The sequence below is a fragment of the Amycolatopsis sp. NPDC051045 genome (genome assembly GCF_040682955.1).
In the GTDB taxonomy this organism is placed as follows: Bacteria; Actinomycetota; Actinomycetes; order Mycobacteriales; family Pseudonocardiaceae; genus Amycolatopsis.
Genome location: NZ_JBFBCC010000007.1, coordinates 344,384 through 399,784, shown reverse-complemented (window position 1 = coordinate 399,784; position 55,401 = coordinate 344,384). Strand labels below are relative to the sequence as shown.

The window sequence follows — 55,401 nt, the reverse complement described above, 5'->3', positions numbered from 1 at the left end:
CCCCAGCGAAGCACGAACCGGCGTCAGCCGAACATGCCCGGCTCGTACGCGCCGCCCTTCTGGTGGACGATCACCGCGAGCCGGTTGGCCGAATTCATCTGCGCGACCAACGCGATCAGGGCGGCGGTCCGGTCGTCGTCGTAGTGCTTGCGCACCCCGGCCCAGGTGTCGTCGGAGACGCCGGGGCCGGCGTCGGCGATCCGGGTGCCCTCCTCGGCCAGCGCCAGCGCCGCCCGCTCGGCTTCGGTGAACACCGTGGCCTCGCGCCAGGCGGCGACCAGGTTGATCCGGACCGGACTCTCCCCGGCGGCCGCGAGCTCTTTGGTGTGGATGTCGACGCACCAGCCGCAGCCGTTGATCTGGCTGACGCGCAGCGACACCAGCTCCTGCGTGACCTTCTCCAGCGGTGACTGGATGATGGCCAGGCTCGCGGTACCGAACCGCTTGGCGAACTTGGCGCCGATTTCGTTGTCGGTCAGGGTGAAACGGGGCTCCATGACTGCGTCCTCACTCGTGGTGGTGCGATCCGAACGACCACGAGATGCCGGCGGACCCTCGCCCCGTGACACCCCGGGCGGGTGACGACGGTCACCGGCCGGAGGTGTCACACGGCGGCGGTCTGCGGCATCGGAAGGGGAAACCCGAGAACGAAGAGGAGCCACCCCATGGCCGATCCCGCCACCGAGGCCTTCCTCGCCCACCGCTCCCTGCTGTTCACCGTCGCCTACCAGCTGCTCGGCTCGGCCGCCGACGCCGAAGACGTCCTGCAGGAGACGTGGCTGCGGTGGGTGGACGTGGACCTCGCCGTGGTGCGGAACCAGCGCGCGTACCTGGTCCGGATCACCAGCCGCCAGGCCCTGATGCGGCTGCGGGCCCTCGGCCGGCGCAAGGAGTCCTACGTCGGGCCGTGGCTGCCCGAGCCGCTGCTGACCGCACCCGACGTCGCCGAAGACGTCGAGCTGGCCGACAGCGTGTCGATGGCGATGCTGCTCGTGCTGGAGACGCTCACCCCGGCCGAGCGGGCGGTCTTCGTGCTGCGCGAGGTGTTCGACCTGGCCTACGACGAGATCGCCGACGCCGTCGGCAAGAGCCCGGCCGCGGTCCGGCAGATCGCGCACCGGGCCCGCTCCCACGTCGCCGCGCGCCGGCCGCGCGGGACCGTCTCGCCGGCGGCGACCCGGGACGCCCTCGAAGCGTTCCGGCGCGCCGTCGAGACGGGCGACCTGCGCGACCTGCTCGGCATCCTCGCACCGGACGTCGTGTTCCTCGGCGACGGCGGCGGCGTGGTGCAGGCCGTGCTGTCGCCCGTCACCGGGGCCGAAGACGTGGCGCGCCTGCTGACCGCCGGCCTGGCCAACCTCGCCGTCGGCACGCTGGAGGCGGCTCAGGTCAACGGCTACCCGGCGCTGGTCCTCCGGCGCGACGGCCGAGCCGACACGGTCCTGGCGGTCCGCATCGACGACGGCCTCGTCACGGGGCTCTACGCCGTGCGCAATCCGGCGAAGCTGGCACGCCTGGAGGAGACGACCACCCTCTGCCGCTGAGTCAGCCGACGTGCGTCGCCGCGGCGAGGATCACCTCGGCGACGACGTCCGGCTGGGACACCGCGACCGCGTGCGAAGCGTCGATCCGGCGGACCGTCGACGACGCGCGCTCGGCCATGAACTCCTGCGCCGCGGCCGGGATCGCGTTGTCCTGGCCGGCGATCAGCGTCCACGACGGCAGCTTCGTCCACGCCGGGGTGCCCTCGAACGGCGCGGCCAGTGCCTGCTGCGCGACCGGCCGCTGGGTCACCGCCATGACCGCCGCGGTGGCCGCGGGCACGTCGGCGGCGAAGACCTCGGCGAAGTCCGCCGGCTTGATCGACAGCTCCGGCTCGCCGTCGTGCTCCAGGACGTCCGTGGTGTCCGGGCCGAGCTTGGCGCCCGGGTAGCGGCCGGACAGCTCGAACACGCTCTCCCCCGCGTCGGGCTGGAACGCGGCGATGTAGACGAGGGCCCGGACGTTCGGCGTCTCGGTGGCCGCCCGGGTGATCAGGGCGCCGCCGTAGGAGTGCCCGGCCAGCACCACCGGGCCGGGCACGCTGTTGACGACGTCCACCACGTGGGCCGCGTCGGACTCCACGCCCCGCAGCGGGTTCGCCACCGCACGGACCGGATAGCCCTGTTCCTGCAGCTTCGCGACGACGCCGGTCCAGCTGGACGAATCGGCGAACGCGCCGTGGACCAGGACGATGGTGGGCTTGCTCATGGCTGGCTCCTTCAGGGAGAACGATCGGTCTTTCTGGTGAGTACTCTGGCCTGTCGGAGCCATGAAGGCAATGTGATGAAGCCGATCTGGCAGAACGATCGGTCTTTCTCTATGCTGCGGGGATGAGGACTGCCGAGCCGCACCCGAAGGACCGGTTGCTCGCGACCGCCACCCGGCTCTTCTACACCGAGGGCATCCACGCCGTGGGGGTGGAGCGCCTGGTCTCCGAGGCGGCCGTGACCCGGGCGACCTTCTACCGGCACTACCCCACGAAGGACGACCTGGTGGCGGCCTACCTCGCCGAAGCCAGCCGGCAGATCCGCACGGCCGTCGACGCGGCGCGGGCGGGCAAGCCGCCGCGGGAAGCCCTGGCCGACACCATGGCCGTGGTCGGCGACGCGACGTGCGGAGAGGACTTCCGCGGCTGCCAGTTCCTCAACGCCGCCGCCGAGTACCCCGACCCGCGGCACCAGGTCCGCAAGGTCATCGACGACCACCGGAGGTGGTTCTTCGAGGTGCTGCGCGAGCAGGCGGCGGCGCTGGGCCACCCGGAACCGGACCACGCGGCCCGCGTGCTCGTCCTGCTGCGCGACGGCGCCCTCCACGGCGGCGAACTCGACGATCCGGAGAAGGTGCGTGCGACGCTGCGCCGGGCCGTCGACGACTTCCTGCCCGCCTGACCGGCGGCCCGAACAGGCGTTCAAGCGGCGTTCACCTGCACAAACCCAGCAAAGCTAGGCCGAACGGGTTACCTTGGGCGCGTAAGGTGACGGAGGTCCGAGATGGCGGCAGACGACGCGTCGCGCGTCCCGGCCTGGGTGGAGCCGATGCTCGCCAAGGCCGACGGCGGACGGCTGCGCAGCGGCCCGGAATGGGCCTACGAGTACAAACTGGACGGCTACCGGGCGTCCATGCAGATCGCGCCGGACGGCACGACCATGCTCACCAGCCGCAACAACATCGACTTCACCGCGGAGTTCGCCGACCTCGCCGGGGTGCTCGCCCCCGCGCTGGACGGCCGGGCCGCCTACCTGGACGGCGAAGTCGTCGTCTACGGCGAAGACGGCCGGATCGACTTCGAGGGGATGCAGGAACGCCGTGGCCGTTACGTCCGGCACCAGAACGGGCCGAAGGGCCTCGCGTTCAAGGACGTCCCGGTCCGGTTCCTGGCGTTCGACCTGCTCCGGCTCGGGGACCGGAGCCTCCTGGCCACGCCGTACGACGAACGCCGCCGCCTGCTGGCCGACCTGCCGATGCCCGATCCCTACCGCGTTTCGGTGGTCCGCGCGGTCACCTTCGCCGAGCTCGCCGCCGACCGCCGCACGCCCGAGGACTTCCTCGCCCACGCCGCGTCCGCCGGGTACGAGGGCGTCGTCGCGAAGCTGCGTTCGTCGGCCTACCTCCCCGGGCAGCGGCCGGACTCGTGGCTCAAGCACCCGCTGATCCGGACGCAGGAGGTGATCGTCTGCGGCTGGCGGCCCGGCCAGCGCAGCTTCACCGGCACCCTCGGCGGGCTGCTGCTGGGCGCCCACGATCCCGCCACCGGCGACCTCGTCTACATCGGCGACGTCGGCACCGGCTTCAGCCAGGCCACCCGCGCCGACCTGCAGGCGCAGCTGCAGGCCATCGAGCGCCGCACGCACCCGTTCGCGACGACGCCACCACGGGAGGACACCGTCCGCGCCCGCTGGGTGGAACCGCGGCTGGTCGGCGAGATCGTCTACCGCCAGTTCACCCGCGCCGGCCGCGTCCGCCACACCGCCTGGCGCGGTCTGCGCCACGACAAGGACCCGGCCGAAGTGCTGGCCCCGCGCGCGGGGCCGCACGAACCCGCCGCCGCCGCGCCGCCCCCGGCCGAGCCGGTGGGCCGGCGGATCACCGTCCAAGCCGGAAACCGGCGGCTCACGCTGTCCAATCTGGACAAGGTGCTGTACCCGGCGGACGGGTTCACCAAGGGCGAAGTGATCAACTACTATTCCCGCGTCGCGGCGGCCCTGCTGCCGCACCTCGCCGGCCGGCCGGTGACGTTCATCCGCTACCCGAACGGCGTCGAGGGCCAGAAGTGGTTCGAGAAGAACGTGCCGAACGGCGCGCCGGACTGGCTGCGCACCGTGCGCCTGGCCGGCACCGGCGGAACGATCGACTACCCGCTCCTGGACGACCTCCCCGGCCTGGTCTGGGCGGCGAACATGGCGGCGCTCGAGCTCCACGTTCCCCAGTGGACGGTGGAGTCGGGCGAGCGGCGGCCACCGGACCGCCTGGTGTTCGACCTGGATCCGGGGCCGGGCACCACGATCGTCGACTGCTGCCGGGTGGCCGAGCGCCTGCACGAGGTCCTCGTCGCGGACGGGTTGACGCCGTACGCGAAGACGTCGGGCTCGAAGGGAATGCAGCTGTATTGCGGCATCCGCACCGACGACCCGGCGGCGCCGTCGGCCTACGCCAAGCGGCTCGCCCAGCGCCTGGCCCGGGAGACGCCGGAGTCGGTGACCGCGGTGATGGCGAAGGCGCAGCGCACCGGCCGCGTGTTCATCGACTGGAGCCAGAACAACCCGGCCAAGACGACGGTCGCACCGTACTCACTCCGCGGCCGCGACCACCCGACGGCGTCGACGCCGGTGACGTGGGACGAGGTGCGCGCCTGCCGCCACGTCACCCACCTGACGTTCACGGCCGAGGAGGTCCTCGACCGCATCGACGATCAAGGCGACCTCCTCGCCGGCTTGGCCGAGACCCGCGCGCCGCTGCCCTGAAGGGGAGATCAGTTCCGCCCCAGGAGACGTTTCGCCCGGCCGACAAGACCGTACGCAGTCGATCCTGGGACCGGCTGCTGCGGCTGCTGCGGCTCCGGCCGCGAGGCGGATTCCGCCGCCGGTTGGGGAACTCGGGGCTCGGGTTGCGACCGTGCCTGCGGGACGCCGGGGGTTTCCGGAACACGAGTTTCCGGAGCACGAGTTTCCGCCGAGTGACGCCCGTGCGTCGGCTGGTGCGGAACGTCGGAGGTAGGTAGCTGCTCGGCCGGCACCGCTGGAACCTGTTGCGGCGCCGGTGAAACACCGGCAGTTCCCGGCTGCGGCGCCGCAGCCGGGCCTGAGGCAGCCACCGGCTGCGCTCCCCGCCGGACAGCGGAAACCGGCTCCGGCTCGGACGGAACGCCGGAAACTCCCGGCTCCGGCACCGAAACCTGATCCCACCCTGCCACCGGCTGCGCTTCCTGCCGGACAGCCGAACCCGACTCCGGCATCGGCACCGGCACCTCAGTCCCCGGCGGTCCCCCGTCCCGCGGCACCGCGGAAACGCCGTCCGGCGCGGCCACCTCCTCCCGCACTCCCGGCGCCTCCCCAGACCCACCGGACTGCGGCCGCGGCGCGGGGATCTCCCCCGCGATGATCCCCGACTCCGCCACCGCGGCCTCCCGCCGCGGTTCGGCCGGGGCGTTCTCCGGCGCGTCCGGGAAGGCCGGGCGAGGCTGGGTCGCCAGCATTTGCGGCGTGATCGCCGGGGTCATGAGCGGCGTGTGCGCCGCGTCGGCGTTCGGTGCCGCCGGCTCGCGAGCCACCGGGTAACGAGCCAGCGGGTCGTCCTCGACCGCCGTTCCGTCGGCCCGGTGGCTCCGGAGGAGACCACAGCACCCCAGCAGCCCAAGCAAGCCCGCCAAACCCCACCACACCGTCATGACGCTCCTCCGTTCCCTCGCTACCGGATATCCGGCTGTGGGTCGCCCAACCGGAGCGTTACCCGGGTGGGTGACAGGCTCAGCCCAGCTGGGGCACGTCGCCCGGGAACGAGATCGGCAACGAGTACAGGCCCCGCGCGGTGCGGCCGCCACCCAGCCAGCCGTGGAAGAAGATGTGGCCGTCCACCACGTCGGCGCCGCCCGGGGCGTCCACTTTGCCGCCGAGCAGGTCGGTGGACAGGAACTGGGCGTCGGCCTTCACGAACGCGCCGGCCGGCGTCGGCGCGGATGCGTAGCACGTGTGGTAACCCGTGCTCTGGAACGTGTCGGCGGAGTAGAACAGCAAGTACCGGGACGGCGTCTTCACCACCGCAGGTGCCTCGACGACCGCCTTCTCGGCCGTGAGGTCCGCCCTGAGCAGCTCGGTGCGCGGACCGGCGAGCGTGCGTCCGTCGGCCTGCAGCTTCTGCACCCAGATCGCCGACGGCGGCCCGGTCGCCACGCCGTCGCTCTTGTAGAGCAGGTAACGGGTTCCGTCCGCGTCGACGAACGTCTGCGGGTCGATGTCGCCGTGGTCTCCGGGCTCGCAGACCAGCGGCCGGGCACCGTCCGGGGTGTACGGCCCGTCCGGTTTCTTCGCCGTCGCCACGCCGAGGCACATCTCGCCGCCGGCCGTCTGCGCGGCCGCGAAGTACAGCACGAACGTGCCGTCCGCCAGCTGCGTGACGTCCGGTGCCCAGAACCCGCCGTCCGGTTTCGCCCACGCGGGTACGGCCGCGAGCGCGTCGCCGGCGACGCGCCAAGGCCCGTCCGGGGCCGCCGCGGTGGCCAAGGGAATCCGCGTCGCTCCCGCGCTCGTCGAGAACGCGTAGTAACCCGTGGCGGTCTTGACGACGTCCGGGTCGGGGAAGTCCTGGTTGATCAGCAACCTCGGCGCGCTGATGGCCGCCGCTTCCGGGCACACCGTGAACGCGGCCACGACGGCGATGACGGGTACGAGCAGGAGACCTTTGAAGCTCATAAGCGATTTTGCTGATACCACAACGTCTCCGGCAACGGCAGGGGGACGCCGTCACCAGGAAGCGTGGATTTGCCCGCGCGCCCGGATCGGGTGGATTCGTGCGCGCCGCGCGGGGGTAGCCACCGACGCATGCACGCAACGAGGGGACGGGGGGCGTACCGCGCCGGGCACCCCGTCGGCGAGGCCGAGGGCGCGGCGGCCCGGCAGGACAAGCCGCTGGGCGCCCCGGGAAAACCGCTCGACCGCCGATCGCCGTTCTTCACCGGGATGATCGCGGCGGCCGGGGTGGTCGTCACGGTCGCGGTCGTCGAACTCGTCCTCGCGGCCTCCGACGTGCTGCTCCTGATCGGCATCGCGTTCTTCCTCGCGGTGGGGCTCGAACCGGTGACCGCCCGCCTCGCGCGCCGCGTGCCCCGGGCGCTCGCCGCCGCCGTGGTCGTCGTGATCGGGCTGGCCGTCCTCGGCGGTACGGTCGCCGCGGCCGCCGTTCCCGTGGCCGATCAGGCGACGCAGCTGCGGAACGGCACGCCGCGCTACCTGGCCCTGCTGCGCGACCACGGCACCCTGCTGGGCCGCGCCGACGAAACCTTCGGTCTCGAAGCCGCCGTGCGGTCCGTCCACCTGGCCGACGTGGCGAAGTCGCTCGCCGGGCTGCTCGGCGACGCCGTGATCATCGTGGTGCTCGCCACCTACTTCGTCGCCGACTTCCCCCGGGTCCGCACGGCGCTCTACCGGCTGGCCCCGCGGTCCCGGCGGCCGCGGGTGATCCTGATCGGCGACGCGGTGTTCCGGAAGGTGGGTGCGTACCTCGTCGGCAACGTCGTGGTGTCGCTGATCGCGGGGGCGGCGACGTTCGCCTGGCTGTCGGCGTTCGGGGTGCCCTACCCGCTCGTGCTCGCCGTCCTGGTCGCCGTGCTCGACCTCGTTCCGGTGGCCGGTTCGGTGGCGGCCGGGGCGGGCACCAGCCTGGTCGCGCTCACCGTGTCGGCGCCGGTCGGGCTCGCGACCCTGGGCTTCTTCGTCGGCTACCGGGTGCTGGAGGACTACGTGCTGCTGCCGAAGATCGTGGGCCGCGCCGTGCGGATTCCCGCGCTGGTCACCGTCGTCGCGGTGCTGCTCGGGTTCGAACTGCTCGGGGTGGTCGGCGCGTTCGTCGCGGTGCCGGTCGCGGCCGCGGTGCTGCTCGTCGTGCGGGAAGTGGCGGTGCACCGGCTCGACCGCACGTGAAACCGCCGCGTGGGGCGCGCCCCACGCGGCGGTACGACCGGGAAGGGGTCAGTTGCCCTGGGCGGTCCCGCCGTCGGCGATCTCACCGGCGGCGCAGTTGTCCGGGTTCTGGCCCTCGGCCTCGTGCGCGCCCGGGGAGAGCACCGGCACGCCGATGCCGTTGAGCGAGTCGTGGATCGGCACCTGGACACCGAGCACGTTGATGTCGTTGTCGCAGACGCCGCCGACGACGTTCAGGTTGTGCACCGCGTCGAGGTTCTGCACGTTGCCGACAAGGCCGAACTGGTCGGTGGAGTCGACCGGGTGGCCCGCGACGCTGACATTGGTCGCGGACGCGGACCCGCCGAACACCGCCATCCCGGCGGCGAGGGCGGTGGCGACGAAGCCGAGCTGCTTGATCACGGGAAAAATACTCCTTCTGGGAACCCGCCGGACGATCCGGCGGGCGATCGGGGAAAGGGAACGGGCCCGGCTTCGGTTCGCCGGGCCCGGAAAAAAGTCGCTCAGGGTGCGGTCACGCCGGTGGGAGCGGCACACGCCTCCAGCGTCATGGCCGGTCCCCCGCGACATCGCCGTCCGGCGTCGCGGCGTGCCCGGGACGCGGAGCCGGAGTACAGCTCGCTCGGTGTTCCGGGCACGCCGGGCGACCGCCGGATCCTCGTGCCTCAGCCGGCTTCCGCATGCACAGCAGGCGGCCTCGGCACGGAAACTCAGTGGCCCTGGCTGGTGCCGCCGTCGCTCACGGCGCCCGCGGCGCAGTTGTAGGGCGATTCGCCGCTGGCCTCGTGCTCGCCCGGCGACAGGACCGGCACGCCGATGCCGTTGAGCGAGTCGTGGATCGGGACCTGGACGCCGAGGACGTTGATGTCGTTGCCGCAGACGCCGAGCACGGCGTTGACGTTGTGCAGCACGTCGGTGTTGTTCAGGTTGACCAGGCCGACCTGGCCGGTGTGGTCGTAGCCGCCGTAGTGGTGACCGTGGTGGTGCCCGTGGTGCTCGTGGCTGTCCGGGGTGTCGGCCGCGGCGATGCCGCCGGCCAGGAACGCGCCGGCAGCCGCGGTGACCGCGACGAACCCGATCTTTTTCAGCATGAATTGCTCCTCGGTGAACGATTTCGGAGGCCGGGGCGGCAGTGAAGGTGTGTTCTCCGTCCCGTGTGAGGGAAACGTACTGATGCCCGTGCGCTGTTTCCACCGCATGCCACCATCGTGTGGGTGCCGCGAGCCCCTGACCACGCCGAGGGTGGTCCGATCGGGTTATTTCGGGTCGATTTCCCGCCGAGGTCTTCCGTCCATCTTCCGCCTGGATCGCCGGCCAGGCAAGGGGGAACCCGGGCACACGAAAGAGCTCTGCGCCGCCGGCGGGATGGCGCAGAGCTCTTCGCGGCGGCTTCCGGCCGGGGCCGGGCTATTGGGGCCAGGCCTCGGCTTCGGCCGTGAGCGCGGTGGTCACGTCGATCTCGCCCGAGCGCACCCGCCATGCGAGCGAGTCCGGCCGCGGCTGCAGAAGGTGCCACCCGGCGACGTCTTCGTCGGTGTAGCAAGGGTTCTCGTCGTCACCGATGCCCAGCGCGGCGAAGTACTGGCGGGCGGGCCAGGTTTCGGGAACCCAGGCGCGGGCCCAGCGCACGACGATCCGGGCGAGATCGTTGCGGCCGTCCGCCGGGTGGATCAGGCGATCACCGGTGGTGCAGATCAGACGTGGCGTGTAGGTCGCGCCGAGCGGCGCGACAACGAGATTTGTGTTCATTCCTCCCCCGGTCCACGGCAGTGGACGGTCTTTCCCGGCTCGGATGCGCAGCTACGCGGAGAAAGGGAAGGACGAACGGTGGCGGACGTGCGCACGCAGCGCCTCCTTGCCCGGCTCCGGTTTGAACCGCGAGCCATCTTACAAAGCCCGGGAACCCGCCGGAAACCGGGGTCCGGCGGCGAAGTCTTCGCCCGTTCCCGTGACAGCGGGCGTGAAGACCGGCGACGGGGGTACGCCCTTGAAGACCGATTGCCCGACCGGAAGGAAGAACCGAGATGAACCGCTCGGCACGGAAACTGTGCTGCGCCGGTGTCGCGGCCGCCGCCATCACGCTGACCGGGGCGGTGCCCGCCTCGGCGGCCCCGGATTTCGCGGCGCCCGCGTGGCACCAGCAGACCGACGACGACGGCACCCACCGCGACAGCACGCAGGACGACAACGACGACAACGGCCTGTGGGGCCTGCTCGGCCTGGTCGGGCTGCTGGGCCTGGCCGGACTGGTGCGGCGCGGCCCCAAGCCCGGCGCGATGGCCGGGTACCCGGCCGCCGGGGCGACACCGCCGCCGGCCAACACGTACCCGCCCGCCGAGCCGCGGCGGAACCCGCCCGGCGCCTGAGCGCCACCGGTACCGGGCGCCCGGTTTCGACCGGGTGCCCGGGTGACCTTGGTGCCCCGCACCGCGGATCCCCTCCTCTTCGCGCAGAACGTCCCGGCGCCGTCGGCGCCGGGACGTTCTGCGTTTTCCTCTCCGAATGGTGCCCTTGGATCAGTTCTCGGCACCGAGGAGGCCGCGGACGCGACCGGGAAACCGGCCCCGCGGCCGTCGTTCAGATTAACCAGGGCACTCGCCGCGCAAGAAGGGTTTGTCCATCGCATCCTCCTTAAGGGTGAATTTCCCCGATTGGCATAAAAGGGAATGGTTACCCGGATTAACCGCCCTGCAAACTTCACGATCGAGTGAAAACTCGACAGCCTTCGAAACGGGTGTCGCTCGCACCTTCCGTGAAGAAAATGGGCTTGATTCATCCATCGATGGTAATAGCCGGACACGGACGAGTGAGAGAATTACAGAACGTAGCTGAAGGGCAAAGCCGCCGAAGAGGTGCTTCACGCGAACTTGATGTTTGTTCCAGTCAACTCGCCGCGCCGTACACCGTGCGAAATCAACCAACTCCACGGGTCGGTGACATCCACTCGCGTTATCGCCGATCGGGGATCACCATGATCGCAGTCGGCATCGCACAATCCGGAGGAGTACGACATGAAAAGTGCATTGACCCGAGCGCTCACGGTGTTCGTCACCGCCGCCGCGGTGACCCTGGCGGGGGTGGGTGTGGCGACCGCGGACGGGCCCGGTGGCAGCGGATCGTCGAGCACCACGAGCGCGGCGGCGGAGGTCCAGGGCCTGCGCGACCAGCTGGCGTCGCGGGCGGACCAGGGAGACGTGCCCGGCACGCAGGCCACCCTCGCCCGGCTGGACCCCCTGCTCAGCGATCTGGCCCAGGGCAAGCGGTACACGATCCAGGCCGCGGCCAAGGACAGCGCGGCCACCGCGCAGCGGGACAACACCGAGGCGCGCAAGGGCGTCGACGAACTCGCCGCCCAGATGCAGGCGCGCCAGTCGCTGCCGCCGGTGTCGGCCCTGCTCAACGCACTGCTCCAGCGGGTGCTGATCAGCCTGTCCGCGCTGGTGAACGACCTTCTCGGCGGGCTGCCCGTCTCGGCCGCGTAGACCGGCCGGACCCCCGGACGGACAAGCCGGCGACGGCCCGGCGCGGTTCCCCTCCCGCGCCGGGCTTTCGTCGTCCGCGGCCGACGGACCCGAGGGGCACAAGGAAGCCCGGTGCGGCGGACCGCACCGGGCTTTTCTCGGCCGGAGGGGCTATTCGTAGACGACGTAGGCGGGAGTGGGGTTCAGCGCCAGGACTTCCGCGGGGCTCATCAGGGCCGCGCCGCGGCGGGTGTCCTCCTCGAAGAACAGCTTGAACCCCGGCCGCACGTGGCCGGGCATGGTCTTCATCAGCGTCTTCCACGTCGCCGTCTTGGCGGCGCCCGAACCGATGCCGTCGACGACCTTGACGACCGAGACCCCGTGGTGCGGCTTCAGAAGCTCTTCCTCGCGCACCACGGAGGCGGCGACCTGGTGGTAGATCATCACCTTGGCGGGCAGGTGGTGCGCGTCGGCCAGGCCCCCGAGGTACCGGGCGACCTCGTCGAGCTCGGCACCGGTCGTGCGGCCGAACTTCTTCCCCGGGATGACGCCCGGTTCCACCGCCCACTCGGGATCGAGCGCGACACCGACGTCGGGCTCGGTCAGCCAGCGCTCGTAGGCCTGCACCTCGGGCAGGAAGTCGGCGCGACCGGGCTGGATGTTCAGCAGCAGAAACCCCTTCAGCGCCCGGGCGGCCTCGAGGTAGTCGCGCACGGTCTCGTCCGCGCAGCGGCTGCGGAACATGCCGTCCTCGCCGGGCGAGCGGTGCACGGTGGTGGCGATCAGCTCGACGACCGGGGTGACCGGCCGGCCCGGCGGGAACGCCTCGATCCGCTGGCGCAGCGCGCGGCCCGCTTCCGTGAGGTCGCCCGTCATGCGGCCGAGCGCCTTCGCACCCGGAGCGCCGCAGAAGCCGACGAGGAGGCTCGTCTCCAGCGGGTTCGGGGGCGGTGGCGGTGGCGGAGCGGCCGCGGCGGCCGCCGCGGCCGCCGGGGCCGGCACGGCCAGCGCCCTGCCCCGCTGCAGCGCACCGCACGCGCTCGTGGCCAAGCCCCCGAGAGCAGCGGTGAGGACCAGGCGTCGATCGAAGGTTCGTTCGGCGGCGACCGCCTTTTTCGGGACCATCGCGGGGAAATACCCGATGGTGATCTTCGCCAAACCGGTTTTCCGACGATCACCGGATCGTGCCAAGGCCGGTTGCGGACCCGGGCTCCCGGCCTGCGGAAACACGCTTTTTCGGGTGGTGGCAGGCCATTCCGGGCTCACCCGACCCGGTGACCCGGCCCGCGCCCGCGGCGGGCCCGTCGCACACTTCCGGCATGCGTTGCCTTTTCCGGTTCGGTGCCGGGTTCACCGCCGTCCTCGCCCTGGCGGCCTGTGGCGGCCCCGCACCGGTCGCCCCGGCGCCGGCGCCGGCGCCACCGCGGCCGGCCCCCGCGGCCGCGCCGACGCGCATCACGGCCGCCGCGGCCCGGCAGGTGGGCGCCGACGAGCTCGGCCGGGTGCCGGTCCTCATGTACCACCGCCTCGTCGCGCAGCCCCGGTCGGTCTACGATCGCACGCCCGCCGACTTCACCGCGGAGCTCGAACGGCTCGCGGCCGAGGACTACGTTCCGGTCACCACCGCCGAACTGGTCACCCGCCGGCTCGACCTGCCGGCCGGCGCGCACCCGGTGGTCCTGACCTTCGACGACGGCGACCCGAGCACGTTCGGCCTGACGCCCCAAGGACAACCGGCGCCGGGCACGGCGATCCGCATCCTGCTGGACGTCGCGGCCGCGCACCCCCGGTTCCGGCCGGTGGCCAGCCTGTACGTCAACGAGCACCCGTTCGGCGGCGACCCCGACGGGCGCGCGCTGCGCTGGCTGGCCGAGCACGGATTCGAGATCGGCAACCACACGCGCCGCCACACGAACCTGCGCACGGCCACCGAAAGCGCGGCGACCGCGGCCATCGCCGAGGAGGACGCCCTGATCCGCCAGGCGGTGCCGGGCTACCGGCCGACGACGCTGGCGCTGCCGTACGGCAGCAGCCCGCGGCGGGACGAACTGGCGCTCCAGGGCCCCGGCTACTCCTACGGCGGCGCGCTGCTGGTGGGGGCCGGGCCCGCGCCGTCCCCGTGCTCGAGCAAGTTCGAGCCAGGAGCGATCCCCCGGATCCGCTCCCAATCGGCGGGCCGCGAGGCGGAGTACGGCTCGGCCCATTGGCTCGACGAGCTGGCCTCACCATCCGGCCACCGCTACACCTCCGACGGCGACCCGGCGACGGTGTCGTACCCGCGGTCCGAGGGCGCTGTGGCGCCGGCGTGTGCGAGCGTGGGCCTTGCCTACTGACCCGCACCCGCTCCCCGTGGCGCGCGTGGACTGGCTACCCCAGCCACGCCGCCGGCCGTTACCCCCGAAGGGAACGCAGACACCGGCCCCGAGGGCGCCGCGCATCCCGGCGCCGGCCCCGGCCGCATCGTCGCCCGCGACGCCCGCGCCGGAGACGGTTCGGACCACTCCGCCTGCGCCCACAGCCACAGTGCACTGGGCTCCGCCCGCACCTACGGCGCCCGCCAACCCTCCGACGCCCGAGCTACCAACACCGGCCACACCGGCCCGCGAGGCGCACCGAGGTCCCGCCACACCCGCGGCACCCACCACCCCGCCGACGCCATCAGCCCCCACGGCGCACTGGGCTCCGCCCGCCCCCGCACCCACGGCACCCACCAACCCACCGACGCCGGCGCCCGAGCCACCAGCACCGGCCGCACCGGCCCGCGAGGCGCACCAGACCCCCGCCACACCCACGGCACCCACCAACCCCCCGGCACCCCCGACCTCGGCCGCAGCACCGACTCCGGCAGCACCGACCCGCGCGCCCGAACCAACACCCGAGCCGCCCGCCCCGCGATCCACCGCAAAGCACCGCGCCCGAAAGCACCGCGCCGTCTCGGTCGCTCCGCCGCTCGCGGTCGGTCCGCCGGCGCCGCGGGTTCCGCGGGTGCCGGCCACCACCCTCGAACCGCTCCCCCGGCCCACGCCGCCGCCGGCTCCCGAGCCCGTTTCCGCCGCGTGGTGGCCTCCCGCCGTGCTCGTGTTCGCCGTTGCGCTGGCCGTTGGCCTTCTGCTCACGCCGCAAGCCGCCGAGCCGCGGCGGGTCTCCGGGGTGGCCGCGGCCCAGCCCACCGTGGAAACGCCGGCTCCGCTGCCCGCTCCCGCCCCCGAATCCGCCGCGCTGCCCGACGGCGGGCCCGTCACCGAGACCGGGGCCGGGACCTGGCACACCATCCCGGGGCCGGGCGGAGACGTCGGTACCGGCGAAAAAGTCCTCACCTACACCGTCGAAGTCGAAGACGGCGTCAACGTTCCCTCGTTCGGCCACGAGGTCGACGCGATCCTCGCCGACCCGCGCGGCTGGATCGGGCTCGGCGCCGTGACCTTCCGGCGGCTCAGCGAGCCGGATGCCGAGCCCTCGGTGCGGATCAGCCTGACCAGCCCCGGCACCGCCCGGCGGCCCGACCTGTGCGGCTTCTCCATCCCCTACGACTCCTCGTGCCGCCTGACGCGCGACCACCGGATCGTCGTCAACCTCGCCCGCTGGCTCCGCGGCGCGCACTCCTACGACGGCGACCTGACCGGCTACCGCGTCTACGCCATCAACCACGAGATGGGCCACGCCCTCGGCCTCGGTCACGTCGGCTGCCCCGCCGCCGGGGCGCCCGCGCCGGTGATGATGCAGCAGACCTTCGGGCTGTCCAACAACTACCTCGCGGACCTCAACCGCGCCGAACCCGGCGCCGCGACGCGGGTCCGTCCCGACGGCGCCGTCTGCCGGCCCAACCCCTGGGTCACCACCTCGCCCTGAGCGCAGTGGTTTGGACCCTCACCCGATCGGGTACCTCCCGCAGGCTTTTTCGTGCGTGAGCCCGGGAGGGGTGCGATGGTGCGGAAACTTCTGGCCGGTGCGGGTGTGGTGCTGCTGCTCGCCGGGTGCGGTGGGGTCGGCGGCGGCGACACCGGCGCCGCGGCCACCCTGACGACCATGGGGTTCGGCCTCGGTGACGAGATCGCCACCACCCGGGCCGACCTCGCGGGCCGGGCGATCGCGCCGGCCACGGTGAAGATCGGCGGCAGCGCCTTCGACGCCCAGCAGTTCCTGGCCGCCGTCGCCTCGCACACGCCACCGGACCTCGTCTACCTCGACCGGCAGCTGCTCGGCACCTACGCCGCCCGCGGCACCCTCGAACCCCTGACCGACTGCATCGCGAAGCAGCACATCGACGTCGGCCAATACCGGCCTGCCGCGCTGAAAGAGGTCACCCTCGACGGCAAGGTCTACGGCCTGCCCGAGTTCTACGACAACCGGATCGTGCTGGTGAACGACGCCGCCGTGGAAGCGGGCGGCCTGAAACCCCAGGACGTCTCCCCCGCCGACCGGGCCAAACTGGCCACCGTCGCGCAAAAGCTGACCACCCGCACGAACGGCGGGCTGGCGCGGATCGGGTTCGACCCGAAGATCCCCGAATTCCTGCCGCTGTGGGCGAAGGCCGAGGGCGTGCAGATGCTCAGCGACGACGGCCGCACCGCGCACCTCGACGACCCGCGGCTGGCCGCCGCCGTCGGGTACGCCAAATCGCTGATCGACGCCCAGGGCGGCTGGAGCGCGGTGAAGGCGTTCCGCGATTCGTTCGACTTCTTCGGCGAGAAGAACCCGTTCAAGCAGGGACAGCTGGCGGCCAGCCTGATGGACGACTGGTACCTCAACGTCCTCGCCAACTACTCGCCGGACGTGCGGGTGTCCGCGGCGCCGTTCACCGACACCGCCGGCACGCCGATCGACTGGGTCACCGGCAGCGCCTGGGTGATTCCCGCCGGGAGCACGCACAAGGAGCAGGCCTGCACCTGGATCAAGACGATGACCGACGCGCCGACGTGGGTGGCGGCCGCCAAGGCACGTGCGGAGAAGCGCAAGGCCGCCGGGAAGGCGTTCACCGGCGTCTACACCGGCAACCGCGTCGCCGACCAGGAGATCTTCGGCAGTCTGGTGCAGCTGAAGGACCGTCCGGCGTTCGACGCGGCCGTGCAGACGGTCCTGCGTGCGCAGGAAAACGCCTTCACCATGCCGGCGTCCCCGGCCGGCTCCGAGTTCAAGACGGCCTGGCAGAACGCCGTCAACCGGGTGCTCTCGGGTGAGCAGCAGCCCGCCGAATCGTTGCGCCAGGCCCAGCAGGAAGCCCAGCGGGCCCTGGACGCCGCGGTGGCGCACCGGTGACCCGGCGCCGTCGCGAAACCCTGGCCGCCTACGCTTTCCTGTCGCCGTGGATGATCGGTTTCGTGATCTTCATGGCGATCCCGATGGTCGCCAGCCTGGTGCTCTCGTTCACCGACTACGACGCGCTGCGGTCGCCGGACGCCGTGGGCTGGGCCAACTACCGACGTCTGCTCGAGGACCCGGCCGTGCGCAAGAGCCTGGTCAACACGCTGGTCTACACCGTGCTGTCGGTCCCGGCCACGATGGCCGTCTCGCTGGCGCTGGCCTCCCTGCTCACGCGGGCGGGGCACCGGTCGGCCGGGTTCTTCCGCACGGTGTTCTACCTGCCCGAGATCACTCCGAAGGTCGCCGTCGGCGTGCTGTTCCTCATCCTGTTCAACGGCCAGGTCGGGCTGGTCAACGCGGTGCTGGGCCTGGTCGGCATCGACGGTCCACAATGGAGCACCGACGGGCCGTGGGTGAAGCCGGGGCTGGTGCTCATGCACCTGTGGTCGGTGGGCAGCACGGTGGTGATCTACCTGGCCGCGCTGCGCGGCGTGCCGCGGGAGCTGTACGAAGCCGCCGAGCTCGACGGCGCGTCGGCGTGGCAGCGGTTCCGGCGGATCACGGTCCCGATGATCAGCGGGGCGCTGTTCTTCACCCTCATCGTCCAGACGATCGCGGGGCTGCAGTCGTTCGACGAGGCCTACACCGCGTTCTACGGCTCCGCGGCGTCGGCGACCTACAGCAACGACGCGGCGCTGTTCTACCTGATCTACCTGTTCCAGCAGGCGTTCGAGTTCCTCCACCTCGGGTACGCGTCGGCGATGGCGTGGCTGCTGTTCGTCGTGATCCTGGCGATCACGCTCGTGCAGGTGCGGCTGAGCCGCCGGTTCGTCTACTACGAAAGCGGTGACCGGTGACCGCGCGGCGCGCGCTCCGGTGGACGGCGCTGGCCGCGGGGACCGTGCTGTTCCTCTACCCGTTCCTCTGGCTGCTGAGCGCGTCGGTGAAGCCGCGCGCGCAGGTCTTCGACAACTTGCTGATCCCCCGGACTTGGGCCTGGGAGAACTACGTCGAGATCTGGCGGGCCGCGCCGGTCGCGGCCTGGTTCCTCAACAGCGTCGTGGTGTCGCTCGCCGCGGCCGTGGCCGTCACGCTGACCAGCTCGCTGGTCGCGTTCGGCTTCGCGTACTTCCGCTTCCCGGGCCGCAACGCGCTCTTCGGCCTGGTACTGGCCACGATGATGCTGCCGGCCGCGGTGACGATGATCCCGGTGTACCTGATCTGGAACAGCGTCGGGCTGGCGCACACGCAGGTGCCGTTGTGGGCGGGGAACCTGTTCGGCAGCGCGTTCTACATCTTCCTGCTGCGCCAGTTCTTCCTCGGCCTGCCGCGCGAGGTGTTCGAAGCCGCACGCGTCGACGGCGCGAACCACTGGACGCTGTTCTGGCGCATCGCGGTGCCGTTGTGCCGCCCGGCGCTGATCGTCAGCTTCGTGTTCGAGCTCAAGGCCAGCTGGTCGGACCTGCTCAAGCCGCTGATCTACCTGCGTGACCCGGCGCTGTACACGCTGCCCCGCGGCCTCAAGGCACTGTCCGACCAGTTCGGCCAGGCGGGTGAGCAGCGCTGGGAGATCGTGCTGGCCGGGAGCGTCATCACGACCGTGCCGCTGCTGATCGTGTTCTTCGTGGCGCAGCGCCACTTCCTCGCCGGGATCACGACGGAGGGTCCCAAGCCCACCCGGTGAGCGCGGTGCGCATCAGCCGGGCCGCGGCGGGCAGGCGGTCGCCCGCGGCCCAGAACAGCGTGATCGTGCGACGGCAGTCGGGGCTGTCGACGGGGATCCAGACGACCGGCACCTGCGCGGCGACGCGGCGGGCCATCGCCGGGTTGAGCCCGATACCGAGCCCCGCGCTGATGAGTTCCTGGATGGCACCGGGTTCGTCGCCTTCGAAGACGATCTTCGGCGTCAGGTCCCGGGCGGCGAAGAGCCGGTCGAGGAGCCGGCGGTGCCAGTGCCCGGGACGGGCGGTGATGAACGGCTCGCCGTCGAGGTCTTCGACGGTGACCGAAGCGCGGTCCGCGAGCCGGTGCCCCAGCGGCGCGGCGACCAGCACCGGCTCGTCGAGCAGCCGGACCCCGGCCAGCCCGTCGGCGGGAATCGGCTGGGACGCCACGCAGAGGTCGATCTCCTGGGCCAGCAGGGCGCGCGCCATCGCGTCGGCGGGCAGCTGGTGCAGTTCGACCTCGACGTCCGGGTGGGCCCGCTTGAACGCGGCGAGCGGCCGGGTGAGGGTGAGGAACGTTTCCGACGCCAGCCGCACGGTGCCGAACCCCTCGCCCGTCGCGTCGGCCACCGCGCGCCGTCCCGCGTCGAGCTCGCCGAGGGCGCGTTCGACGTAGCCGCGGAAGAGCCGCCCGGCGTCGTTGAGCCGGAGCCGGCCGGCCCGGTCGAACAGCGGCGTGCCGAGCTCGGTCTCCAGCCGGGCGATGGTGCGGCTCAGCGAAGGCTGGGCGACACGCAGCTCTTCGGCCGCGCGGCTGAGGTGCTCCAGCCGGGCCACCACGAGGAACTGCCGCAGCGTCCCCAGGTCCACGTCATGCCTCCCCGTCATAACGGCATAGCAATATTGATCTTAGACACAATGCCTGTGTGGTCATAGCTTCGGGGCGTGGAAAGCACAGGGAAAACCCCACCCGCCGGCTGGGTGCTGCGGGTCGTGGCCGGCGCCCACGTCGTGGCCATCGCCGGCCAGCCGGTGTTCGCCGGCGTGTACCTCAGCGGCGACTACGACGGCCTGCGCCTGCACGCGGCCGGCGCCGACGTCGTCACGTCCCTCGCCTACGCGCAGGTGATCGTCGCGGTCGTGGTCTGGGTCCGGCTGCGGCGGGCGTGGCCGTTCCCCGCCACGGCGGCGGTGGCGGCCGCGGAGACCGTCCAGTACTTCGCCGGGCTGGACGGCGCTCTGTGGCTGCACCTCCCGCTGGGCGTGCTGACCATCGCCGGGCTCGTCGTGCTGGTCCTCGCCGTGTGGCGCCGTCCCCTGGGGGCCGTCGATGCGTGAGCAGCCCACCCGGCGCCAGGTGCTGCGCCTCGGCGGGGCGTTCGGCCTGCTGGCCGCCGCCGGGCTGTCCACCGCGGCCGCGCTGTCGCGGCGCCCGGCTCTCACCGGTGCCGAACTCCGCAGCGCCGTGCCGCTGCCGGCCGCGTTCCAGGTGCCGCTGCCGCTGCCGAAGGTGCTGGCGCCGGTCGGCCCTGGCCGCTACGAGATCACCCAGCGCGTCGCGGAAGTGGAGATCCTGCCCGGAATCCGGACACCGATGTGGACCTACGACGGCACGTTCCCGGGGCCGACGATCGAGTCGCGCCGGGGCCGGCCGATCACCGTGACGCACCGCAACGAGCTGCCCGTGCCGACCGTCGTGCACCTGCACGGCGGACGGACCCCGGCGGACTCCGACGGCTACCCGACCGACCTGGTGCTGCCCGCGGACTGGGTGGCGGGCCACCACGCCATGCCCGACCCGCGTGCCGTGCGGACTCGCCTGACCCGCGGCTACACGTTCCCGCTCGACCAGCGACCGGCGTTGCTCTGGTACCACGACCACCGGATGGATTTCACGGCTCCGGCGATCTGGCGCGGCCTCGCCGGGCTGCACGTCGTGCGCGACGACGCCGAAGAAGCGCTCGGCCTGCCGTCGGGACCGCGGGAACTGCCGCTCATGCTCGCCGACCGCGCGTTCGCCGCGGACGGCACGCTCGACTACCCGTCGCTGGACGCCACGCTGCGGGAGCGGCCGGGCGTGCGAAACAGCTTCCTGGGCGGGGTGCTCGGCGACGTGATCCTGGTCAACGGCGCGCCGTGGCCGGTGCACGAGGTCGACGCGGCCCGGTACCGGCTTCGGCTGCTCAACGCCTCGAACGCCCGGCACTACGAACTCGAGGCGGTCGCCGAGGACGGGCGGCGGCTGCCGCTCGTCCAGGTCGGCGCCGACCAGGGCCTGCTCGCGGCTCCGGTCACCCACCTGTCCCTGCCGGTCGGGCCGGCCGAACGCTACGACGTCGTCGTCGGCTTCGCGGGCGTCCCGGTCGGCAGCCTGGTCCGGCTCGTCAACCGGCTGGGCACCGGGCGGACCGCCGAGGTGATGGCCTTCCGGGTCGCGCGCCGCGCCCGCGACGACAGCCGCGTTCCCCCGGTGCTGTCGAGGGATCTTCCGTCGTGGGACCGCGCCGTCCGGGTGCGCGACTTCTCCTTCCGCGCCGGGCGGATGACCGGGGGGCACGGCTGGCTGATCGACGGGCGGCCGTTCGACCCGGCCCGGGCGGACGTCACCGTGGCCCTCGGCGACGTCGAGGTGTGGCGGCTGGTCGCGGACGTCCACCACCCCGTTCACCTGCACCTGGCGGGTTTCCGCGTGCTCTCGCGCGGCGGACGGGCACCGCTGCCGCACGACGGCGGGCTGAAGGACACCGTCTCGTTGCGGCCGGGCGAAGCGGTGGAGATCATCACCCGGTTCGACGGTCACCGCGGCCGCTACCTCTTCCACTGCCACAACGCCGAACACGAGGACCTGGGCATGATGGCGAACCTCGAAATCATCTGACACGGGCTGTCGCGCACGGCGGCTTCACCTGGCACGCCAAAAGGGGCGCAGATCCGAAACTTTCGAAATTCGCGCGCCCGCGAAAGTTTCGGTATCCACCCCCTTCTTGACGACGGTTTCAAAACAGGCCTACCGTTTCTCCATTCCGTTTCCCCGGAAGGGAGAACCCGGTGCGCGGTTCCCGGCTCCGTCCTGCCCTCGTCCTGCTGGCGGCCACCGCCATCGGCCTCGGCGGCCTCGTCACCTTGGCTCCCGCAGCGGCCGCGGCGGTCGAAGACGACGGCGCCGACTGCGCGGTGTCGCTGCCCGGCTCATTCCCCTCGTCCGCGAAACTTCCCGACCCCTTCAAGAAGATCGACGGCTCGCGGATCACCTCGAAGTCCGACTGGCGGTGCCGCCGCGAAGAGATCAAGAAATTGGCGGAGCGGACGATCTACGGCCAGAAACCCGCCAAGCCGGCCAGTGTCACCGGCACCGTCTCGAACACGAGCATCACCGTGAACGTCAGCGAAAACGGCCGCAGCGCGAGTTTCTCCGCGGGCGTGCAACTGCCCAGCGGAACCGGGCCGTTCCCGGCCGTCTTCGTGGTCGGCGGATTCGGCGCGGACACCGACACCATCAAGTCCTCCGGTGCCGCCGTCATCAGTTACGACCCGTTGGCCGTCGGCAAGGAGGGGACCCCGCGGAACAACAAACAAGGAGCGTTCTACAGCATTTACGGCTCCGCCAGCAGCACCGGGTTGCTGGCGGCTTGGGCGTGGGGCGTGAGCCGGATCATCGACGTGCTCGAGCAGTCCGGCGGGCAGGTCATCAAGGCGGACGCGCTGGGCGTCACGGGGTGTTCGCGGTACGGCAAGGGCGCGTTCGCGATCGGCGTGCTCGACCAGCGCATCGCGCTGACCATGCCGATCGAGTCGGGCACCGCCGGTGTCCCGATCCTGCGCGGGATCCCCGGTGAAAGCGGGTCGCAGGGGCTGGGCAACGCCTACGGGGAGCAGCCGTGGTTCGGGGACGCGTTCAGCGCGTACACCGGCAATCCGGCCGCGCTGCCGGTGGACACGCACGAACTGGTGGCCATGGTCGCGCCGCGCGGGTTGTTCGTCATGGAGAACCCGCACATCGACTGGCTGGGTGCCCGGTCCGGCAGCGTCGCGGCGCTGGCCGGCGCCGAGGTCTACCGAGCGCTCGGCGCGGGCGGCAACATCAGCTACTGGTCCGACGTCCAGGACGGCACCCACTGCGCGTCCCGGCCCGAATGGCGGACGCCGCTGCAGCAGAACATCCAGAAGTTCCTGCTGAAGACCGGCAACGCGGCCGGGACGTTCCGGATTTCGGCGAAGAAGCCCGGCAACCTCGCCGAGTGGCGGGACTGGTCGACGCCGGTCCTCGCCGACGGCCCGGGCACGACCACGCCCACGACCCCCACCACCCCGACGACCCCGACAACTCCTACGACTCCGACGACTCCGGCGGGCGACGGCTGCACGGCGGCGGTGTCGGTGAACCAGTGGACGGGTGGATTCGTCACGACGATCCGCGTCACGGCCGGCGCGGCCCCGGTCACCGGCTGGACGGTGGCCGCGAAGCTGCCCGCCGGCGCCGCGATCACGTCCGCGTGGAACGCCGGGCGCAGCGGCGACACGGGCGCGGTCCGCTTCACGAACACCGGGTTCAACGGGGCGCTCACCCCCGGCCAGTCGACGGAGTTCGGCTACCAGGGCACCGGAACCGGCACCGGGACGACCGCGACCTGCGCGACCGGCTAGGACGGCCGGCCCGCGTGTCGGCCGCCCGGCCCGCGGCTGTGCTGGCAGGATCGCGGCATGGAACGCGTGCTCGGAATCGGCGGGTACTTCATCCGCGCTGCGGACCCGGCGGCCCTCGGTGCCTGGTACCGCGACTGCCTCGGCCTGGACACCGACGAGAACGGCGTCTGGCACCAGCAGACGGGGCCGACCGTCTTCGCGCCGTTCGAGGCCGACACCGGCTACTTCGGTTCCCCGACCCAGCAGACGATGCTCAACTTCCGGGTCCGCGACCTCGACGCCATGCTCGCCCAGCTCCGTGACCGCGGCGCCGACGTGGCCGGGGAAGTCCAGGACATGGCCGGAGTCGGCCGCTTCGGCCGGGTCACCGACCCCGAGGGCAACCGCATCGAACTCTGGCAGCCCGCCTAGCGGCCCGTGCTCAAGTCCGGCCCCGGCGGGTCACAGGACGAATCCCGTGGGGAACGGGTCGGTGGGGTCGAGCAGGTAGGTCGCGGTGCCCGTGATCCAGGCCCGGCCGGAGAACTCCGGAACGACCGCCGGCACGCCGGCGACCGTGGTCTCGGCGATCAGCTCGCCCGTGAACGTCGTGCCGATGAACGAGGTGTTCTCGAACGGCGTGTGCAGCGGCAGTTCGCCGCGGGCGTGCAGCTGGGCCATCCGGGCGGACGTGCCGGTGCCGCACGGCGAGCGGTCGAACCAGCCCGGGTGGATCGCCATCGCGTTCCGCGACGCCCGCGCGTCCGAGCCGGGGGCGAGGAACTGGACGTGCTTGCACCCGCCGATCAGCGGGTCGGCCGGGTGCTTCGGCGGCCGTTGCTCGTTGATCGCGCCCATGATCGCCAGCCCGGCCGCGAGGATCCGGTCCTTCTCCGCCCGGTCGAACGGAATGTCCACTTGGGACAGCTCGAGGATGGCGTAGAAGTTGCCGCCGTAGGCGAGGTCGTAGGAGACTTCGCCGAAGCCGGGCACCTCCACCACGGCGTCGCGCTCGGCGAGGAACGACGCGACGTTGCGCAGTTTGACCCGTTCGGCACGCCCGTCGCGGACGGAAACCTCGGCGTGCACCAGCCCGGCCGGGGTGTCCAGGCGCACCACCGTCTCCGGCTCGGTCACCTCGACCATGCCGGTCTCCACCAGCACCGTGGCCACGCCGATCGTGCCGTGGCCGCACATCGGCAGGCAGCCGGACACCTCGATGTACACCACGCCCCAGTCGGCGTCCTCCCGGCACGGCGGCTGCAGGATCGCACCGCTCATCGCGGAGTGGCCGCGCGGCTCGTTCACCAGGAACTGCCGGAGGCCGTCCAGGTGCGCCATGAAGTAGCGGCGGCGCTCGGCCATCGTGGCGCCGGGGATCGGGGCGACGCCGCCGGTCACCACCCGGGTCGGCATGCCCTCGGTGTGCGAGTCGACCGCCGTGATCGCGCGGGAAGACCGCACCTACGCCACCCCCAACGCGGCGAGCGCGCGGCCCATGTCGGCGCGGACCTGCTCGCGGTGGGCGTCCGACAGCGGACCCCGCGGCGGGCGGCACGGCCCGCCGCGGCGGCCCACCATGTCCATCCCGAGCTTGATGGCCTGGACGAATTCGGTGCGCGAGTCCCAGCGGAACGCGGCCACCAGCGGTTCGTACAGCGCCTTGGCTTCGTCGAGCTTGCCCGCCGTGGCGAGCTCGAACAGGCGCGCCGACTCGGCCGGGAACACGTTGGGGAACCCGGCGAACCAGCCGGTGGCCCCCATCAGCAGGCTCTCCAGGACGACGTCGTCGGCGCCGCCGATCACGGCGAGGCCCGGCGCCCGCTCGCGGATCTCCAGCACGCGGCGGACGTCGCCGGAGAACTCCTTGACGGCCACGACGTTGTCGATCTGCGCGATCTCGGCCAGCAGATCCGGCGTGAGGTCGACCTTGGTGTCGAAGGGGTTGTTGTAGACCATCACCGGCAGCCCGACCGACGCCACGGCCTCGAAGTGGGCGAGCACCTCGCCGCGGTTGGCGCGGTAGAGCGTCGGCGGCAGGCACAGCACGCCGTGCGCGCCGTCCTCGGCCGCCGCCTCGGCCCAGTACCGCGCCTGGTGCGCGCCGGGACCGTGCACACCGACCACGACGATCCCGTCCGTCCCGACGGCCTCGATCGCGGTGCGGGCGACGCGGCGGCGTTCGTCGTCGGTGAGCGAGGAGTACTCGCCGAGGGAGCCGTTCGGGCCGACCCCGCGGCAGCCGTGGCCGACGAGCCACCGGCAGTGTTCGGCGTAGGCGTCGTAGTCGACGGCCAGGCCGGCCGGCGCGGTGTCGTCGGCCCGGTAGGGCAGCGCGGCGGCGACGACCACGCCCCCGAGGTCGCGGGTGCTCATGCGGTCTCCTTCGGATCGGCGAGCTCGCCCAGGCGGATCGGCTGGGCGATCGGACGGTGGTGCCGCTCGGTGCCCCCGCAGAGTTCGGCGACGGCGGGGCCGCACATCCGGCCCTGGCACGGGCCGAGCCCGGCGCGGGTGCCGAGCTTGAGCGCGTGCGGACCCGGCGCGGCGGGGAGGGCAACAGCGCTTTTCAGGTCGCCGTAGGTGGTTTCCTCGCAACGGCAGACGATGGTGTCGTCGTGCAGCCAGCCGGGCCACGCGGCCCCGATCGGGTGAGCGGCGGCCAGCCGGCGGGCGAAGACGCGGGCGTGGTCACGCTTCTTGACCAGCGCGCGGCTCGGTGTCCTCCCGGCGGCGGCCCATCCGGCGACCGCGCCTTCCGCCGCGGCGGCGACCGCGCCGCCGATGCCGGTGATCTCCCCCGCGGCGAACACACCGGCGGCGCTGGTGCGCTGGTCGGCGCCGACCCGGACGAACCCGCCGCCGAGGAGGCAGCCGGCCGCGACGGCCAGTTCGGGTTGCGGCACGAAGCCGTGCCCGACGCAGAGGGCGTCGACCTCGTAGGTGCGTTCGGTGCCCGGGACGACCGACCAGTCCGCGCGGACGCGGGCGGTGACGGCTTCGCGGACCCGGTCGTCCCCGCGGGCTGCGACGACCGCGCGGCCGAAGAGATACGGGACGCGCTGCCGGGCGAGCGCGCCGGCGTAACGAGCCAGTTCGGTCATCTTGCCGACGTGCGCGGCCGCGCGCCACGACCATCCGTTCAGGACCGTGCGCGCCGGGTTCGCCTCCAGGACGGCGGCCACTTCCGCGCCGACGTCCAGGAGCGACGCGGCGACCGGCAGCAGGAACGGCCCGGCCCCGGCGACGAGCACCCGCCGCCCGGCGGCGACCCGCTCCCCCTTGGCCAGTGCCTGCGCGGCGCCCGCGGTGAAGACGCCGGGCAGCTGCCAGCCGGGGAAGGGCAGGACGCGGTCGTGCGCGCCGGTGGCCAGGACCAGCGCGTCGGGTTCGAGGGTGTGGCGTGCCCTGTTCGTGCCGTCCGCCGGGCCGCGCAGGACGTGCACCCGCCGGTCTTCCAGCGCCCAGACGGTGCTTCCGGGCCACCACGTGCACCGGCTCAGGATCGGCGCGAAGCGGTGCGGTGCGTCCGGCAGCGCCCGGTGGTACTGCCCGCCCGGCGCGTCCGACTGGTCCAGGACGGTGACGTCGGCGCCGGCGTCGAGCGCGTGCCCGGCGGCCGCGAGCCCGGCGGGCCCGGCCCCGACGATGACGACGTGCGTCATGCGCCCTCCTCCCGCGACTGCGTCCGGATCTCGTCCCCGTCGGCCGCGCGACGGCGGCAGGCGCGAACGTCGGCGACGCCGTTGACGGTGAGCAGGCAGTCGAAGCAGGCGCCGATCCCGCAGAAGACGCCCCGCGGCGCCCCGGACCGCGTGGTGCGCCAAGACCTCCGCCCGGCGGCGAGCAGGATCCCGGCGACGGTCTGCCCGGCGACACCGGCCACGGTCTCGCCGTCGACGGTGATCGCGATGGGGTGGTCCTCGCGGCGCGGCGCTTCCCGGCCGGCGGGCCGCAGCCACCCGCTCACACCGCCACCTCCACCAGCACCGCCGGACGGTCCACAGTGAACTCCTCCACCGGCATCGACGGCTCCGCCCCGGTCAGCAGTTCGCGCAGCAGCAGGGCCGTGCCCACACTCTGGCCGATCCCCGCGCCCTCGTGCCCGGTGGCGTGCCACAGGTTGCCGAGTCTCGGGTCCTCGCCCAGCACCGGCAGGTGGTCGGCCACATACGGGCGGAAGCCGCCGTAGGCGCGCATCACCGCCGCGTCGGCCAGGGCCGGGAACAGCCGGAGCGCCTTGGCCGCGATGGCGCCCAGCACGTCCGGCCGGATCGTGTCGTCGAAGCCCACGCGGCGGCGGGACGAGCCGATCAGCACCGTGCCGCCCCCCGTCGACTCCACCACCGCCGACGTCTGCAGCTCGCCGCTGCCCGTGCCGACCGCGCCGACGTAGTCCGCGTCGTAGACCTTGTGCCGCACCACGCCCGGCATCGGCGTGGTCACCAGGACCTCGCCGCGCCGGGGCCGGACCGCGATCGGCGCGCCCAGCCGGGCCGACACGAGTCCCGACCACGGTCCCGCCGCGTTCACCACGACGTCCGCCTCGATCACTTCGCCGGCTGCGCGGACCCCGGTGATCCGGCCGCCGCGGACCACCGCGCCCGTCACCTCGGTGTCGGTTCGGAGCCGTGCGCCGTGGGCGAGCGCCGACCCCAGCAGGGCCAGCGCCGCGCCGGCCGGCTGCACCTGGGCGTCGTCGGCGTAGCGGACGGCGGCGGTCACCTCCCGGGTCAGCGCGGGTTCGGCCGCCGCGACGTCCACCGCGGAGAGCGGCTCGGTGCGGACCCCGGCCACCGCCTGCGCCGCGGCGAACGCGAGGAGCGCGCCGGCGCCGGCTTCCGTGGTGGCGACGACGATGCCGCCCTTCGGGTCGAACTCCGTCGCGACCGCCGCCCGCGGGTCGCCGACGGCGATCTCGGCCACCAGCCGCGGCCACAACCGGGCCGACAGCTGCGCGAGCGCGAGTTCGGCGCCCGGTCCCTTGTCGGACACCAGAAGATTGCCTTCGCCGTGCGAAGTGGTGCCGCCCGCGGGCCGGCCGCGGTCGAGCACCAGGACGTCGAAGCCGGCCAGAGCGAGTTCCCTGGCGCACGCCACGCCGACGATGCCGGCGCCGATCACCACCACGCGCGTTCGGTTCATCGATCCTCCAGCGTTCGATATAGCGAACGATAAGTCCCGATTGAGCCGAGGTCAATCCGGCCGAGGTCACTCCGGCAGGACGGGGTGCGGCCTGCCGTCGAGCCGCTCGTCCGCGCGGTACTGCAGCAACAGCACCGAGTGCACGGGCGCGGCCGGCGCGGTGTAGCTGTGCGGCTCGCGGGCGTCGAACGCGACGTAGTCGCCGGGGCCGAGGTCCACGGTCTGCCCGGCGACCTCGACCCGCAGCCCGCCGGTCTGCACGACGGTGTGCTCGACGCCGACGTGCCCCTGCGAGCGCTGCGGCGCGTCCCCGCGGACCACCTGGTCGTACACCTCGAAGACGCTGTTGTCGGCCTCGATCCGCCGCAGCGGCCGCAGGTCGACGCCTTCGCCGCGAAGCACCTCGACCTCGGCCGCCCGCACGACGGTCAGCCCGCCGCGCGGCCGGTGGTCGAGCAGGTCGGAGATCGCCACCTCGAGCACCCGGGACAGGCTGAACACGGTCTCGATGGTCGGGTTGCCGGTGCCGCCTTCCAGCTGCGACAGCGTCGCCTTGCCGATCCCCGACCGCCGCGACAGTTCGGAAAGCGACAGCCCCCGCGCCGCCCGTGCCGCCCGCAGGTTCACCGCGAGCATGTCGCGGATCGACGGGCCGCCGTTCGGTAAAGCGTCCATTTCCTCGGGCTCTCCGTTCGGTTTGCCGATCGAACCAGCGGTCATGATGCCACGTCGGCAGCGGAAAATGCGTTGCTCTCCGTGGCTAGCCTTGACCGGTGAAGCAGTCGATCCTCGCAATGGCCGATCTGGCCACGCCGATGGCCATCCGGGTGGCGGCCACACTCGGCCTCGCGGAGCACGCCGGCAGCTCCGGAGCGACGGCCGCGCGGCTGGCTTCCGAAACGGGTACTTCCGCACCGGCACTGACCTGCCTGCTCGACCACCTCGTCACGGCCGGGGTCTTCGCCTTCGACGCCGGATCCGGCCGCTACCGGCCCACGGACCTCGGCGCGCAACTGCGCGAGGACGCCCCCGACGGCGTCAAACCCCTGCTGGACATCAACTCCGCCGGCGGGCGCGCGGAACTCGCCTTCGCCGACCTCCTGGGCACGATCACCACCGGTGCTCCCGCCTACGAACACCGGTACGGGCGCGATTTCTGGGCGGACATCGACGCCGAACCGCGGCTGCGGCGCTCGTTCGACGCCCAGATGGGCTGGCGGTTCCGGGTGCAGGCACCCCAGATCGCCGAACGTTTCGCCTGGGGTCGCTTCCCCCGGATCGTCGACGTCGGCGGGGGTGACGGCCTGGTGCTCGCGGAGATCCTGCGGGCCCATCCCGCCGTGCGCGGCCAGGTGCTCGATCTGGCGCCGTCGGCGACCGCCGCGGCCGGCCGGTTCGCGGCCGCCGGGCTCGCCGACCGGGCCGGCGCGGTGCCCGGCAGCTTCTTCGATCCCCTGCCCGCGGGAGCCGACGCCTACGTGTTGTCCGACATCCTGCACGACTGGGACGACGACCACGCCCGCCGCATCCTGGCCCGCTGCCGCCAAGCGGCCGCACCGGACGGCGCGGTGGTGGTGATCGAGCCGCTGCGCCACCAGGGCGCGAGCACGGCGATCGACCTGTTCATGCTGATGTGCTTCGGCGGGCGGGAACGGACGGTGGCGGAGCTGACCGGCCTGGCCGCCACCTGCGGCCTGGCCCTGCGCGCGACGACCCCGGTGGCCGAGGGCCGGACAGCCCTCGAGTTCGGCGTGGCACCGGAACCCGGCTGACTTCCCGGCCCCAGGGAGATTCGTTGCGGCATGGCGGGTCCCCGCCGCTGACCGCCCGGAGCCGGCGAGGCGGCTCCCGCTCGGTCACGAGCGGGACCCGACCGCCGGCCGGAGCCCGGCTCGCCGACCACCGCAAACCCGGGCCCGCCCCGCGGCCCGAGCCACGACGAGGCGGGCCGGACGACAGCGCTACTTCGTGTAGGTCAGGCAGTTGGCCGCGTGGCCGCCGTCGCCGGGGCCGACGCGGATGCTCGACGCCGTGCACTCCAGGGCCGAATTGTGGCGGCAGTCCACCCGGGAACACGCGCCGACCTGGGCCACGACGCGGTCCAAACCGCCCTTCGTGTTCAGCGGGACGAAGGTGCCGCAGTCGGCGGACCCGTTGTCCCCGCCGACGGTGATGGCGAAGGCGTGGCAGCCGTCGTGGTTGTAGGAACAGCCGCTGACCGTGCACTCGTGCACGGCGGGCATCTCGGTGGTGGTCATCCGTACTCCTGGTTCCGTGGTGGGAAAACAGTCGGTTCCCCGACGCTCCCACCACGGAACCGGACCCGCAATGCGCGGGGACGCGGCCGGGTGAACCTTCCGCCCGGCCGGGTGAGACCGAAGCGATAAACGCTCAGTCCGTGCGGATCGCCGGGTCGCTCGTGCTCGGCCGGCCGGTCTCCAGGTGTCCCGCGAGGCGGCGCAGGAACTTCGGATCGTGGTCGGAGGAGACCGAGACGTCGTACCAGTTGCCGCTCCGCCGGGTTTCCACGACCTCGGCGACCTGCGCTCCCGGCCGCAGCGACCGCGTCACCGAGCGCCGCCCGTAAGCGTCCGACACCGTCAGCCGCACCGCGGTCTTGCCGCTGTTGGTCAGGACCAGCGCGAGGTGGGCCCCCTCCTGGCGCACCCTCACCTCGGGCCCCGCGGTGCTCCCCCGGAACTGCCGCACGAAACCGTTCGGGCCGTAGGCGGTGTAGTCGTAGCCACCGGAGGCGGGCAACGCGGCGGAGAGCGAACGGCCGGCGCCCGCGGTGTACGTCCGCGGCTCCCCCGACGGCGAGACGACGTAGAACGTCGCCCCCGCCCGGCCGTGGCTGGCGAACGCCACCGTGAGGTGGTCACCGGTGAGCCGGGCGTCGGCGGCCAGGTCGTACGGCAGGGCCCGCGCCGGCCGCGGCCCGGGTTCCTGCTTCGGCAGCACAGCGCGGGCCGGCACCGCGGGCACGTAGTCCGGGTGCCGCTCGCGATCCGGCGGGAGGTACCCGGCGGTGTCCGGCAGCGCCGGGACCGCGGTGTCGGTCCGCGCGAAGTCGAACGCCGACGTCAGGTCACCGCACACCGACCGGCGCCAGGCCGAGATGTTCGGCTCGTGCACGCCGAAGCGGCGCTCGGCGAACCGGATGATCGAGGTGTGGTCGAACGTCTCCGAGCACACCCAGCCGCCCTTGCTCCACGGCGAGACCACCAGCATCGGCACGCGCTGGCCGAGCCCGTACGGGCCGCCCGGGTTCGCCGCCGACCCCGGGTAGAGTTCACCGGCGGTGTCCACAGTGGACTGGCCGGCGGTCGCGTACGGCGGGACGACGTGGTCGAAGAAGCCGTCGTTCTCGTCGTAGGTGATGAACAGCGCGGTCTTGCTCCACACGTCCGGGTTCGCGGTGAGCGCGTCGAGGACCTGCGCGATGTACCAGGCGCCGTAGTTCACCGGCCAGTTCGGGTGCTCGCAGAACGCCTCCGGCGCGGTGATCCACGAAACCTGCGGCAGCCGGCCGGCCTCGACGTCGGCGCGGAGCCGGTCGAAGTAGCCCTCGCCCGCCTTGGCGTTGGTGCCGGTGCGGGCCTTCTCGTACAGCGGGTCGCCCGGCTTGGCGTTGCGGTAGGCGTCGAAGTACAGCAGCGAGTTGTCGCCGTAGTTGCCTCGGTAGGCGTCGTCGATCCAGCCCCAGCCGCCGGCGGCGTCGAGGCCGTCCCCGACGTCCTGGTAGACCTTCCAGGACACCCCGGCCCGTTCGAGCCGCTCGGGGTAGGTCGTCCAGGAATAGCCCTTCTCGTCGTTGCCGAGGACCGGTCCCCCGCCGGCGCCGTCGTTGCCCGTGTAGCCGGTCCACAGGTAATAACGGTTCGGGTCGGTCGAGCCCATGAACGAGCAGTGGTAGGCGTCGCAGATCGTGAACGAGTCGGCCAGTGCGTAGTGGAACGGGATGTCCTCACGGGTCAGGTACGCCATGGTGGTCGAGCCCTTCGCGGGCACCCACTTGTCGTACCGGCCCTGGTTCCACGCCGCGTGCGTGTCCTTCCAGCCGTGCGGGAGGTCCTGGATGAACTGCAGGCCCAGGTTGTCCGCTTCCGGCCGGAACGGCAGGATGTCGCGCCGGCCGTCCGACTGCGCCCACACCGGCTTCCCGGAGGCCAGGGTCACCGGCCTCGGGTCGCCGAAGCCGCGGACCCCGCGCAGCGTGCCGAAGTAGTGGTCGAACGACCGGTTCTCCTGCATCAGCACCACGATGTGCTCGACGTCCCGCAGCGTCCCGGTGCGGTGGTGCGCGGGGATCTCCGCCGCGCGGGCGATGCTCGTGGACAACGCGGAAAGGGCGGCCGTGCCGCCGGCCAGCTGCAGGAAACGCCGTCGATTGACGTCCGTCATGAGGACTCCGGGGGGTCGTGGTGGCGAGCCGGGTCAGTATGGGTGGCCGATGGCGAACCGGTACCGGGACCGAGGCTAACGCCGGGCGAAACCCTGGTTAACGCCCGCGAGCGGACAGGCTGTTGACAGAGATACGGAAGTACGTACTAAAGTAGTCCTTCACTATGAATGACGTACCCAATATCGCCCGGGACGCGGACGAGCTGCTCTACTCCCCCGAAGTCCGCAGCGCGCTGGCCGCCTTCACCCTCGGTGAGGACACCGGCGTGCTCGAGGCCGCCGCGGCCGTCCGCACGGCCGCGCGGAGCCTCGACCAGCTCCGCTCCCGAGGCACCGACAGCCGCGGCCTCAGCCCCGGCGCCCTCGACCTCCTGATCCGGCTCGGCACCGGCGAATCGAACATCAAGGACCTCGCTGCGTCCGCCGGCGTGAGCTCCCGGAACGTGACCGGCCTGGTCGACACCCTGGAACGGGCCGGGCTCGCGGTGCGGGTGCCCGACCCGCGCGACCGGCGCTCGGTGCTGGTCCGGATCACCGCGGACGGCCGGACGTGGCTCGACGAGTTCCGGCGGCCGTCGCAGCTGGCCATGGCCGCCCTCTTCCGCGGGTTCACCGACGCCGAAACGACCCAGCTGCGGCACCTGTGCCTGCGGCTGGTGGAAAACCAGCACCACCTCGCCCGCTACTTCGAGGACCGATGACCACCCAGACCCGGGACACCGTCCAGGCCTATCACCGCGCCCGGTTCGCCGGCGACGTGACCGCCGCGGCCGCGCAGCTGGCCGGCGCGTTCCGCTTCCGGAGCCCGCTGATCGAATCCGCCGACGCCCGCGGCCACCTCGACGGGCTGGCCGCCTTCGTCGGGATCGTCACCGGGGTGGACCTGATCAGCGAGCTCTACGGCGACTCGGAGGCCACGCTCGTCTACGACGTGCACACCGCCACCCCGGTCGGCGTCCAGCACACCGCCGAGCACTTCCGGTTGACGGACGGGAAGATCACGGCCATCACCCTGATCTTCGACGCCACGCGGTGGCACCCGCTCATGGCGGCCGCGCAGCGGTGACCCGCCCGGGTTCAGGGCCGGCGGTTCTGGAACTGGAACTGGACCCGCACCGAGCCGTCCAGCGGGACGATGATCGTCGAGTTGCTCGCCGACCACTGGTCCGGCACGAGGAACATCCGGTCCTTGCCCTGGATCAGCAACCGCAGGTGCCGGTACCGGTAGTGGAAAGTCTGCCCCTCGGAAAGGGGCAGCTTCGTTTCCTGGACGCCCGGGCTGCGCAGGAACAGGCTCTCCTTGGTGTCGAGGATGACGCTGGGCAGCTTGTCCAGGCGGCTCGCCTCGTACATCGCGAGCCCGCGGCCGGACCACTGCGCCACGGTGGCCGTCATCCAGAACACGCTGACGGCGATCACCAGGTAAACGAGGACGACGAAACTCCGGTGGAGCAGGCTCGCGGGCGTCGCGTCTCCCGGCGCCCGCGGCGGACGCCGGATGGCCGTGCCGTACTGGAACAGGACGCCACCCAGCGCGATCAGCAGCGGGGTCACGAGCCCGTACAGCGGCCAGTCCCGCAGGAAGACGTAACTGACCAGCAGCAGCAGCCCGCCGATCAGTGCGATCAGGCCGATCACCTGCACGCCCCGGCCCAGCCGGCGCATCCGCGCCGCGGCCACGGTCCGGATCCGCTTCCGGACCGCGGCGTGGACCGCGACCGCACCGAGGCCCGCCGCGGTGAACACGAGCAGCGGGGTGAGCAGGGGCTGCGGGCTGCGCATGACGTAGTCCTGGGTGCCGAGTCCGATCGTGTCGACGTCGACACCGAAGTATTCGTACTGCGCACGGGCGGAAACGTAGCCGAAGTAGAACAGCAGGGCGGTGAGCAACGTCAACGGCGGGAGCACCGACTTGCCCGAGTCGACGAGCCGCTCGATCCGGCCGGGTGCCGTGCTTTCCCCGGCCACCGGCTCATCCACTAGGGCTCGACGAGGACTTCGCCGAGCTCGGCGAGGACTGGGTCACCGACGATTCCGGTCCGGTTTTCCCCTTCGGCTCGCGCAAGGGGACCTTTCCGCCTTTGATCTGCCCCGGCAACTGCCGGCACGAGCTTCCTTGCCCGGGCGGGCAGGCGAATTCACCCCTGAGCTTCAGGTTCCCGGCGGAGCTGCCGAGTTCTTTCACCAGGACCGAACAGCTGCTGCTACCACCCGGACGGAAGGTGAACGAGGCGCACGCGGAAATTCCTCCGCAGCCCCCGATCGCGCTGAAGCCGTCCGGCGGCGTGAATGCGATCCCGGTGACCGTGACCCCGTGGTCCGGCAGCAGCTCCGGTTGGTTCCAGCTGGCGGTCGCACACTGTTTCCCGTCGCCGTCGGGTTCGCTGCTCCCGCCGACCGGCAGCTGGGCGATCACGATCGCGACTTCGCCGTTGCCGGTGGGCCTCGGGGCCTCCGGCCCGGACGGCTCCATGCTCGGACTGCCCGAACTCGACGTATCGGCGGGCGGGGACGACTCCGGGGCGGAGCTTTCCACGCCGGGCTCGGACGGCGTCGAGCAGCCGGACACCCCGAACCCCAGGACGGTGGCCGCCACGAACAGTGCGCGGCGGATCGATCGGAACGAGTTCATCGTGGTTCCTCCTTGCCTTGCAGAGCCGCGCGCGCAGGGCGTGATACGCGGTCGCACCGCGTCATATGAGGACCTGCTCGAGCCGCCGCAGTATTCGGCTCGGCGGCGAATACCGCACATTCCGCGAATGGCGCAATCGATGGTGCTCCGTACGGAAGGCCGGCGCAAGGCGGTGAGCGGGTCGTAGCGCAACCGTGAACCCGTGGCCGAAACCGGTTCGGGGAGGCCAGCCGCGGCGGCTCGTCCGCACCGCTGCGTAAACTGCCGTATGGCTCGCAGACGAAGTGGGGAAGAATACGACCGGCCGGTATTCCACGCCGGTTTCCGCCGTGGGCCGGCATCGCTCGGCGCCGGGATCACCGTGCCGTGGCGCGAGACCCGGACGGGGATCTGACGTGGGGCGCGCGGAGTACCTGCTCGTCCTCGGCGCGTGCGTGCTGGTGACGTTGCCGCTGGAGCTGGCCGGCGCGCGGGTGTACCGCAGACCGGGCCGGCTGGCGCGCGCGGTGCTGCCGGTGGCGGTGGTGTTCCTCGGCTGGGACGCTCTGGCCATCGCCGCCGGCGTCTGGGACTTCGACCCGGCGTTCGTCACCGGCCTGCGCGCCCCGTTCGGGATTCCGCTCGAAGAGGTGCTCTTCTTCGCGGTGATCCCGGTGTGCGGGGTCCTGACCTACGAAGCGGTCGGCCTGACCGGGCGGCTGCTGCGGCGGTCGCGGCGGTGATGCCTTGGGGCTACACGGTTCCGGCCGTCGCCGCCGTGCTCGTCGTGGTCGCGGCGGAGCTGTTCCTGGTGCGCACCGGCCTGTTCCGGCGGCCGGCGTACTGGGTCACCATGGTGATCGTCGTGGCCTTCCAGGTGGCGGTGGACGGGTGGCTGACGAAGCTGTCGGCGCCGATCGTCCGGTACGCCCCCGGTGGCATCACCGGCTGGCGGTTCCCGTGGGACATCCCGGTCGAAGACTTCCTGTTCGGCTACGCCCTCGTGACCGCGGTGCTGCTCCTGTGGGAGCGCGGGAAATCCCGAGAGGACGGGGATTGAGGCCCGCTTCCGCCCAGCGGCGGTCCGAGGGGGGTCGACCGGCGAGCGGAAGCGGGAGTTCGAGGCCGGTACGGGGGTCGCCTCGCGGCGAAAGGCACGACACGGCTCCAGCGTGACCGGCTACTTCGAAAAGGCAGCGCCGTGAAGGCAAGGGGTGAGGCCCGGGGACACCGCCGTACCGACACCCTGGACAACGTCGCGCCTCCGGCGGTGTTCCGGACGGCGGGCGTGACGTGCGTCGCTCAGCGGGATCTCGCGAGCCCGTGGCCGGCCGGCGACCGCGTCCGGACCGCCCAGCGGGTGAGCGCCGGAACGGGAGCGACGGCCGCGAGGAACACCGCGGCGATCAGCAGCCACCCCGGGCCGCCGAGGCCGCCGACCGCGAGCGTGAACACGCCGGGGGCCACCATCTGCACCGTGGCCGTGGCGGCTTCGGTCACGCCTTGGTAGGCGCCCTTGGCGTCTTCACGCATGAGCTGCACCGACAAGCCCCAGTTGGCGGCCACGTAGCCGAGTTCCCCCACGACGTGCAGCACGGCGGCCAGCACCACCACCGTGACCGCGCCCGCGCCCGCGCCGCCGGCGGTCGTGGCGAGCAGCACGCAGCTCGCCGCGAGCACCACACCGGACACCACCGCCGTGCGCGCGGCCTGGCCCGCCGTGCGCGCGAACCGCGCGAACGGCACCTGGAACACCGCGATCCCCACCGAACTGAGCACCACCACCACGCCGCCCAGCCCCAGCGGCAGCCGGGTCCGGCCGGACAGCCACAGCGGCAACCCGGCCGACAACATGGCCCAGCACAGCGAAAGCACGGCCGTGGCCGCGGCGACGCACAGGTAGGGCCGGTCGCGCAGCACCACCCGCGTCCCCGGCCGTTCCGGCGGGGCCCCGGTGCGCGCGGGCACCAGCAACGTCGCTCCGGCGAGGGCGAGGAAGCTGACGGCGTTGCCGGCGATGGCCACGGTGTACGCCCACCGGGTGTCGGCGGTCAGCACCAGGGCGCCCAGTCCGGCGCCGGCGGCGTACCCGACGTGCTGCGCCACCCGCTGCCGCGCCAGCACGCGCACCCGCTCCGCGGGCTCGGTGACCACCCCGGTGATCAGCGCCGTCCGCACCGCGGTCCCGCCGGTCGCCAGTGCGGTGAAGGGCACCGTCACGGCCAGGAACGACCAGGTGCCGTCCACCGCGAGGTAGCCGGCCATCGCGACGGCCCGCACCAGCGTGAGCGCGACCAGCACCGGCCGCGCGCCGACCCGGTCCGCGAACGCGCCCAGGGGCACCGCGGCGGCCATGCCCGCCGCGCTCGCCACGGCCAGTCCCACGCCCACCGTGACCGGCGGGAGCCCGGCGATCCGGGTCAGGTAGAGCGCCCAGATCGTGAACCAGAGGCCGTCGCCGAGCGCGGAAACCCCGCGGCCCCACAGCAGGCTTCGCAATCCGTCCATGCAACCACCCTTCACGAAGGCGTGAATGGTAAGCACAGGGCCCGCCGAGCCGCAATCATCATTCAGCGATTCCTGAACCGTGTTAGGATCGCGCGGCGGAAGGGACGGGTGATGGGCGGACTGGTCGATGCGGGCAACGCCGTCCAGGGCGCGATCGTCGAACTGACGCGCGAACTGGCCGATCCGGTGCGCCTCACCGCTCTGCAGGTGCTGGCCGCCGAGGGCCCGCACACGATGGTGCAGCTGGCCGACGCCCTCGGCGTCACCGCACCCCGCCTGGGCAACCACCTGGCCCGGCTGCGGGCCGCCGGGCTCGTGACCGTCGAGCACGCCGGACGGCACGCCGTGTACCGCGTCGGCCGCGAAGACCTCTTGGCCGTGCTCACCGCACTGGCGCACTACGCGGGCAACGACTCCATCGCCCCGCCGGACCGCGCCGAGTCGGGCGCGGACATCGCGCACACGTGTTACGACCACGCCGCGGGCCGGCTCGGCGTGGCGGTGTTCGCCCTGCTCGTCGAGCGTGGAGCGCTGCGGCCCCCGGACGGGTCCGCACCCGAGGTGGCCCTCGGCGACGACCTGTCGGCGTTCCACGACCTCGGCGTCACCCCCGCGAAGGTCACCTCCGGCCGCCGCCGGCCGGCCACCGCCTGCCTCGACCGGACCCACCGCGTCCCCCACCTGGGCGGCGTCCTCGGTCACGAAGTCCTGGAAGCGTTCCTGGCCGACGACCTCGTCCGGCGGGGCACGGGCGACCGCGAACTGCGGATCACCCCGCGCGGCCGCCGCCGGTTCGGCGCCCTGCTGCCCGGGTTCGCGCCGTCCTGAAGCCGCAAGGCCGGGGAAATTCCCGGTAGCCGTTCTCGGACGTGCCCCTCAGCGGCGCCCCGAGCGGCTCGCGGCGAGGAACTCGCGGTTGAGCGTCGTGATGCTCGCGAACGGGATGCCCTTCGGGCACGACGCCACGCACTCACCCGTGTTGGTGCAGCCGCCGAAGCCCTCGGCGTCCATCGTGTCGACCATGTCGAGCACCCGGCGCGCACGTTCGGGGGCGCCCTGCGGGAGCAGGCTCAGGTGGGTCACCTTCGCCGCGGTGAAGAGCGTTGCCGAGCCGTTCGGGCACGCCGCCACGCAGGCGCCGCAGCCGATGCACGTCGCATTGTCGAACGCCAGGTCCGCGTCCGGCTTGGGGACCGGGGTCGCGTGGGCGTCCGGCGAGCTGCCCGTCGGCGCGGTGACGTACCCGCCGGCCTGGACGATCCGGTCGAGGGCCGACCGGTCGACGACCAGGTCCTTGATGATGGGGAAGCCCTTGGCGCGCCAGGGTTCCACGTCGATGACGTCCCCGTCGGCGAAGGAGCGCATGTGCAGCTGGCACGACGTCGTGCGTTCCGGGCCGTGCGCCCGTCCGTTGATCACCACGCCGCACGAGCCGCAGATGCCCTCGCGGCAGTCGTGGTCGAACGCCACCGGTTCGCCGCCGGTTTCGATCAGCCGCTGGTTCAGCACGTCGAGCATTTCGAGGAACGACATGTCCGGGCTGATGCCGTCGACCGGGTAGGCGACCAGCCGGCCTTCGGCGGCCGGACCTTCCTGCCGCCAGACGCGCACGGTGAGTTTCACGTGTAGCTCCGCTGGGTCGGGTGGACGTGCTCGAAAACCAGTTCCTCGCGGTGCAGCACCGGTTCGGTGCCGTACTCCCACGCCGCGACGTGGGCGAAGTTCTCGTCGTCCCGCAAAGCTTCGCCGTCCGGAGTCCGGTGCTCCTCGCGGAAGTGCCCGCCGCACGATTCCTCGCGCGCGAGCGCGTCGACGAGCATCAGCTCGGCCAGCTCCAGGAAGTCCGCGACCCGGTTGGCCTTCTCCAGCTCCTGGTTGAACTCCGCCCCGCCGCCGGGGATCCGGACGTCGCGCCAGAACTCCGCCCGCAGCTCCGGCACCCGGTCCAGCGCCTTGCGCAGGCCTTCGCGGGTGCGGGACATCCCGCAGTGGTCCCACATCAGCAGGCCGAGCTCGCGGTGGAACGAGTCGACCGACCGCGTACCGCGAACCGCCAGCAGCCGCGAAATCCGGGCCCGCACCTCGGTCTCCACCCCGGTGACGGCGTCCCGGGGCACCTCGGCCAGGCGCGTGCCGCCGAGGTAGTCGTTCACCGTCGTGGGCAGCACGAAGTAGCCGTCGGCGAGGCCCTGCATGAGCGCCGACGCGCCGAGCCGGTTGGCGCCGTGGTCGGAGAAGTTCGCCTCGCCGATCACGAACAGCCCGGGGATCGTGCTCTGCAGGTCGTAGTCCACCCAGAGCCCGCCCATCGTGTAGTGGATGGCCGGGTAGATCCGCATCGGCGCCGCGTACGGGTCCTCCGCGGTGATGCGCCGGTACATGTCGAAGAGGTTGCCGTAGCGGGCTTCGATGGCCGGGCGGCCCAGGCGCGCGATCGCGTCGGCGAAGTCCAGGTAGACGCCCAGGCCGCCGGGACCGACCCCGAGCCCGGCGTCGCAGACGTTCTTCGCCGCCCGCGACGCGATGTCCCGCGGCACGAGGTTGCCGAAGCTCGGGTAGAGGCGTTCGAGGTAGTAGTCGCGCTCCTCCTCGGGGATCTCCCCCGGCGGCCGCGGGTCGCCCTCGCGCCGGGGCACCCAGATCCGGCCGTCGTTGCGCAGCGACTCGCTCATCAGCGTCAGCTTCGACTGGTGCTCGCCGGAGCGCGGGATGCACGTCGGGTGGATCTGGGTGAAGCACGGGTTCGCGAAGTACGCCCCGCGCTTGTGCGCCCGCCAGATCGCGGTCGCGTTGGAGCCCTTCGCGTTCGTGGACAGGGAGAAGACGTTGCCGTACCCGCCCGTCGCGAGCACGACGGCGTCCGCGAGGTGCGTCGTGATCTCCCCGGTGACCAGGTCGCGCGCGACGATGCCGCGGGCCCGGCCGTCGACGACGACCAGGTCGAGCATCTCCGTGCGCGCGTGCAGTTCGACGTTTCCCGCGTCGATCTGCCGGGACAGCGCCTGGTACGTTCCGAGCAGCAGCTGCTGACCCGTCTGGCCGCGCGCGTAGAAAGTTCGCTGCACCTGCACGCCGCCGAAGGACCGGGTGTCCAGCAGGCCGCCGTACTCCCGGGCGAACGGCACGCCGGAGGCCACGGCCTGGTCGATGATCTGCGCCGACACCTGGGCCAGCCGGTACACATTGGACTCGCGGGCGCGGAAGTCACCGCCCTTGACCGTGTCGTGGAAGAGCCGGTACACCGAGTCGCCGTCGTTGCGGTAGTTCTTCGCGGCGTTGATGCCGCCTTGGGCCGCGACGGAGTGCGCGCGCCGCGGCGAGTCCTGGAAGCAGAACTGCACGACGTGGTAGCCCTGCTCGGCCAGTGTCGCGCCGGCCGAGCCGCCGGCCAGCCCGGTGCCCACGACGATCACGCGGTGCCGGCGCCGGTTCGCCGGGTTCACCAGCTTCGCGGCGAACTTCCGTTCGTCCCACCGGCGTTCCAGGGGAACGGCGGGTGCCTTGGTGTCGGCGATCGGGTCGCCCACGCGGTAATCGGCCATGGTCAGTGCACCAGTCCTGTCATGATCGCGACCGGGACGAGCGCGTAGCCGCCCGCGACCACGACCGCCGTCGTGCTGCCGAAGATCTTGATCGCCCGTTCCCGCCGGGCACCGGCGACGCCCAGCGTGCGCGCGGCGCTGGCGAAGCCGTGGTGGATGTGCAGGCCCAGCATCGCCAGGGCGACCAGGTAGATCAGGTTCACCCACCAGACCCGGAAGTCCGCCACGAGGTTGTGGTACGGGTCGCCGGGGACGAAGTCCCGGTTCACCGTGCCCACGGTGAAGTCGAGGATGTGCCAGACGACGAACACCGCCAGCGTCGCGCCGCCCCAGCGCATCGTCCGCACCGCGAAGGTCGCCCGCGGCGGCCGCCGGTGGACGTAGCGCACCGGCCGGGCCCGGCGGTCACGGCGGGCCAGCTGCACCGCCGCGGTGCCGTGCAGGACCAGCGCGACGAGCAGGACCGCGCGCTGGAGCCAGAGGAACCACGAGTACCCCAGCACCGGTTCGCCGATGGTGCGCAGCCAGTGGGCGTAGTGGTTGAGGTCGCCGGCCCCCAGGAACGTCTTGAGGTTGCCGACCATGTGCGCGAACACGAAGGCGAGCAGGAGCACGCCGCTCACCGCCATGACGGCCTTCTTGCCGATCGTCGAGGCCCAGAAGCGCCGGACGGCCGAGCGGCGCTTCGCCGCGGGCCGGTGTGCGAGGTTGTTCACCACCCCGTCGACGTTAGGAGCGCATCAACCAGAGGTCAAAGACATGATAACTCTGCCTCCCATAGGCAGCGACTATCATGGCGGCATGCAGTTCCACCAGCTGGCCTACTTCGTCGCCGTGGCCGAACACCGGCACTTCACCCGCGCCGCCGAGCAGATGCGCGTGGCCCAGCCGTCGCTGTCCCAGCAGGTCCGCGCGCTCGAACACGATCTCGGTGCCCCGCTGTTCCACCGGATCCGCGGCAACGTCTCACTCACCGAAGCCGGCGAGACCCTGCTGCCGATCGCGCGGCGGATCCTCGCCGAGACCGAGACCGCCCGGCGGGCCATCCGGGAACTGGACGAGCTCGACCGCGGCCGGGTGCGGCTGGGTGCGCCGCCGAGCCTGTGCACGGGCCTGCTCCCCGCGATGCTCGCGGCGTTCCGCCGCCGGTACCCGGGCATCCAGCTGGAGCTGCACGAAAGCGGGTCGGGCGACCTGCGGCAGCGGCTGGCCGAAGGCGCATTGGACCTGGCGCTGCTGGCGGGCGCCCGGACGACGGCCGACGCCGGTCTGGCGGCGACACCGCTGCTGCTCGAGGAACTGGTGCTGATCTCCGCCGCGGACGCACCGGTGGCCCACACGGGCACCCGCCTCGATATCCGGGAGCTCGCCGACGTCCCCCTGGTGATGTTCCGCCGCGGCTACGACGTCCGGGAAGCCACCGTCAACGCCTGCCGCGCCGCGGGGTTCGAGCCGTCGTTCGCGATCGAAGGCGGCGAGATGGACGCGGTGCTGGAACTGGTGCGCGCCGGCGTGGGCGCCGCGGTGGTCCCGAGCACGGTGGCCGGCGACCGGTTCCTGATGACCCGGTTCACCCCCGACGCCGGCATGACCCGCGTCGTGCAGCTCGTCCACCGCGGCGACGTGGAACCGACCCGGGCGGTGCGCGCGCTGCGCTCGGCGATCGCCGGGTTCGTGGCCGACCCGGCCCGCCGCGCGAGCCTGCCGCCCGGCATCGAGTCCCTTGTGGACGCAGGTGTCACCGCCGCTGACCTCAGCTGAGACCGAACCGCTCGGCGACCGCCGCCATTTCCGCGCGCCGGCGGGCGGGTTCGGGCGTGGACGGCGTGATGACGATCCGGGTCACTCCCTGCCGGGCCAGCGCCTCGACGTCCTCTGTGGACATGTCGGCCGAGCCCCACCGCGTGTACTCGATGTCGTCCGGGTCGCGGCCCGCTTCGCTCGCCGTGGTGCGGACGAGCTCGAATTGGCGACGGCGCTCGTCCGGCGTCAGCATGCCGCCGGGGAAGTACCCGTCGCCGCGGCGGCCGGCGCGGCGGGCCGCGGCCGCGCTGGAACCACCGATGTGGATCGGCAGCTCGCGGACGCCGACCGGTTTCGGAAAGCTGCAGACGGCCTCGAAGGAGAAGAACTCGCCGTCGAAGCCGACGCCCTCTTCACCGCCCGCCCACAGCAACCGCAGGACGTCGATGGCCTCGTCCGCGCGGCGGCCCCGGGTGGCGAAGTCGACGCCGGCCGCCCGCGCCTCGCCGGGCAGCGCGCCCACCCCGACCGTGAGCAGCCGCATGCGTCCGCCGGACAGCACGTCGACGGTCGCCAGCCGCTTGGCCAGCACCACCGGGTGGTGGTACGGCAGCAACAGGACGCCGGTGCCCAGCAGGATGCGGCTCGTGACGGCGGCGACGAAACTCAGGCACTCCAAGGGATCCGCGTACGGCAGCGTCGGCGGCAGCTCCATCGGCCCGATCTTCGCACCCGGGTACAGGGCGACGTGTTCCGGCAGGTACAGGGACTCGAAGCCGCATTCCTCCGCGTCCAGGGCGAACCCCGCGATCGTGTCCGGGTCCGCGCCGAAGAAGGGTGTGCTGTAGCTGATTCCGAACTTCACTCCCGAGAAGCTAGACGTTGCCGCGGACGTCAAGGCAACGAGCGGATCCTCGTCAGGCGGGTGAGGGCGGCGAATCCGTCGTCGGTGCCGGGCCAGTGGGCGCGCACGGCATCGAGCCCGGCACGGCGCACCACCGAGCGCAGGACGGCGCTGACGATGATCGCGTCGTCGGCGTACCCGAGCACCGGGATGAAGTCGGGCACCAGGTCGATCGGCAGCGCGAGGTAGGCCAGCAGCAGGCCGAGCCGGATCCGGACACCGCGCGGCAGCGTCTTGTCCGCGGCCAGCCGGCGGACGAGCCGCAGCACGTCGGGCAGCAGCCGCAGCGCTTCCCGCAGCAGCCCTCCGCGGGGCCGGACGAGCACGAGCGCGACGACCAGGGCGACCCACGCGAGCAGCAGGGCGGCCGCGACCCCGATCAGCAGATCCCACCAGAACGACCCCGTCACCGCGCGAGGCTACGTCCGCACGCCGTCGTGGTCCAGTTGCTTCGCGCGATCGGGGCGGCCGGGTTTTGCGCCTCGTCCACCGGGGAACGCCGCCCGGAGACGGTCGGCAGGCGGAGGTCGGAGTGCTCGGTGGGTTGTTCGCGGTGACGAAAGCCGGGGTGGCGCTGGCCCTCGCCGGCCCGGTCCTCGTGACGCGCGAAGCGAAAAAGGCGGTCTCGGCGATCAGCCCGCTCGTCGGGGAGCTGGCCGCGGGGGCGGCCGGGACGGCGGGGGAAGCGACCCGGACGACCAGCCGCACGGCCGTGCGCGCCGCGCGGGTCGTGCGCAACGCCGCGGGCGCGCGCACGGCCGTCTGGCACGCGGGACGGCGGCTGCACGTGCCGCTGCGGCCGGGCGAGGACGCCGCCCGCCCGGACGGGCCCGCGTTCGCCGCCGAGCTGGCCGCGCACGCCGACGTCGCCGGGGCCTACTGGGACGGCGGGCTCGGCAGCGTGGTCCTGTACCTGGCCGAAGAAGGGGCGGCCGACGACGTCCTCGACCGGATCGCCGCGCAGTGCGGGCGGCACGGGCTGACGCCCGCCGAGCCGGGTGCCTGCGCCCCGGCCCACCCCGGCGACACCTACGGGGTGCGGACGGCGGCGCTCGCGCTGGCGATGGACGTCGCCGGCCTGGCCGTGTCGGCCGGCACCCGCGCGGTGCGCTCCGGACGGCTGCACGAAGGGGTGCGGGCGCTGGTGTCCGCGGCCCGGGAACACCCGGCCGTCCGCGCGGCGCTGGACGAGCGGTTCGGCTGGTACACCGCCGAACTGGCGCGCGCGGGCGTGTCCGCCGCGGTGCGGGGGCTGAGCCAGGACCCCCTCGAACTGGCGCTGGACGCCGTCCTGCGCACCGGGCAGCTCGCCGAGGCGATCGCCCGCCTCGCCGCGTTCGACGCCGGGCACGACGAGCTCTGTTCGCCGGAGCGGCCCAGCCTCGGGGTGACGCCGCCGCCGCGGCGGGTCCGGGCCCCCATGGAGGACTACGCCCGCAACGCCGTCGGTGGCGGCCTGCTCGCCGCGCTGGCCGACCTGCTGGTGCGCCGCAACGCCCGCGAAGCCGCCGAAGCGTTCCTCGCGGCATCCCCGATGCCCGCCCGCTACGCCGACACCGCCTTCCACACCGCGATGGGCACCGCCTTCGCTCGCGAAGGTGTGCTCGTCCGCGACCCGGACCGGCTCAAGGCACTGGACACTGTGGACACCGTGGTGCTGCACGCCGACGCGCTGCACGGCGAAGACGGGCTGGATCCGCACGCCGAGGCCGTGCTGGACGCGGCCCGCCGGGCCGAGGCGCGGGTCGTCATCACCGGCGAGGGCGCGCGCGACCGGCTCGGCGAGTTCGCCACGCTCGCGGACGACGTCGCGGACGAAACCTTCGCCGGGCTGGTGACGCGGCTGCAGGACGAAGGCCGGGTCGTGCTGACCGTCGCCCGTCCGCCCGCGCGGTGCGCGCCGAACTGCGACGAGGTGGCCGGTCTGCTCGCCGGCGATCTCTGCGTCGCGCTCGCCGACCGGAACGCCCCGGTGCTGTGGGGCGCCGACCTCGTCGTCCGGCCGGGGCTGACCGGCGTGTGGCGGGTGCTGCGGGCCGCGGCCGCCGCCCGGGTGAACAGCCGGCGGGCCACCCGGGTGGCCACCGCGGGCGGCCTGATCGGCGGGCTGCTGCTGATGTCGCGCCGCGGGCGGCCGCTGGTCCCGCTCGTGCCCCGGCTGGACCCGGTCGTGCTCGGCGGGCTGACCGGGGTGGCGATGGGCACGCTCGCCGCGGTGCGCGTGGCCGCCACCCGGCCGCCGGCCGGCCGGGCCCGGATCGCCTGGCACGAGCTGACCGGCGAGGAGGTCCTCCGGCGGCTGGCCGCCGCGCGGCCCGAGCCGACGCACCGGGACCTGGCGGCGCGGCGGGTGCGGGCGGTGGCCGGCGCGGTGGCCCGGCACCCGGCCGCGGCGCCGGTGCGGTTCGGGACGGGGCTGGCCGCCGACGTCGCCGCCGAGCTGAACGACCCGCTGACCCCGGTGCTGGCTCTCGGCGCGGTCGCGTCCGCGGTGGTCGGCTCACCGGTCGACGCGCTGCTGGTCGCCGCGGCGATGGGCTTGAACGCCGTCGTCGGCGGCGCCCAGCAGTTCCGCGGCCGGCGCGCGCTGGCGAAGCTGCGGGACGGCGAGCGGCAGCGGGCCCGCCGGCTGGGCGGCCGGGTCGTCGACGCGCGGGCGCTGGCGCCCGGCGACCGGATCGAGCTGCGGGTCGGCGACGTCGTCCCGGCCGACGCCCGCCTGCTGACCGCCAACGACCTCGAGGTCGACGAATCCGCGCTGACCGGCGAGTCGCTCCCGGTCGCCAAGCAGCTCGACCCGGTGCCGTCGGCGCCGATGGCCGAGCGCAGCTGCCTGGTCTTCGCCGGCACCACGGTGGTCAGCGGCGAAGGCACGGCGGTGGTCGTGGCGGTCGGCTCGGAGACCGTCGCCGGCCGCGCGGTCGAGCTGGCCACCCGGACCGCCGCGGCGGTCGGGATCCAGGCCCGGCTGCAGGACCTCACCCGGCGGGCCCTGCCGCTGACGATGCTCGGCGGTGCGCTCGTCACGGGCCTGTCCGCGATCCGCGGCCGTCCGCTGCGCCGGGCGCTGGCCGGTGGCGTGGCGATCGCCGTCGCCGCGGTGCCCGAGGGGCTGCCGCTGGTGGCCACGGTGGCCCAGCGGGCGGCGGCCCGGCGGCTGTCCGCGCGGGGCATCCTCGTGCGCGCGCCACGGGCGCTCGAGGCGCTGGGGCGCTTGGACGTCGTGTGCTTCGACAAGACCGGCACGCTGACCGAGAACCGGCTGCGCGTGGTGACGACGACCGGGCCCGACGGCGAGGCGCGCGAGCCGGAGCCCGGCGATGCGGTGCTGCGGGCCGCCGCCCGCGCGTGCCCGGGCACGCTCGACGACCCCCACGTGCGGGCCCACGCCACCGACCAAGCCGTGCTGGACGCCGCCGGGGCGGACGAGGGCTGGACCGAGCTCGCCGGGCAGCCGTTCGAGGCGAACCGGGGCTACTCGGCCACGGTCGGCCGGGACGGCGACGGTGGGGCGACGCTGGTCGTCAAGGGCGCCCCCGAGACCGTCCTGCCCGCCTGCGCCGGTGGCGACGAACTGGCCCGCGCCGCGGAAGCGTTGGCGGACCAGGGTTTGCGCGTGCTCGCGGTGGCGTCCCGGACGGCCGAGCCGGTGCTCGACGGTGACGACCGGGACGTGCTGGCGGACCTGGAGTTCCTGGGTTTCGTCGGGCTGGCCGACACGCTCCGGCCCACGGCCGAGCCGCTGATCAGCGGGCTGCGCGCGGCCGGCGTGGCGCCGGTGATGCTGACCGGGGACCACCCGAACACCGCGCGGGCCATCGCGACGTCGCTCGGCTGGCCGGCCGACGCCCCGGTCGTCACCGGGGACGAGCTGGCCGCGCTGGACCGCGCCGGCCGGGCCCGGCTGCTCTCCGGCGCCGGCGTGATCGCCCGCGTCGCGCCGGCGCAGAAGCTGCAGGTCGTCGAAGCGCTGCGGGAGGCCGGGCGGGTGACCGCGATGGTCGGCGACGGCGCGAACGACGCGGCGGCCATCCGCGCCGCGGACGTCGGCATCGGCGTGCGGGCCCGGGCGTCGACCGCCGCCCGCACCGCGGCCGACGTCGCGCTGACCGACGAGGACCTGACCGTCCTGCTGGAGGCGGTGGCGGAGGGCCGCGCGCTGTGGCGCAGCGTGTCGGACGCCGTCGTGATCCTGGTGGGCGGCAACGCGGGCGAGATCGGGTTTTCGGTGCTGGGCACGCTGCTGTCGGGCGACTCCCCCCTGGGCACCCGGCAGCTGCTGCTGGTCAACCTGCTGACCGACCTGTTCCCGGCGATGGCGGTGGCGGTCACCCGTCCGGACGACGACGGGGCCGGCCCGGGCGGTCTCGGCGAGGGCCTGTCCCGCGCCATCACGAGCCGCGGCGTGACGACCGGTGTCGGCGCGACGACGGCGTGGCTGTTCGGCCGGTTCACCCCGGGAACCGTGCGCCGCACGAGCACGATGGCCCTGTGCGCGCTGGTCGGCACCCAGCTGGCCCAGACCCTGCGCGGCCGGCGGCGCAGCCCGCTGGTGGTCGGCACCGCGGTCGGGTCCGCCCTGGCGCTGGCCGCGATCGTGCAGACGCCGGGCGTCAGCCAGTTCTTCGGCTGCACCCCGCTCGGCCCGCTCGCGTGGGCCGGGGTCGGGGCGGGCGTCGCGACGGGGGCGGTGACCTCGTCCCTGCCGATCCTGCGTGCGGGCGCGGAGTCCGGTTGAGACGGTCTTCGCGCCGGTTCCGGGGATCTCGAGGTTGAGCGGGGACGGCGGGAACGGTGCGTGGCCCTGCTGTCCGAAGCCGAGGCCTACGCCGCAGCGGAACTGCTGGGGCAGTACGCGCAGCTCGATCCACCGGCCGCCTTGAACCAGCTCGCCGCGTCCCTGGCCAGCCGCCTCGGCGCCTGACCAGGGGGCGTCGGCTTCGCAGCTCAGCGCGGCTTGATCAGGGCGCGATGCCCACGCCGTCGATCCGGCTCCACGCCCTTTCCTGCGCCGCGGTCATGGCGGGCCAGGAAACGTCACCCGGCCGGGGCCGGACCCGGGTGGAGTACGGCGCGGGGCGGTATCCGGCGTCGTAGAAACACCCGCCGCCGTAGGTGCGGTCGTAGGTCCGGCAGGAGTTCGCGATCGAGAGCGGGGCCGGCTCCCGCCCGGTGCGCACCCAGTCGTCGAGGGCGGCGAGGGCGGTGGCGTACTCGGCGACGCTCAGCTCGTCGTGCTCGGATTCCCGGGTGAACGTCTGGACGAGCCGGCTGTCCCGGCCGGCACCGTGGAGGGTCGCGCGGTAGGCCGACTCGTGTTCCACGAAGACCGACGGGTCGTCGATCGCGTGCAGGGTGAGGACCGGGAGGGAGACCTGACCGGTCAGGTCGCTGTCGTAGGAGAGGTCACGGCGGGCGGTGGGGTCGGCCGAGAACCGGGCCACCCCCGCGTTGAGCGCACTGTCGTCGTGCGAGCCGGTGTAGCGCACGCCCTGGTTGCCGAACGGGTTGCGGCCGCCGAGCCGGTTCCCCACGATGTCCTGGAACAGGAAGGTCGCGTACTGCAGGTGCGTCGGCAGCGAGCGTTCCGGGATCGTCGTGACGGCGGTGATGTCGTCCAGGTTCCGCTGTTGCCCGGGCGTCCGGGCGGCCGGTGCCGACGCGATCCCGGTGCACTCCTGGAGCCGGGCGAGCACGTCGTCCGGGGTCAGGGTGGACTCCGCGGGCAGCCCTTGCCACAGCGGGTACTGCGGCTCGTCCGGGCGGGGCAGGTTGCGGCAGTAGTACTGGTAGACCACGCGCAGATCGACGCGGTGGTCGTAGCCGCGGGAGCCGCCGGCCAGCAGGCCGCTCGTCAGCAGCACCCCGTCGTAGGCGCCGCGCTCCCGGCCGTAGGTCTCGGCGACCTTGGCGGCGACGTTGCCGCCGAAGGACTGGCCGTGGACGTAGGTGCGGGCGGGCCGGCCGAACCGCTCGACGAACAAGCGCCGCACGTTGTCGGTGTCGGCGGCGGCCATCCTGACCCCGTAACCGCCGCGCCGGTAGGAGGAGCCGGCCCAGGCGTAGCCCTGCTCGACCAGCACGGCCCACTGCGCCAGGTCTTCCGTGGTGGCGGCGGGATCGGCGGACGCGGCGGGTCCGCCGTGGGCGTGGACGACCAGCGAGCGGTTCCAGCGCTTCGGGACGGCGATCGTGTAGTAGGCGCCGTTGCCGTCCTGGCCGGTGTAACAGGTGGCCTTTCCCACCAGGCCGGACGGGCAGGCGGCCGGCGGCATTGCGCTCGCGCGGCTCGGGACCGCGGTCCCGAGCGTGCCCAGGACGGCGAGCAACGCGCCGGATACCGCCGCACGGCGCCGGCGGGAACGAAGGATGGCGTGGGGCAAGGAACTCCCTTTCGTGGATGTCCGGCTCATTCGGCGAGCAGGCCGGTGAAGAAGTCGACGATCGGCGGTTGCGTCCCCGCGGCGCTGTGGCCCACCCCGGGGACCATGACGTGCCGGACCGCGGTGCCGTGCCGGGTCAGGTCTTCGGCCAGCCGATCCAGCCGCTCCGGCCGGCTGTGGCCGGACTCGCCCATGGCGGCCAGGTCGGCCCGTCCGTCGTCGTCGGCGCCGACGACCAGCAGCACCGGCACCCGGGCGACCGCGGTGGGGTCCACCGTGATCCCGAACCGCTGCCGGGTGTCCCCGATGCCGGCCGGCCAGCCGAGCGACCGATCGAGCAAGGTCACCCCGCCCGGCGCGCTGACCGCGACGGCGGCGAGCCGCTCCGGGTGAAGGTAGAGGAACCGGTGGGCGAACTGGCCACCACCGGAGTGCCCGGACAGCAGCACGGTGTCCACCCGCGCGTTCCACCGGACCCGCACCTGCTCCAGGATTTCGAGCAGCACCAGGTCGAACCGGATGCCGTGGGCGTCGAGGGTCTTGTAGTTGTGCACGTCGTCCGGATCGTCGATGCCGACGGGGAACAGCGGGGTCACGACGATGAGATCGTGCCGGTCGGCGAAGGGGATGAGTCCCTCGCGCAGCGCGCCGACGTTGCGCCCGGTGCCGTGCACGGCCACCAGCACCGGCATCCGGGCCTCCGGAGTCCAGCTCCGGGGAACGTAGGCGCAGTAGCTGCAGCGCGGTTCGCCCGGCGCGGCGAAGAACGGCGTGCGGCCGGTCAGCAGCCGGCGGCCCGGGTGGGCGGCGGGCAGGTCTTCGACACGGATCATGGGGTCTCCCTCGGAATTGGCCCGGGATCGTCGTCGACGACCAGGGCCTCGATGAGCGTGGTGACGGTGGGCGCCCGGTCGACGGTCCAGATCTCGTCGAGCATCCGGCGCCACCGCGCCGCCGTCGTCAGCGGTTCGACCAGGGCCACGAACTTCTGCTCGAACTGCTCGTCGGTCATCGGCGTCCCGTGGCCACCGGGGGCGTTGCGGACTTCGCGGACGAGCTCGCCGCCGGAGGCGAGGCCGATGGTGACCCGGTTGGGGGATGCGGGTCGGCAGCATCGCCGTGAGGGCGGGGTCTTCGCGCACCTCGACGCGGGCCATCAGGGCCCCGACGACGGGATCGGCGAGCGCGTCCGGATCGTACGAGGACGCCGTCAGTTCCCCGTCGACGACGATCCGGTCGCCCTGGCGCAGATCGGTGAGCTGCTCGCGCAAGGCGAGCGCCGCCCACACCGCGGTCTGCATTTCCCCGTTGGTGGGCAGCATTTTCGTGAGCGTCCGGGACACCGCGTACGAGCCGGTGGAGGTGCGGGAACTCGAGCGGCTCCAGGACGAAGGAACCGCTCACCTGCCGCATGAACCCCATCTCGCCTTCGAAGATCGGCGCGGGCCCGGTGAACCCTTCCCGGGCCAGCCAGGCGGAGAAGACCCCGTTCCGGGCGGCGTTCGGCGCGGAAGAAGCCTTCCACGACGACAGTTCGCCCGCCCGGACCTGACGCATCGCGATGTGGCCGTTCAGGGCGACGTTCACCGCCTGGGTGAGCGCGATGGCGGTGACGAGGTCCCGGCCGGACCGCCCTTCGGCCTCGGCGACCGCCAGGCACGCCGGGATGTTGTCGCTGGGGTGGCCGGGCTCGAGCCCGAGGTAGCCGTCGTTGAAGTCCAGGTGGCGCACCATCGTCCCGTTGACGAACGTGGCGACGTCCGCGGTGGCGCGGTCTCTCGTGCCCAGCACCGTCGACGGCCCGGCGGGAAGCGCGCGGGCGAGCCGCCGGGCCGCCCGGCCGGGCTCGGCGCCGAACGCGCCGAGCCCGCAGCCGAGGGTGTCGACCAGCCGTTGCCGGACCGTGTGGATCGCGTGCTCGCCGAGGTCTTCGAAGCGCAGCGCGGCCGCCCAGGAACCGAGGTCGTCGGCGATCACGGCCGGTCGGCCCGGGTGATCGGCAGGCGGGCGAGCGGGACGTGGTGCTGGCCCGCGTGGATGTCCCGGTCCCGCAGCGATCCCTGGCCGATCGGGCGGGGGAAGGAGATCTTCACGACGTTGAGCGACGGGATCCGGAACAGCTGGACGGTGCTTTCCTCGACGCGGTAGAGCCGCGCGATCACGCGCTCGTTCAGGACGGACTCGTCCGCGGCGATCCGGTAGCCCTCGGCGTCGCGCATGAACAGCTCCATGGTGACCCAGAACGGGCCGGCGTTCTTCGAGCGGACCTCGTGGGCCAGCTCCGCGAGGGTGGTCTCAGGCACGGGTCTTCTCCCCCAGCTCGGTGCGGAACAGGTCGGCGGGACCGGCGCAGTCGACGACGTGGTTGAGCACGAACTCGTACGCCACACCGCGCTCGATCTCCGCGGGCGAGAACGGGAACGCGAGACTGGGCAGGTAGTCCATCCCCGGCGTCGGCAGGTGCAGCATCAGCGGGTTGGCGACCTTGGCGACCGCCGTGGCGGTGGCCTGGTCGGACGCGTTGACGAGCAGCATGACGCCGGCCTCGCGCGGCGGCCCGCTCTCCGGCTCGAGGTCGCCCAGCACCGCGTTGTGGCCGTAGAGGCGGAGGTCGAAGGCGTACTCGTCGTCCGCCAGTTCCAGCGTCTGCCCCACCCGCTGCGTGATCATCGTGCGCATCAGCCGTGCCCAGGCGTCGATGTCGGCGAGGATGAGCGGATCGCGGATCGCGGAGAACGACATGGTCTCGTAGCCGGTGATCCGGGCGCCTTCCAGCTTGATCGTGTACTGGTCCGCGACGTGGAACTTCGACCCTTCGACGCGGACGATCCGGTCGTCGACCGCGGTGTACCGCGCGTCCCGGACGTCGAGGGTGCCGGCGGGCTCCCGCATCTCGAACGGGTTGGCGGACTCGTAGAGCATGTGGGCGGCCACCGAGATCGGCGTGCAGGACACCGTGGGGTCGAGTGGCTCGATGGTGAAGCCGTCGGCGTCGATGGTGGCGAGGACCCCGCCCGCGCGCGGGTTGCTCGTGCACTGGCCGCCGCACTCGACGATCTTGGCGGCGTGCCACGTGGGGCCGGCGGGCAGTCCCTTCATGAGCGGGTAGGCGGCCGCGACCGCGGTGTCGGTGGCGCGGCCGGCGAGCACGAGCTGAGCGCCGGCGCGCAGGGCCTCGACGATCGGTTCGTGCCCCATCGCCCCGACGATGTGGGTGCAGCTTTCCAGGGTCTCCGCCCGCAGTTGCCCCAGCGGAGGCAGCGGGTGGATGCGGCCCGCGTCGAGGTGTTCCTTGAGGTCGGCGGCGTTCTGCTCGCTGTAGATCCGCGCGACCTTCGGATCCAGGCCTTCCTCGGCCAGCACCTCGGCGGCGATCCCGGCGACCCAGTCGACGCCGCGGTCGGTCCCGCTCGTGCCGCAGGAGCCCACGATGACGGGGATGCCCGCGTGGGACGACGCTGTCAGCAGGCTGCGCAGGTCCCGCGCCACCGCCTTGGCCGTCGTCTTGGGCGAGGCGGACCCCAGGTAGTGGGGGCCGGAGTCGGTGGACCCGGCGTCGATGCTGATGACGTCGGCGCCCAGCGCGATGCCCCGCTCGATGGTCGCGTGGTCCCAGCCGGCGCCGAGCATGCCGCTCGGCGACAGGACCCGGACCGGGTCGACCCGTTGGCTGTTCATGTTCCCCTGTTCCTCCATGTCAGTTCACCCGGAACCGTGCTCGGCCTCCGAGCGCGGCCACGAGTTCTTCGGCCCCGCGGCGGCCCGCGGCGGCACGTGCTTCGGCCGTCTGGCCGGCCAGGTGGGAGTAGACGACGATGCCGTCCACGTCGCGTAGCGGACTGCCGGGCGGGAGCGGCTCCTCGCGCACGACGTCGAGTGCGGCGCCCGCGATCTCGCCCGCCCGGACGGCCGCGACGAGCGCGTCCTCGTCGACGATGGGACCGCGGGCGGTGTTGACCAGCAGCGCCGTCGGCTTCATCCGCCGGAACGCCGATTCGTCCAGCAGGCCACGGGTTCGTTCGGTGAGCGCGGTGTGCACCGAGACGTAGTCCGAAGTGGACAGAAGCTCGGGCAGCCCGGTGAACCGGACATCGGGATCCCGCAGTTCCACCGGGACGTTCGTCGTACAGAGGACATCCATGCCGAACGCGCGGGCCAGCGGCACCACCGCGCGCGCCGACGCGCCGTAGCCGATGAGCCCGAGCGTCGAGCCGCGCAGTTCGCGCCCGTCCTCGCGGGGCCAGCTGCCCCGGGCCACGCCCCGCGCGGACTGCACGAGCCGCCGGGCGCCCGCCAGCAGCAGGCCGAGGGTGTACTCGGCCACGGCGTTGGCGTTGATCCCGGGCAGGTTGCTGACGGTGATCCCGAGCCGGGCCGCGGCGGCGACGTCGATCGAGTCGTACCCGACGCCGGTTCGCACGATGACGCGCAACCGGGCGGCCCGGGCGAGGACGTCCGCGGTCAGCGGCTCGTTGGCCACCAGCGCCGCGTCGATCCCGGCGAGGGCGGCGGCGAGCTGCCCGGGATCGCGACGGCCGGCCATGGGCAGGTGCACGGTCTCCAGGCCGGAACCGCGCAGGAACCGGTCGACGTCGTCACCGGGACGCAGGTAGTCCGTGGTGATCAGGACGCGCCCGGTCACAGCGCGCGCCCGGCGGACGACCGCCGCTGCAGGGCGCTGACGCGCGCGACCGCCAGCACGGCGAGGAGCGCGACGATCGCGACGTGGAGCAGCAGCAGTGGCCAGCCAGTCAGGTCGACCAGCCCGCCGACCACGGCCGGGCCGAGGAAGCCGCCGCCCACCCAGCCGACGGTGTAGAGCCCGGTGTAGGTCCCGACCACGCGGTCGGACGGCGCGAGGTTCCACAGGACGACGACCGCGTTGACCAGGAACGCGGACGCACCCGCGGACGCCACGCAGAGGCCGACGACCACCCC

Annotated in this window: 57 protein-coding genes (1 of these 57 running past the window's edge); 26 read left to right on the top strand and 31 right to left on the bottom strand. The window is 72.9% G+C overall.

Annotation, left to right across the window (positions count from 1 at the left end):
• Window positions 1-23 precede the first annotated feature (23 nt).
• Window positions 24-497: a carboxymuconolactone decarboxylase family protein gene (locus tag AB0M80_RS19960; RefSeq protein ID WP_364566621.1), complete on the bottom strand. Its 474-nt coding sequence runs from the start codon at window positions 495-497 to the stop codon at window positions 24-26.
• Window positions 498-665: 168 nt separating this feature from the next.
• On the opposite strand from AB0M80_RS19960, the gene AB0M80_RS19955 reads away from it, so the two are divergent.
• Window positions 666-1,544, top strand: a complete 879-nt coding sequence (locus AB0M80_RS19955) for an RNA polymerase sigma-70 factor (protein WP_364566618.1) — start codon at window positions 666-668, stop codon at window positions 1,542-1,544.
• Between the two features lies 1 nt (window position 1,545).
• On the opposite strand, the gene AB0M80_RS19950 is transcribed toward AB0M80_RS19955, so the two are convergent.
• The gene (locus AB0M80_RS19950; RefSeq protein WP_364566615.1) at window positions 1,546-2,250 is read right to left on the bottom strand and encodes an alpha/beta hydrolase; all 705 of its coding nucleotides are present in this window, start codon (window positions 2,248-2,250) and stop codon (window positions 1,546-1,548) included.
• A gap of 122 nt (window positions 2,251-2,372) precedes the next feature.
• On the opposite strand from AB0M80_RS19950, the gene AB0M80_RS19945 reads away from it, so the two are divergent.
• From AB0M80_RS19945 to AB0M80_RS19935, 3 genes are all read left to right on the top strand, one after another.
• Window positions 2,373-2,930 (top strand): helix-turn-helix domain-containing protein, encoded by a 558-nt coding sequence (locus tag AB0M80_RS19945; RefSeq protein WP_364566613.1) that lies wholly within the window; start codon window positions 2,373-2,375, stop codon window positions 2,928-2,930.
• Window positions 2,931-3,032: 102 nt separating this feature from the next.
• On the top strand, window positions 3,033-5,003 hold the full coding sequence (gene ligD / locus AB0M80_RS19940; protein WP_364566610.1) for a DNA ligase D: 1,971 nt from the start codon (window positions 3,033-3,035) through the stop codon (window positions 5,001-5,003).
• 633 nt (window positions 5,004-5,636) lie between these two features.
• Entirely contained in the window at window positions 5,637-5,816 is a 180-nt protein-coding gene (locus AB0M80_RS19935; RefSeq protein WP_364566607.1) for a hypothetical protein, read from the top strand.
• Between the two features lie 189 nt (window positions 5,817-6,005).
• Here the strand turns inward: AB0M80_RS19935 and AB0M80_RS19930 are convergent, their stop codons facing one another.
• Window positions 6,006-6,947, bottom strand: a complete 942-nt coding sequence (locus tag AB0M80_RS19930; protein WP_364566604.1) for a glycoside hydrolase family 43 protein — start codon at window positions 6,945-6,947, stop codon at window positions 6,006-6,008.
• Window positions 6,948-7,076: 129 nt separating this feature from the next.
• On the opposite strand from AB0M80_RS19930, the gene AB0M80_RS19925 reads away from it, so the two are divergent.
• On the top strand, window positions 7,077-8,174 hold the full coding sequence (locus AB0M80_RS19925; protein ID WP_364566601.1) for an AI-2E family transporter: 1,098 nt from the start codon (window positions 7,077-7,079) through the stop codon (window positions 8,172-8,174).
• 48 nt (window positions 8,175-8,222) lie between these two features.
• Here the strand turns inward: AB0M80_RS19925 and AB0M80_RS19920 are convergent, their stop codons facing one another.
• From AB0M80_RS19920 to AB0M80_RS19910, 3 genes are all read right to left on the bottom strand, one after another.
• Window positions 8,223-8,576, bottom strand: coding sequence for a hypothetical protein (locus AB0M80_RS19920; protein ID WP_364566599.1), 354 nt, complete (start codon window positions 8,574-8,576; stop codon window positions 8,223-8,225).
• Window positions 8,577-8,884: 308 nt separating this feature from the next.
• The gene (locus AB0M80_RS19915) at window positions 8,885-9,265 is read right to left on the bottom strand and encodes a hypothetical protein (protein WP_364566597.1); all 381 of its coding nucleotides are present in this window, start codon (window positions 9,263-9,265) and stop codon (window positions 8,885-8,887) included.
• A gap of 316 nt (window positions 9,266-9,581) precedes the next feature.
• On the bottom strand, window positions 9,582-9,923 hold the full coding sequence (locus tag AB0M80_RS19910) for a hypothetical protein (RefSeq protein WP_364566594.1): 342 nt from the start codon (window positions 9,921-9,923) through the stop codon (window positions 9,582-9,584).
• Between the two features lie 275 nt (window positions 9,924-10,198).
• On the opposite strand from AB0M80_RS19910, the gene AB0M80_RS19905 reads away from it, so the two are divergent.
• Window positions 10,199-10,540 carry a WGxxGxxG family protein gene (locus tag AB0M80_RS19905; RefSeq protein ID WP_364566591.1) on the top strand — a complete coding sequence of 114 codons (342 nt, stop codon included), beginning with the start codon at window positions 10,199-10,201 and terminating at the stop codon, window positions 10,538-10,540.
• A 645-nt stretch (window positions 10,541-11,185) separates the two neighbouring features.
• Window positions 11,186-11,656: a hypothetical protein gene (locus AB0M80_RS19900; RefSeq protein WP_364566589.1), complete on the top strand. Its 471-nt coding sequence runs from the start codon at window positions 11,186-11,188 to the stop codon at window positions 11,654-11,656.
• A gap of 150 nt (window positions 11,657-11,806) precedes the next feature.
• Here the strand turns inward: AB0M80_RS19900 and AB0M80_RS19895 are convergent, their stop codons facing one another.
• A complete protein-coding gene (locus AB0M80_RS19895; protein WP_364566586.1) occupies window positions 11,807-12,760 on the bottom strand; it encodes a hypothetical protein in 954 nt (317 codons plus the stop codon).
• A gap of 194 nt (window positions 12,761-12,954) precedes the next feature.
• On the opposite strand from AB0M80_RS19895, the gene AB0M80_RS19890 reads away from it, so the two are divergent.
• From AB0M80_RS19890 to AB0M80_RS19870, 5 genes are all read left to right on the top strand, one after another.
• Complete coding sequence (locus AB0M80_RS19890; RefSeq protein ID WP_364566583.1) at window positions 12,955-13,968, top strand: polysaccharide deacetylase family protein; 1,014 nt, start codon at window positions 12,955-12,957, stop codon at window positions 13,966-13,968.
• A gap of 652 nt (window positions 13,969-14,620) precedes the next feature.
• Window positions 14,621-15,484 (top strand): DUF3152 domain-containing protein, encoded by an 864-nt coding sequence (locus AB0M80_RS19885; protein WP_364566580.1) that lies wholly within the window; start codon window positions 14,621-14,623, stop codon window positions 15,482-15,484.
• Window positions 15,485-15,559: 75 nt separating this feature from the next.
• Window positions 15,560-16,891 carry an extracellular solute-binding protein gene (locus AB0M80_RS19880; protein ID WP_364566577.1) on the top strand — a complete coding sequence of 444 codons (1,332 nt, stop codon included), beginning with the start codon at window positions 15,560-15,562 and terminating at the stop codon, window positions 16,889-16,891.
• Window positions 16,888-17,793: a sugar ABC transporter permease gene (locus tag AB0M80_RS19875; RefSeq protein WP_364566574.1), complete on the top strand. Its 906-nt coding sequence runs from the start codon at window positions 16,888-16,890 to the stop codon at window positions 17,791-17,793. Before AB0M80_RS19880 ends, AB0M80_RS19875 begins: the two co-directional genes overlap by 4 nt.
• Window positions 17,790-18,620 (top strand): carbohydrate ABC transporter permease, encoded by an 831-nt coding sequence (locus AB0M80_RS19870; RefSeq protein WP_364566571.1) that lies wholly within the window; start codon window positions 17,790-17,792, stop codon window positions 18,618-18,620. The genes AB0M80_RS19875 and AB0M80_RS19870 overlap by 4 nt, the downstream gene beginning before the upstream one ends.
• On the opposite strand, the gene AB0M80_RS19865 is transcribed toward AB0M80_RS19870, so the two are convergent.
• Window positions 18,589-19,470, bottom strand: coding sequence for a LysR family transcriptional regulator (locus tag AB0M80_RS19865; RefSeq protein ID WP_364566569.1), 882 nt, complete (start codon window positions 19,468-19,470; stop codon window positions 18,589-18,591). The two genes, AB0M80_RS19870 and AB0M80_RS19865, sit on opposite strands and share 32 nt — an antisense overlap.
• Before the next feature lie 75 nt (window positions 19,471-19,545).
• On the opposite strand from AB0M80_RS19865, the gene AB0M80_RS19860 reads away from it, so the two are divergent.
• From AB0M80_RS19860 to AB0M80_RS19845, 4 genes are all read left to right on the top strand, one after another.
• Window positions 19,546-19,938: a hypothetical protein gene (locus tag AB0M80_RS19860; protein WP_364566566.1), complete on the top strand. Its 393-nt coding sequence runs from the start codon at window positions 19,546-19,548 to the stop codon at window positions 19,936-19,938.
• On the top strand, window positions 19,931-21,478 hold the full coding sequence (locus AB0M80_RS19855) for a multicopper oxidase domain-containing protein (protein ID WP_364566563.1): 1,548 nt from the start codon (window positions 19,931-19,933) through the stop codon (window positions 21,476-21,478). The genes AB0M80_RS19860 and AB0M80_RS19855 overlap by 8 nt, the downstream gene beginning before the upstream one ends.
• A gap of 170 nt (window positions 21,479-21,648) precedes the next feature.
• Window positions 21,649-23,244, top strand: coding sequence for a cellulose binding domain-containing protein (locus AB0M80_RS19850; protein ID WP_364566560.1), 1,596 nt, complete (start codon window positions 21,649-21,651; stop codon window positions 23,242-23,244).
• Window positions 23,245-23,301: 57 nt separating this feature from the next.
• Window positions 23,302-23,655, top strand: coding sequence for a VOC family protein (locus AB0M80_RS19845; protein WP_364566558.1), 354 nt, complete (start codon window positions 23,302-23,304; stop codon window positions 23,653-23,655).
• Window positions 23,656-23,685: 30 nt separating this feature from the next.
• On the opposite strand, the gene AB0M80_RS19840 is transcribed toward AB0M80_RS19845, so the two are convergent.
• From AB0M80_RS19840 to AB0M80_RS19815, 6 genes are all read right to left on the bottom strand, one after another.
• Window positions 23,686-24,687 (bottom strand): proline racemase family protein, encoded by a 1,002-nt coding sequence (locus AB0M80_RS19840; RefSeq protein WP_364566555.1) that lies wholly within the window; start codon window positions 24,685-24,687, stop codon window positions 23,686-23,688.
• A complete protein-coding gene (locus AB0M80_RS19835) occupies window positions 24,688-25,599 on the bottom strand; it encodes a dihydrodipicolinate synthase family protein (protein ID WP_364566552.1) in 912 nt (303 codons plus the stop codon).
• Entirely contained in the window at window positions 25,596-26,888 is a 1,293-nt protein-coding gene (locus AB0M80_RS19830; RefSeq protein ID WP_364566549.1) for an FAD/NAD(P)-binding oxidoreductase, read from the bottom strand. The genes AB0M80_RS19835 and AB0M80_RS19830 overlap by 4 nt, the downstream gene beginning before the upstream one ends.
• On the bottom strand, window positions 26,885-27,193 hold the full coding sequence (locus AB0M80_RS19825; RefSeq protein ID WP_364566546.1) for a (2Fe-2S)-binding protein: 309 nt from the start codon (window positions 27,191-27,193) through the stop codon (window positions 26,885-26,887). Before AB0M80_RS19825 ends, AB0M80_RS19830 begins: the two co-directional genes overlap by 4 nt.
• Window positions 27,190-28,368: an FAD-dependent oxidoreductase gene (locus AB0M80_RS19820; protein WP_364566543.1), complete on the bottom strand. Its 1,179-nt coding sequence runs from the start codon at window positions 28,366-28,368 to the stop codon at window positions 27,190-27,192. Before AB0M80_RS19820 ends, AB0M80_RS19825 begins: the two co-directional genes overlap by 4 nt.
• 66 nt (window positions 28,369-28,434) lie before the next feature.
• Complete coding sequence (locus tag AB0M80_RS19815; protein ID WP_364566540.1) at window positions 28,435-29,043, bottom strand: helix-turn-helix domain-containing protein; 609 nt, start codon at window positions 29,041-29,043, stop codon at window positions 28,435-28,437.
• A gap of 98 nt (window positions 29,044-29,141) precedes the next feature.
• Here AB0M80_RS19815 and AB0M80_RS19810 point away from each other — a divergent pair, with 98 nt between their 5' ends.
• Entirely contained in the window at window positions 29,142-30,140 is a 999-nt protein-coding gene (locus tag AB0M80_RS19810) for a methyltransferase (RefSeq protein WP_364566537.1), read from the top strand.
• Between the two features lie 189 nt (window positions 30,141-30,329).
• Here the strand turns inward: AB0M80_RS19810 and AB0M80_RS19805 are convergent, their stop codons facing one another.
• The gene (locus AB0M80_RS19805) at window positions 30,330-30,626 is read right to left on the bottom strand and encodes a DUF1540 domain-containing protein (protein ID WP_364566534.1); all 297 of its coding nucleotides are present in this window, start codon (window positions 30,624-30,626) and stop codon (window positions 30,330-30,332) included.
• A 133-nt stretch (window positions 30,627-30,759) separates the two neighbouring features.
• Window positions 30,760-32,772 carry a phosphocholine-specific phospholipase C gene (locus tag AB0M80_RS19800; protein WP_364566531.1) on the bottom strand — a complete coding sequence of 671 codons (2,013 nt, stop codon included), beginning with the start codon at window positions 32,770-32,772 and terminating at the stop codon, window positions 30,760-30,762.
• Window positions 32,773-32,936: 164 nt separating this feature from the next.
• Between AB0M80_RS19800 and AB0M80_RS19795 the strand changes: the two genes are divergently transcribed.
• The gene (locus AB0M80_RS19795; RefSeq protein ID WP_364566528.1) at window positions 32,937-33,473 is read left to right on the top strand and encodes a MarR family transcriptional regulator; all 537 of its coding nucleotides are present in this window, start codon (window positions 32,937-32,939) and stop codon (window positions 33,471-33,473) included.
• Window positions 33,470-33,838, top strand: a complete 369-nt coding sequence (locus AB0M80_RS19790; RefSeq protein ID WP_364566525.1) for a hypothetical protein — start codon at window positions 33,470-33,472, stop codon at window positions 33,836-33,838. Before AB0M80_RS19795 ends, AB0M80_RS19790 begins: the two co-directional genes overlap by 4 nt.
• Before the next feature lie 11 nt (window positions 33,839-33,849).
• Here the strand turns inward: AB0M80_RS19790 and AB0M80_RS19785 are convergent, their stop codons facing one another.
• Window positions 33,850-34,740, bottom strand: a complete 891-nt coding sequence (locus AB0M80_RS19785; protein WP_364566522.1) for a hypothetical protein — start codon at window positions 34,738-34,740, stop codon at window positions 33,850-33,852.
• 254 nt (window positions 34,741-34,994) lie between these two features.
• On the opposite strand from AB0M80_RS19785, the gene AB0M80_RS19780 reads away from it, so the two are divergent.
• The 3 genes from AB0M80_RS19780 (at window position 34,995) to AB0M80_RS19770 (ending at window position 36,443) form a co-directional block, all read left to right on the top strand.
• Window positions 34,995-35,591: a hypothetical protein gene (locus AB0M80_RS19780; RefSeq protein ID WP_364566520.1), complete on the top strand. Its 597-nt coding sequence runs from the start codon at window positions 34,995-34,997 to the stop codon at window positions 35,589-35,591.
• Window positions 35,592-35,799: 208 nt separating this feature from the next.
• A complete protein-coding gene (locus tag AB0M80_RS19775; protein ID WP_364566519.1) occupies window positions 35,800-36,126 on the top strand; it encodes a lycopene cyclase domain-containing protein in 327 nt (108 codons plus the stop codon).
• The gene (locus AB0M80_RS19770; protein WP_364566516.1) at window positions 36,123-36,443 is read left to right on the top strand and encodes a lycopene cyclase domain-containing protein; all 321 of its coding nucleotides are present in this window, start codon (window positions 36,123-36,125) and stop codon (window positions 36,441-36,443) included. Before AB0M80_RS19775 ends, AB0M80_RS19770 begins: the two co-directional genes overlap by 4 nt.
• 242 nt (window positions 36,444-36,685) lie before the next feature.
• Here the strand turns inward: AB0M80_RS19770 and AB0M80_RS19765 are convergent, their stop codons facing one another.
• Entirely contained in the window at window positions 36,686-37,891 is a 1,206-nt protein-coding gene (locus tag AB0M80_RS19765) for an MFS transporter (RefSeq protein WP_364566513.1), read from the bottom strand.
• A 111-nt stretch (window positions 37,892-38,002) separates the two neighbouring features.
• Between AB0M80_RS19765 and AB0M80_RS19760 the strand changes: the two genes are divergently transcribed.
• Window positions 38,003-38,719: a metalloregulator ArsR/SmtB family transcription factor gene (locus AB0M80_RS19760; RefSeq protein WP_364566510.1), complete on the top strand. Its 717-nt coding sequence runs from the start codon at window positions 38,003-38,005 to the stop codon at window positions 38,717-38,719.
• 48 nt (window positions 38,720-38,767) lie between these two features.
• Here the strand turns inward: AB0M80_RS19760 and AB0M80_RS19755 are convergent, their stop codons facing one another.
• The 3 genes from AB0M80_RS19755 to AB0M80_RS19745 are packed head-to-tail and all read right to left on the bottom strand — an operon-like array spanning window position 38,768 to window position 42,062.
• The gene (locus AB0M80_RS19755) at window positions 38,768-39,514 is read right to left on the bottom strand and encodes a succinate dehydrogenase/fumarate reductase iron-sulfur subunit (protein WP_364566507.1); all 747 of its coding nucleotides are present in this window, start codon (window positions 39,512-39,514) and stop codon (window positions 38,768-38,770) included.
• Window positions 39,511-41,433: a fumarate reductase/succinate dehydrogenase flavoprotein subunit gene (locus AB0M80_RS19750; protein ID WP_364566504.1), complete on the bottom strand. Its 1,923-nt coding sequence runs from the start codon at window positions 41,431-41,433 to the stop codon at window positions 39,511-39,513. Before AB0M80_RS19750 ends, AB0M80_RS19755 begins: the two co-directional genes overlap by 4 nt.
• Before the next feature lie 2 nt (window positions 41,434-41,435).
• Window positions 41,436-42,062: a succinate dehydrogenase cytochrome b subunit gene (locus AB0M80_RS19745; protein WP_364566653.1), complete on the bottom strand. Its 627-nt coding sequence runs from the start codon at window positions 42,060-42,062 to the stop codon at window positions 41,436-41,438.
• Window positions 42,063-42,234: 172 nt separating this feature from the next.
• Between AB0M80_RS19745 and AB0M80_RS19740 the strand changes: the two genes are divergently transcribed.
• Entirely contained in the window at window positions 42,235-43,194 is a 960-nt protein-coding gene (locus tag AB0M80_RS19740) for a LysR substrate-binding domain-containing protein (protein ID WP_364566501.1), read from the top strand.
• Here the strand turns inward: AB0M80_RS19740 and AB0M80_RS19735 are convergent.
• On the bottom strand, window positions 43,187-44,041 hold the full coding sequence (locus AB0M80_RS19735; protein WP_364566498.1) for an LLM class F420-dependent oxidoreductase: 855 nt from the start codon (window positions 44,039-44,041) through the stop codon (window positions 43,187-43,189). The genes AB0M80_RS19740 and AB0M80_RS19735 overlap by 8 nt on opposite strands.
• Window positions 44,042-44,070: 29 nt before the next feature.
• Entirely contained in the window at window positions 44,071-44,490 is a 420-nt protein-coding gene (locus AB0M80_RS19730) for a YkvA family protein (RefSeq protein ID WP_364566497.1), read from the bottom strand.
• A gap of 122 nt (window positions 44,491-44,612) precedes the next feature.
• On the opposite strand from AB0M80_RS19730, the gene AB0M80_RS19725 reads away from it, so the two are divergent.
• Both AB0M80_RS19725 and AB0M80_RS19720 read left to right on the top strand, forming a co-directional pair.
• Window positions 44,613-48,818: a cation-translocating P-type ATPase gene (locus AB0M80_RS19725; RefSeq protein ID WP_364566495.1), complete on the top strand. Its 4,206-nt coding sequence runs from the start codon at window positions 44,613-44,615 to the stop codon at window positions 48,816-48,818.
• A 60-nt stretch (window positions 48,819-48,878) separates the two neighbouring features.
• Window positions 48,879-49,004 carry a hypothetical protein gene (locus AB0M80_RS19720; RefSeq protein WP_364566493.1) on the top strand — a complete coding sequence of 42 codons (126 nt, stop codon included), beginning with the start codon at window positions 48,879-48,881 and terminating at the stop codon, window positions 49,002-49,004.
• A gap of 37 nt (window positions 49,005-49,041) precedes the next feature.
• Here the strand turns inward: AB0M80_RS19720 and AB0M80_RS19715 are convergent, their stop codons facing one another.
• The 8 genes in view from AB0M80_RS19715 to AB0M80_RS19680 are tightly spaced (at most 26 nt apart) and all read right to left on the bottom strand, a layout consistent with a single transcriptional unit that may run on beyond the window.
• A complete protein-coding gene (locus tag AB0M80_RS19715) occupies window positions 49,042-50,463 on the bottom strand; it encodes a DUF6351 family protein (protein WP_364566491.1) in 1,422 nt (473 codons plus the stop codon).
• Window positions 50,464-50,489: 26 nt separating this feature from the next.
• The gene (locus tag AB0M80_RS19710) at window positions 50,490-51,296 is read right to left on the bottom strand and encodes an alpha/beta hydrolase (RefSeq protein WP_364566488.1); all 807 of its coding nucleotides are present in this window, start codon (window positions 51,294-51,296) and stop codon (window positions 50,490-50,492) included.
• Window positions 51,293-51,475 (bottom strand): hypothetical protein, encoded by a 183-nt coding sequence (locus AB0M80_RS19705; protein ID WP_364566485.1) that lies wholly within the window; start codon window positions 51,473-51,475, stop codon window positions 51,293-51,295. The genes AB0M80_RS19710 and AB0M80_RS19705 overlap by 4 nt, the downstream gene beginning before the upstream one ends.
• Complete coding sequence (locus AB0M80_RS19700) at window positions 51,472-52,440, bottom strand: MmgE/PrpD family protein (RefSeq protein ID WP_364566482.1); 969 nt, start codon at window positions 52,438-52,440, stop codon at window positions 51,472-51,474. The genes AB0M80_RS19705 and AB0M80_RS19700 overlap by 4 nt, the downstream gene beginning before the upstream one ends.
• Window positions 52,437-52,766, bottom strand: a complete 330-nt coding sequence (locus AB0M80_RS19695) for a DUF4387 domain-containing protein (RefSeq protein ID WP_364566479.1) — start codon at window positions 52,764-52,766, stop codon at window positions 52,437-52,439. The genes AB0M80_RS19700 and AB0M80_RS19695 overlap by 4 nt, the downstream gene beginning before the upstream one ends.
• On the bottom strand, window positions 52,759-54,141 hold the full coding sequence (locus tag AB0M80_RS19690; protein ID WP_364566476.1) for an acyclic terpene utilization AtuA family protein: 1,383 nt from the start codon (window positions 54,139-54,141) through the stop codon (window positions 52,759-52,761). Before AB0M80_RS19690 ends, AB0M80_RS19695 begins: the two co-directional genes overlap by 8 nt.
• A 19-nt stretch (window positions 54,142-54,160) precedes the next feature.
• Window positions 54,161-55,105, bottom strand: a complete 945-nt coding sequence (locus tag AB0M80_RS19685; protein ID WP_364566473.1) for an NAD(P)-dependent oxidoreductase — start codon at window positions 55,103-55,105, stop codon at window positions 54,161-54,163.
• Window positions 55,102-55,401, bottom strand: partial view of an MFS transporter gene (locus AB0M80_RS19680; protein ID WP_364566468.1) — the 3' portion only. 975 nt of this gene lie beyond the right edge of the window; the window shows 300 of its 1,275 coding nt (coding positions 976-1,275); its start codon lies off the right edge, out of view; it ends in the stop codon at window positions 55,102-55,104. The genes AB0M80_RS19685 and AB0M80_RS19680 overlap by 4 nt, the downstream gene beginning before the upstream one ends.

Coding starts and splice junctions, on each gene's coding strand:
- AB0M80_RS19930 (WP_364566604.1), bottom strand. CDS start 6,947: ATGAGCTTCAAAGGTCTCCTGCTCGTACCCGTCATCGCCGTCGTGGCC.
- AB0M80_RS19790 (WP_364566525.1), top strand. CDS start 33,470: ATGACCACCCAGACCCGGGACACCGTCCAGGCCTATCACCGCGCCCGG.
- AB0M80_RS19800 (WP_364566531.1), bottom strand. CDS start 32,772: ATGACGGACGTCAATCGACGGCGTTTCCTGCAGCTGGCCGGCGGCACG.
- AB0M80_RS19760 (WP_364566510.1), top strand. CDS start 38,003: ATGGGCGGACTGGTCGATGCGGGCAACGCCGTCCAGGGCGCGATCGTC.
- AB0M80_RS19710 (WP_364566488.1), bottom strand. CDS start 51,296: ATGATCCGTGTCGAAGACCTGCCCGCCGCCCACCCGGGCCGCCGGCTG.
- AB0M80_RS19905 (WP_364566591.1), top strand. CDS start 10,199: ATGAACCGCTCGGCACGGAAACTGTGCTGCGCCGGTGTCGCGGCCGCC.
- AB0M80_RS19925 (WP_364566601.1), top strand. CDS start 7,077: ATGCACGCAACGAGGGGACGGGGGGCGTACCGCGCCGGGCACCCCGTC.
- AB0M80_RS19890 (WP_364566583.1), top strand. CDS start 12,955: ATGCGTTGCCTTTTCCGGTTCGGTGCCGGGTTCACCGCCGTCCTCGCC.
- AB0M80_RS19855 (WP_364566563.1), top strand. CDS start 19,931: ATGCGTGAGCAGCCCACCCGGCGCCAGGTGCTGCGCCTCGGCGGGGCG.
- AB0M80_RS19880 (WP_364566577.1), top strand. CDS start 15,560: ATGGTGCGGAAACTTCTGGCCGGTGCGGGTGTGGTGCTGCTGCTCGCC.
- AB0M80_RS19835 (WP_364566552.1), bottom strand. CDS start 25,599: ATGAGCACCCGCGACCTCGGGGGCGTGGTCGTCGCCGCCGCGCTGCCC.
- AB0M80_RS19955 (WP_364566618.1), top strand. CDS start 666: ATGGCCGATCCCGCCACCGAGGCCTTCCTCGCCCACCGCTCCCTGCTG.
- AB0M80_RS19805 (WP_364566534.1), bottom strand. CDS start 30,626: ATGACCACCACCGAGATGCCCGCCGTGCACGAGTGCACGGTCAGCGGC.
- AB0M80_RS19910 (WP_364566594.1), bottom strand. CDS start 9,923: ATGAACACAAATCTCGTTGTCGCGCCGCTCGGCGCGACCTACACGCCA.
- AB0M80_RS19690 (WP_364566476.1), bottom strand. CDS start 54,141: ATGAACAGCCAACGGGTCGACCCGGTCCGGGTCCTGTCGCCGAGCGGC.
- AB0M80_RS19845 (WP_364566558.1), top strand. CDS start 23,302: ATGGAACGCGTGCTCGGAATCGGCGGGTACTTCATCCGCGCTGCGGAC.
- AB0M80_RS19935 (WP_364566607.1), top strand. CDS start 5,637: ATGATCCCCGACTCCGCCACCGCGGCCTCCCGCCGCGGTTCGGCCGGG.
- AB0M80_RS19915 (WP_364566597.1), bottom strand. CDS start 9,265: ATGCTGAAAAAGATCGGGTTCGTCGCGGTCACCGCGGCTGCCGGCGCG.
- AB0M80_RS19795 (WP_364566528.1), top strand. CDS start 32,937: ATGAATGACGTACCCAATATCGCCCGGGACGCGGACGAGCTGCTCTAC.
- AB0M80_RS19900 (WP_364566589.1), top strand. CDS start 11,186: ATGAAAAGTGCATTGACCCGAGCGCTCACGGTGTTCGTCACCGCCGCC.
- AB0M80_RS19960 (WP_364566621.1), bottom strand. CDS start 497: ATGGAGCCCCGTTTCACCCTGACCGACAACGAAATCGGCGCCAAGTTC.
- AB0M80_RS19950 (WP_364566615.1), bottom strand. CDS start 2,250: ATGAGCAAGCCCACCATCGTCCTGGTCCACGGCGCGTTCGCCGATTCG.
- AB0M80_RS19820 (WP_364566543.1), bottom strand. CDS start 28,368: ATGAACCGAACGCGCGTGGTGGTGATCGGCGCCGGCATCGTCGGCGTG.
- AB0M80_RS19815 (WP_364566540.1), bottom strand. CDS start 29,043: ATGGACGCTTTACCGAACGGCGGCCCGTCGATCCGCGACATGCTCGCG.
- AB0M80_RS19895 (WP_364566586.1), bottom strand. CDS start 12,760: ATGGTCCCGAAAAAGGCGGTCGCCGCCGAACGAACCTTCGATCGACGC.
- AB0M80_RS19750 (WP_364566504.1), bottom strand. CDS start 41,433: ATGGCCGATTACCGCGTGGGCGACCCGATCGCCGACACCAAGGCACCC.
- AB0M80_RS19740 (WP_364566501.1), top strand. CDS start 42,235: ATGCAGTTCCACCAGCTGGCCTACTTCGTCGCCGTGGCCGAACACCGG.
- AB0M80_RS19945 (WP_364566613.1), top strand. CDS start 2,373: ATGAGGACTGCCGAGCCGCACCCGAAGGACCGGTTGCTCGCGACCGCC.
- AB0M80_RS19765 (WP_364566513.1), bottom strand. CDS start 37,891: ATGGACGGATTGCGAAGCCTGCTGTGGGGCCGCGGGGTTTCCGCGCTC.
- AB0M80_RS19745 (WP_364566653.1), bottom strand. CDS start 42,062: ATGGCGGTGAGCGGCGTGCTCCTGCTCGCCTTCGTGTTCGCGCACATG.
- AB0M80_RS19830 (WP_364566549.1), bottom strand. CDS start 26,888: ATGACGCACGTCGTCATCGTCGGGGCCGGGCCCGCCGGGCTCGCGGCC.
- AB0M80_RS19705 (WP_364566485.1), bottom strand. CDS start 51,475: ATGACCGACGAGCAGTTCGAGCAGAAGTTCGTGGCCCTGGTCGAACCG.
- ligD (WP_364566610.1), top strand. CDS start 3,033: ATGGCGGCAGACGACGCGTCGCGCGTCCCGGCCTGGGTGGAGCCGATG.